Here is a 55181-nt window from a genome sequence, read left to right as displayed (position 1 = left end):
CCGACGTCGGTCGCTCCCTGCACATTGTCATGGCCGCGGAAGATGTTGGCGCCCATGCCCGGTCCGCCGACATTTCCAGTCATTAGCAGCAGGATGCAACTCGCCCGCACATTGGCGGTGCCGACTGTTTTCTGGGTCTGCCCCATGGCCCAGATCAGCGTCGACGGCTTTTCCGTCGCGAACATCTTGGCGACACGCTTGAGCTGTTCGCCAGGAATGCCGCTGACGCGCTCGACTTCCTCCGGATTCCATTTCTCCACCTCTTTGCGGAGATCGTCGAACCCGTAGACCCGTTGCCTGATGAACTCCTTGTCCTCCCAGCCGTTCTGCAGGATGTGCCACATGATGCCATAGAGCACCGGGATGTCGGTACCTGGCCGCATCCGGACATACTCGGTCGCGTGGGCCGCGGTCCGTGTCAGGCGCGGATCGATGACGATGAAGTTTGCTTTTTGAAGCTCCTTGCCCTCCAGCAGATGCTGTAAAGAGACCGGATGCGCCTCGGCCGGATTCCCGCCCATGATCATCTGGGTCTTGGCGTTGCGGATATCGTTGTAGCTGTTCGTCATCGCACCGTAGCCCCAGGTATTGGCCACGCCGGTGACGGTCGTTGAGTGGCAGATGCGTGCCTGATGGTCGGTGTTGTTGGTGCCCCAGAATGCGCCGAGCTTGCGGAAAAGATAGGAGCCTTCGTTGGTCATCTTGGCCGATCCGAGCCAGTAAACGGAGTCAGGACCGGACTTTTCACGAATTTCGAACAGCTTGTCGCCGATTTCGTTGACCGCGGTGTCCCAGGAAACGCGTGTCCACTGTCCGCCCACAAGCTTCATCGGATAGCGCAGCCGACGCTCGCTGTGCACGAGCTCGCGCACGGATGCGCCCTTCGCACAATGCGATCCGCGATTGATCGGAGAATCCCAGCTCGGCTCCTGACCAATCCAGACGCCGTTCAGTACCTCCGCGGTCACGGTGCATCCCACGGAGCAGTGCGTGCAAATGTTCTTGCGAACCGCCGCCCCGGATGTGAGCGGACCTGCTATCGCCGCTTTTGCCGTCCGCACGCTGCCGGGCGGCAGCGTGGTCAACGCGGCGAGCGCCCCCCCAGCAAGGCCCGATCGGCGCAGGAAAGCGCGGCGGTCGAGACCGCTCCGTTGTCCGGACAAGCCTGCCGCGATGGATCCGCTTGAGGTGATTGCGGAACGCTGTTGTGTTCTCTTGATCAGCACGGCCGCCTCCCTCAACCAGGGTAACGATTGACGCGGTAATAGGCCTTCACGTGGTCGGTTTCCTTGTATCGCGCCTTGCGTTTCTCATCGTCGGTCTCGCTGTCGGCTTGTGCGGGCGCAATCAAGGGTGTCGCCAGTGTCGCTCCCGCGCCGATGGCGCCGATTCCGGCCTTGCGAAGGAAGTCGCGGCGGCCGGCTGTCGTTTTCCTCTCATCTCTCATCGCGTTACTCCTGGACCAGCGGAGCCGGTCAGTTGGCGAATGTGAAAGCTTCGGCTTCTATTTCCAGAAAGACCCGTCCGAGTGTCCCGACCGATCGGTAGAATCCGGCGTTTTCCGCCTTCTCCATGTCGGCGAACAAGCGTCCCATCCAGAGCGAGACGTGCTTCTCGAAGAAAACACGTTGTGCGTCCGGCGATGGCGTAGGGCTCGCCGCCGCGAGCTCCGCCATGATCTCGCACAACGTCCCCGCGTGATCCTCGGGCTCAAAATTGTTCTCAACCCGCTCGATGCCGAGCAGAGCCAGATCGTCGCGCAGGCGCGACAACGGACGTTCGTTGAGAAAGCCGGTCAGGTAATAGGACGCGTAAGGCAGCAACTCGCCACGGCCGAGACCGACGAACAGATCGAAATATTCGCGCTCGACCTCGGACACGACGGCGACCGATGCAGCATCGGCAAGAGCTGCATGGGCGCGCCCCAGCGGGGTCGCATCGCCCTTCAGCTGCGCGATCTGCTCAAGCAATGCGGCCGATGGCGCGGACCAAAGCAAGTTTGCAAGCAGCGCATATTCCCGGGCGCGCGCGGCATCGATCGGATCAACCGCGTCGCCAACCACGACGGGCTCGCTGTAGAGATCGGGGCGAAGCAGCGTGCGGGGAATGCCCGTTACGGCCTCGACCGCGATCACGCGTTGCGCAGGCACCCTGTTCCAGTTCGACACTGAAGGCTGGGCAATACCGATCTTACGGGCAAGCTCGGCCACGCCGCCCGCTGCATCAATTGCGCGTTCAAGTCCCGCATCGCGCACGCCGACCTCCCATTCCAGGGGTCAAATTGCGTTTGCGGACGAAAGATTACGGCGCGCGCCGGGAAGCGGTCAATCAACTGCTATAGCTTGAGGCTATCGCATTTAGTCGCAGCCTACCGGGGCAGCGCCCCGCCATGTGTGCGGCGCGGAACGGCAGTCTCATCGCTCGCAGCAACCGGTTGCGGTGCAGCAGAATCCGGCGGCAATTCCTCGACCGGGCGCTCCGAGAGCTGTTGAGGACTCATGATTGTCTTCACCGGGTTGGATGACGGCGCAAGATCGGGCGGCAGATGAACCGATTGCGCTCCCGCTTCGGCGGCCCCCGTTTGCGGGTTGGCGAGGCTTTTGGCAGCCTCTGCCACATCCCCGACGATGCGACGGACAAGCGCGCCAACCTGCTCGGCTGAATAGTCTAATGGGCCGAAACCCGCCATGGCGTTCGGGTCGTTGAAGTCCCAGGCGTTCTCCGCCAACCCCACGAAATCGCGGATGGCGGGATCGGCACTCCAGGCACGACGAAGCGCCGCCCGGCTCAACTCCTGCGGAATGCCTTTGCGCAGGAAGGCCGTGATGTCAGTGGCGGCATCAATCGATTCAATGGGAGGCAATGTCGAAAGATCCGGCTGGGGGAGATCCGGGACCGCCGGCGCGGGGTTTGCCGGCGCCGGCGCGTGCGCCTCGACCGCTTCTTCCGGCGCCGGTTGGACCTGGTCGGGCTTCGCCTCCTGCTTGCGACGCGACCAGCGCGCCAGGAAATGCTCGTCACTCATTCGTGCCCACCTTCGTGGTGACGCCGCGCAAGCGCCTCCGGATCGGCGCGTCGCCGCTCGCGCTTGACGAACTCCGTCTCGACGTGGTGCTGCGCGATGAAATTTTCAATCGCCTGACGTAGCACCTCCGGCATCGGCACCGCCTCGACCAGATTGGCACCGGCTTCGGTGAATGCCTCCCCTTCCGCGGGATCCGCGGTGACTGCCGAAACGACATAGGGCCAGGCGCCCTCGGAAGGAGTCAGTATAATCCAGACACTGGGATCACCGCTGGCGAGATTGTCGCGGTAGCGCGCTGCTTCCGAACGATAGAGATCGACCATCGCGCTCCCGGCATAAAACAGCGTCGTTCCCCCCTGCTCCCGTAGGACGGTCCACGGCGTCATGTCAGGCTCATCCGGCAACACGCCGGTGCCACGCCAGACGAAATCGGTCCACGGGGATTCCGCGCTTGCCCGCTCAACCACGACGCCGAGCGGAATGCGCAACAACGGCAGGGCGGCGGAACTCACGTCATGGCCTCCAGGTGCTTGATCGGCAGCCCCGTCAACAGATTTTGCGGTTTCACCCGCACAACCTGATCGGGGCTCATTGCCAGTATCAGATAGACGCCCTCGCGCCTGACGGCGTCGACGACCAGATGCGCATCGGCGAAAGTCACCCGGAACAACGCCAGCACGCGTGCCATCGTTCGGTCATCGAGCGTCTCGCCATGCCACAGCCGGTCGCCGATCCCTGTGGCTTCGGCATCGAGCCCGACATACCAGGCGAGCTTCGCATCGCGCAGGGCGGCGAGCGGCTCAATTGCGACGTCGACCCCGAGCAAATGAGAAATCCAGAGTTTCATGACGTCCGCCAGCGCAGCCGGCCCCCGCGTTCCGCTGCCCAAGTCGAGCGCAAGATCGAACTGATCGCTGCGATGCCAGTAGCTGTCGGCATTCGCATCGCCCAAGACGTCGACCCCCGCTCCGGTCGCGCCCCCCAACATGGAGATCAGCGACAACACCGGCGTCGGACTGGCTCCGCCTATGACTTCTTCGTCACCCAGCAGCAACGAATGCTCGTGCGGAATAATGCGCTGAGGCCGGAAGAACAGCTCGGCCGCGCGCAGCACGAACGGGTCCTCACAGCCATCGAGTGCGTTGCGCAGGATGACGTGCACGAGCTGGTTCAGGAACAGGGGTGGCAGGTTGATCGATCCTGAACGAACCAGTGCAAGATATGCCGCCTCCAAGGTAGGTTCACGTAGCAAGAGGTCGCGGAATGCCAGTACGAAGCGCCAATTCTCCCGGGCATCCCCATCGACGATCGCGGCAACCTCTTCCCCGGCAACCGCCCGACGCGGATCGGCGAGCAAATCCCGATGCAGCCTGCGTTCGATCTCGCAGGCATCGTCCGGCGGCATCAACTCGGGACGAGCGAAATAGGCCTTCAGCAGCTGTTCGGTCGCCACGAGCCTGCCGCCCGCATCTCGATCGAGCAAGTGATGGCCGCAAGCGATCCAGAAGTCCCTCATCGCCGTGACGGCTCCGCGCTGATATTCGCAAGATTGAGATTGCTGTCGGGCTCGATGTCATCCTCAACTTCCATGAACGAGAACGCATTGCCGTGACGCTGCCCCTCGCGCAGTTGCAACCTGCGGAATGACTCACGGACCTCGCCATCACTCGCCGAGCGGTGAACGGCGATCAGCGCGCTGATTGGATGGGAGCAGAGGGACTGCGCAAAGGCGACCTCTTCCGCCGCGGCAAGGTGCGCAGCAGCAAGATCCGGCGCGCCGAACTGTTCTACCAACCGTTTTGCAAGAAGCTCCACCAACGCGCGGCGGTCGTCCTCTGTCGCAGGGACGATTTGCGCCAGCGTCGACCAGCCCCAGGACTGCACGCCAAGAAAGCCGCTGCGAAACGCTGAACGGGCCTTGCCGCCCAGCTTCGCGGGATCCTGATCGCAAAAGCGGAACGCGCCTGAAACCGCCCAATCTCCCGGCTCCGCGGCCACGTCGAATACGAACCTGTCGGACGGATCGAGCGCGATGGTGCGCAAGAGTTTCACAGGCGCGCCCCTCCGAGGTTTGGATCGAGCCATGAGGGAGACAGCAAGCCTTTTCTCAGGTCCTGCCGGACGGTCACTTCTGACCCGATCCGGCGGGTGATGAGGTCGCCATTGTCAGCGATCGCATGCGCGACCTGCGGCTCACGCGACAACCGCCCCAGGAATTCACGTGCGATACGGTCGAATCCATCGGTTTGCCAGCCGTCCAGTGCGCGCATCAGATGCCGCGCAAAGCTTTCCGTGACCTGAACCGCTCCGCTCTCGCCGAACCCCTCCTGATCCAGTGCGGTAGCGAGCGGATACAGGCCAGCTTCCGCGTCGGTCATCGCAACAGTCCGGATCATGGCGCCGAACACCAGCCAGCGCGGAGGCTTGTCCTCCTTCGCTGATGGCGGCCAGCCAAGCCGTCCACCGCCAACAAGGCCACCGTCGACACGGACCGTGTCGGGCCAGTCGATCGCGATCGCCTTGTTCGGCGGTGCGTAGGCACGCAAGGCATCGGTCAGCGCCACCATCCCCGCGTAGAAAGCGCGGCGCGCGGTGTGCAAGGGCTCGCTCGGTTCGAGCACGACTGCGAATTCGGCCAGATCGAACCGCCCCACATAGGTCAGTGTACCTGCCCCACTCGCCTTTGCGATATCGGTTGCGTGAGCAAAGGCGTCACGACTTTCGCGCAGCCTCACCAGCGTGAATGGCGGAGGCAGATTGATGGGCTCCGAAACCGCGGAGCGCCTGGGGGCTGTCGGTGTCAGTCGGACCTCCAGCTTCCTTTTCCTTTCTCGTGAGAATAACTTAATCGAGCAGAAGGATTGACGCGAGTCTGCTCGTGATCGTTCCCTGCCTCTCGGTGAGGTAAGCGGCTGCGCATGTCCGAACCGCCAAAAGCGATCCTGATCTGCTCGTGCGAGGACACGATGCGTCTCGATACGGGCGCGATCAGGCGTGGATGCCGCAAAAGCGAAATCACCGGATTCCGTCAGCTCTGCCGTGCTGAGCTCGACTATTTTCGCAACGCGGCGAAGGCCGATGGACCACTCATCGTCGGCTGCACCCAGGAGGCGGCGCTGTTTGGCGAGGAAGCGAAGGAGCGTGCCGGGACGATGGAATTCGTCAACCTTCGGGAGACGGCCGGCTGGTCGACGGAGGGAGCGAAGGCAGGCCCAAAAATGGCAGCTCTGCTTGCAGCGGCGTCGGAGGCTATGCCGGATTTTCCGTTTGTCACCCTGTCGAGCGGAGGGGTGGTCCTGATCTACGGCCGCGACGAAGCGGCAATTGAAGCTGGCCGACTGCTTGCCGAGCATCTCGACGTGACGGTCATGGTCACAAGGCCGGCGCAGATCATGCCGCCGGCAACGACGTCGTTTCCCATCGTCCAGGGAGCGATCCGCAACGCCAGGGGCTATCTGGGAGCGTTCGAGCTGACGGTCGATGACTATGCGGCCCCGCGCCCCTCCTCGCGCAACGCGCTTGTCTTCGAAGCTCCGCGCAACGGCCTGACATCGCGCTGCGACATCGTCCTCGATCTCTCCGGCGGAACGCCGCTTTTCCCGGCGCACGAGTTGCGCGACGGCTATCTGCGCGCGGACCCGCGAGATCCGGCTGCGATGCTGCGCGCCGTGCTGAGGGCGCGCGACCTCGTCGGCAGCTTCGACAAGCCCAAATACGTCAATTTCACCCCCGGGATTTGCGTCCATTCGCGCTCGAAATTGACGGGTTGCCATCGATGCCTGGATCTCTGCCCGACCGGAGCGATCACGCCGGATGGCGATCATGTCAGGATCAACGCGGAGGTCTGCGCCGGTTGCGGGCAGTGCGCCGCGGCCTGTCCGACGGGCGCGGCAACTTATGCCCTGCCGCCGGCCGACGCCCTGCTTCACAAATTGCGCGCGATGCTGCTGACCTATCGTGAAGCCGGGGGCTCGAATGCCGTTATCCTGTTTCACGATGGCCAACATGGCACCATGCTCGTTGATGCTCTCGCCCGCTACGGCGATGGGCTTCCCGCCAACGTGCTGCCTTTCACCGTCAACGAGGTGACGCAGGTCGGCCTCGAAGCGATTGCCGCATCCTTTGCCTATGGCGCGGCAGCAATCCGTTTTCTGTTGCGGGCTAAGCTGCGGCACGACATCTCCGGCCTTCGACAAACCATAGAGATGGCTGATGCCATTGTTTCCGGGCTTGGCTTTTCGGGCAAGCGCGTCTCGACGATCGAAACAGACGATCCAGATGTGCTGGGGGGCGTGCTGCGGGCCATCGAATCCGCGTCGGCCGTGGAGACGCCTGCAACCTTCAAGACGATAGGCAAACGACGCGACCTGCTTCGTTTGGCTCTTCACGAACTGCATCGCGTCGCGCCTGCGCCCACTGACGTGATCGCTCTGCCAGAGGGCGCACCGCTTGGAGCGATCAATGTCAACGTGGACGGTTGCACCCTGTGCCTGGCTTGCGTCTCGGCCTGCCCCACCGGCGCCCTCCGCGACGATCCCGAGCGTCCCGTGCTCAAATTCGTCGAAGATGCCTGCGTGCAGTGCGGATTGTGCCAGAGCACCTGCCCGGAAAAGGTCATCACCTTGAAGCCGCAGATCGACTTCCGCGCCGCCACCGCACCTGCCCGGATCATCAGGGAAGAAGAGCCGGCGCTTTGCATCCGCTGCGGCACGCCCTTCGGCGTGAAAAGCACCATCGAGAAGATCGCGGCGAAGCTCGAGGGCCGGCACTGGATGTATCCCGCGGGCGACAAGCGGCTGGACGTGGTCAGGATGTGCGCCGACTGCCGCGTCGTCGTCATGAGCGAGCAGCAGTTCGATCCGTTCAACGACGTTCCGGAACGCGCCCCGCCCCGGACGACGGATGATTATTTGCGCCAGCGAGAAAACAAGGATTAGCCGGAGATCACGAACAAGTAATCAATCGATAAGCAACAATGGGGAGTGCATTATGTTTCGTTGCACGAACGCAAGATTCTTCGTGACCGCGTTGTTTGTTGGTACCATTGCAATGCAGGCTGTACCGGCCGAGGCTGCCGTATCAAAGGCCGACAAGGCCGTCCTCAAGCGGGCGATCGTGGCCTGCAAGGCGGAAGCGAAGGGCAAGAAGATCAAGTGGCTCTCGCGCCGGAAATACGTCAACAATTGCGTCACGGAGGCAATGAAGGACCATCCCAACATGGACGTCTCCGCCATGCTCAAGAACCGTCCGAATTTGACGGATCTTCCGGTCGAGCGATGGCCCGGGTATTAGACCTTCGCCAAGATGCGTCATTTCGATGTCGCGCGCCCGAGAAAATCGGTTAGCGCTTTGCGATCCTCCGCAGATCCAATCCGCTGCTCCGGCATTTTTGTGCCGGGCGTATAGGTGTTCGGACCGAGTTCGAACAATTTCGACACCGTCTCGGGCGTCCATACGATATTCATGCTCTTGAGAGGGTCCGAGAAGCGATAGCCCGGCAGCGACGCAATCCTGCGCCCATAAAGGCCCGCAAGCGTGGGGCCAGCCCGTTGCGCGTCCTTCTCCGACAGAGTGTGACAGGCAACGCACGCCCTGAACACCTCGGCGCCGTGATCTCCGGCATAGGCGGCAAGCGGATCGCTCGGCGCGGCTTGCGACGGGCCGACGGCAGCGCCGGTCCGCGCGTTCCAACGCCGGACCTTGCCGTCGGCGCCCCCGGTCAGCAATGTCGCGCTGTCCGGCAAGAACGCGACCGACCACACGGGCGAACCGGAATCGGCCAGCGTTTGCGCGATGATCCGCGCTTTGCGATCAATCAAGGCAACGCTGCCGCCAATTCCCGCAGCCGCCACCGACGTGCCGTCCGGAGAGATGGCCAGCGCGACAATAGGCCTCTGCCCAGCTTGCACTTCGCCGCTCTCGTGGGCCTCCATCGTCAGAAAGCGCAGCTTCCCATCGGCACCACCCGCGACGATCTCGCCGTCAGGCGTGACTGCCACGGCGTTGAGGGGTGATCCCAGCGCAATGACGTTTGGAGTGCCGCCCGCCAATGGCCAGATCCTCAGCTCACGATCGTATCCGACACTCACCAGAGATCTTCCATCGGGTGTGAATGCGACGCCGTTGACCTGCTGCGAATGCCCTTCCAGCACCTGCTGCGCGCCATCGCCCAGTGACCAGACGCGAACCGTATGGTCCCAGGAGGCAGAAGCCAGTCTTGCGCCGTCCGGCGAGACGGCGAGTGAAACGATCGGCGCGGTATGGCCCTCGAAAACCTGGTCCGGCTGCTGCCGGCCAAGCGTCCAGATCGCGACCTTCGCATCCGCTCCGGCGGTCACCATTCGCCCGTCCTTGAGGAAGGCAACCGCGTTCACCGCATCCGAATGGAAGCGCAGGACCTGCTCGGCGGATTCTGTCTTGAGCGACCATCGGATTGCGGCGGTGTCGAAGCTGCCCGACAGCAGGCTGTTGCCATCGCCGGAGATCGCAATTGCCCGCACCGGCCCGCCATGACCTGCCAATTGCGCCTGCGCCGACGCAACAAGAAGCGCCAACAGAGCGGCGGTCATGCTCAGTCTGGTGGCTGCTTCATGGGCCATTCGCACTCGCTAGTCTCGTCAACGTTGGCGGCAGTTGCCCGGTTCAATGCTGCATCGCAGGAGGCAACATGCACCTGCTACTCAATGCCGCAACAGTCATTGCCAGCTTGAACCGGATATAGCCTGATCCTATGCTCAGCTGTGACACGTCAAGGATGACGTCATGCAAATACGACAAAAAACGTATCTGCATCTCATCTCTCTATGGCGATTGCTTCGCAATGCGATTTCGCCACACCATGAGGGTGTGCCCGCCGAAGCATCGCCGGAGCTGATCTTTACCGCGATCGTGCTGGCGCTTTTCCTCGCCATTCTGGAAATAGACGCGCATCGAGGCGCACTGCAATCGCTTGGTCTGTTGGCGGGCGATCAACTCGTCCCGGCTGCTTTTTATGGCCCATAAGGCTTGCCGGGTCGTAATCAGTGCTTGTTTTCCCTCGGATACACCAACGACCGATCCTCGAAGTCCTCAGCCGGCAAATTGTCCATGCTGCGGGCGCTTTGCATGTCATGCAATATCGACGTGCTTGCTGCACCGGCACGCCCGGTCGTCAAGCCGGAGTGTGATCGCGGGATGCCAGTCAGAGCAGCAAGCAGACCAACGGCGGCGGTGAGAGAGACAATGATCAGAAGCTTCATGCGAAACCTTCCGCTTTGAAATCCAGAAATATCGCGCAGCGATATCCCGCAGTGCTCTGACTAGCGCCAAGCACGGCACCACGGTGTGAACCGCCTCACAGCTCTCGCGATGTTGAGCTGAGCGCTCGCTGGTTCCCGATCTGGAACCGGAACGGATCACGGGTGAAATGCTCATGCAGTGAAGGCTCGTCGGGAACGGAGGAAAAATCTCTCCGTTACTTCCAGGGGCAGAGCATCCGCAGAAGGATGAAGCCCATGAGGAGCCCCATCATTGTCACCGCACTGGCAATCATGCTTGGCGGCACTGCGCTTTCGTCGGCGCAACAGAATGCGCAGGGCGCGGTTGAACTGAGCGACGGCACCAAGGTGCCGCAGACTCCATCGTTACCGAAGCTCAACCTCTCAAACTCCCAGCGCGAGCAAATTCGCAAGGCCGTGCTGACCGAACACAACGAGGTGGAATTCCGGCTGGCGGCCACCAAATCCGCCAAGGACTTCACACCTGCTGTTGGCGCCAAGCTTCCAAAGGGAGTTAAGGCCCAATCGTTGCCGACGCCGGTTCTCTCGCAAATGCCCGAGCTGCGTGACTACATGTACGTGAAGATGAAGAACCAGGTGCTGATCGTGAACGGCATGACCAGTAAGATCGTTGATATCTTCTCGGAGACGCAGCCACTTTCCTAGCTGAAATGGTGGTGACCTCTGCGCCCCGAGATTCCTCTGGTCGCCGCCGGCAATCATTACCTGAATGTCAGAGCTTGCACCGCAAGGCGGGCGCCGCAAACCTCCGGACGTCAATCTTCGCTGCGACTGCAGATTGGGTTAGCCCCTCGCGATCGACCGAACACCGAGAGCTCCCCTCGTGAGGACCTGCCTCCTCCACGTCACACACCAAGCCAAAAGCAACCGCCGACACTTGCGCTCGATAAATATCTCAACCAGCGATACCGACATTCGCTGCAGGTGCGATTTGACTGACGTAACCGCTGGGTCCTCGGCGCAAGTCAGTTTCGACGACCGATGTCTGCCGGTTGGATACCCGGGATCGCCCGTGTCGATGGCCGAAGATACTAGCGCGCCGCCCAATTCCTGGATGCTGCACCGCACTAGAGCCCGCCCTGGCCCGGGCTTTCGAACAGATCGAGCCGTGGCCCAGCGGAACTTCGATCGCCACCTTTGCTAGAACCATTCAAAATGTATAGGCTGATCTGGTCAACGGGCTTGAGAGAAAGGCCTGGGACGTTGGGGACATGGGACGCTGAAGGGTTGTTTGATCGGAAGGCGCGGTCGTCTTCGCGGCGCGTGCGACGGGTATGGAATCCGATTCAGGCGGCTGCCACGGCGGCCTGGAAGGATCTTACCGTCGAACTTTGCGTGAGCGAACCGGCAGTCGCGGCAAGCAGCCCCCCGCATTCAGGTGAATGATCGCACGGCCCGCATCAGCGGGTCCAGCACCTTTCACGTCGGAGGAGCCGGGATGGACCAACGAGAAGTGCTGGCGGCGTGGGAGAAGTTCGTCGAGCGCGGAGCGTTGTCATCCGACTTGAGATCATCGGTCGCGGCGTCGTGGCAGCGATCCAGGAACCATCACGTCACCGTCGACCGTGCGCGAGCACCGATCGTCGCGGACGCCGAGTTGTTTCGTCATCGCTCCAAATACGCATCGCTCCGTCATGCGGCCCGCTGCGCTCTCGAGAACTCAAAAACATTTCTGCGCGATGCAAACTCAATCATGATCCTCACCGATCCGAGTGGGCTGATCATCGATACGCAGGGCGATGACAGGGTCATTGACGCCGGGCGTGCAGTCCATCTCGAACACGGAGGTCGCTGGAGCGAGGCCGACATCGGCACCAACGCGATTGGCGCCGCGATAGCGGAATCGAACCCTGTCCAAATTCACGGTACAGAGCATTTCTGCTCGGAAGTGCAGCGGTGGACTTGCGCTGCCGTCCCGGTTCATGACCCGACCGATGGCGAACTGCTTGGCGTGGTCGACATCTCGGGCCCTGCAAGCACCTTCAATCCGCAGAGCCTGGCTTTGGCCGTCGCGGTCGGCCATCACGTGGAAAGCGTTCTGGCCCAATCAGTCCGGCAGGAACGCGAGGAGTTGCTGTGCCGCTTTCTCGGCAAGAGATCGCAATGGGCGACCGATGAATGCATCGTGATCGATCGTCGTGGCATGATCCTCCACGCCACCGAGCGTGCTCTGAACGCACTCCAGCATGATCGCCACGGCATTCACAACGACGCGCCAACCCGCTTTTTGAAGACGGTTCCCTTCGACGAGTGGCCGAGCAGACTGAAGGAGCTACTTCCCAACGCGAGCTTCAACTTCGTCGAGAACGAACGCACCGGCATCGGCGCCATCGTGGTGCTGCATGGGCGACGCCGCCCGTTGATCACGCATCGCGACGTCCAGAAATCGAGATCCGAATCTGACGGCCACGAGACCGCGAGCTCATCATCTGCCCGAAAGGATTCCAAGCCGGAACCACGGTCTCTTCAGAGCCCGGCCGCCGGCTTCGTTGCGCGCGACCCTGCGGTCCGAGCCATCGTCCGTCAAGTCGAGACCGCGGCAGCACGCAAGATGCCCATCCTCATCCGCGGCGAGACCGGAACCGGCAAGGAACAGCTTGCCCGCCACGCCCATATGGCGAGTGGGCGAACCGGCGCGTTCGTTCCTGTGAATTGCGCCGCCCTGCCGGAAAGCCTGATCGAGAGCGAGCTGTTTGGCTATGCTGAGGGAGCATTCACCGGTGCGCGGCGCGGCGGCGCGATTGGACTGGTCAAGGAGGCGGACGGCGGCACGCTGTTCCTTGACGAAATCGGCGACATGCCGATCGCGCTGCAGGCGGTGCTTCTACGTCTGCTTGACGACTGGACCGTGCGCCCCGTTGGCGGCGTCAGATCGAAGGTCGATGTATTCCTCATCTCCGCCACCAACGCCAGGCTGGACAAGGCCATCGCCGAAGCCCGGTTCCGATCCGACCTGCTCTACCGTCTCAATACGCTCGAGGTCACTCTGCCGCGGCTCCGGGATCGTAACGACTTTGATGCCATCGTTCGCCATCTGCTCAATACGATCGACCCCAACTGCGAAATCACGCCGACGGACATTGCGCATCTCGCCGCACGTCCCTGGCCTGGCAACGTCCGCGAGCTCCGCAACGTTCTGGCGCGATTCACCCTTGCCGCCGCGGACGGATCTATCAACGAAGCAAGCGCGGAGAACATCGTTCACCCCGCCGGAACGGAATCCGGATCACTTCACGACATCCATCGCGCGCGAATCCTTGTGGTCTATGCCGAGACCGCCGGAAACGTCAGCGAAACCGCGCGCCGTCTCGGCGTCTCAAGAAACACCATCTATCGGGCTCTCGGGCAGAAGAAGCCCGAGTGATGCGACAGTGCCTCGAACCGCTGGATGCTGGGAGTATCGTAGCACGCCCAGCTGTGGGCGGCGCGCCGGTTGCTTCGAACCGATGATCCGTTCCGTTCAAAGCAGCTCAGCACCGCCACCGCGGGCCGGGCCAGCGGTCGGATCGTAATCATCCGGCTTCTTGGCGATCAAGGTCTGCGTCGTCAGGATCAGTCCGGCCACCGATGCCGCATTGCGAACCGCGCTGTAGCAAACCTTGACCGGATCGATGATGCCGGCTTCGACAAGATCGACCGCCGAGCCATTGCGCACGTCAAGCCCGTGGCCATTGCCGGCCTTGGCAATTTTCGCGACTTCCGCCTCGCCGTTCAGGCCGGCATTGGCAGCAATGTAGAACAGCGGCCGGCTGAGCGCGCGTTGCAGCAGCTCGGCGCCCTGCCTGGCACTTCCATCCAGGCGATCGATCAATTCGTCGAGCCTTGCAGCGATCCTAAGCAAGGCCACGCCGCCGCCCGGCACAATGCCTTCTTCGATCGCGGCGCGGGTCGCGTTGATGGCATCCTCGATCAACTGGGTCCGGCGTTTTTGCTCGACCGGCGTCGCGCCGCCGGCGAGAATCATCGCCGTGCCGCCGGACAGTTTTGCGACGCGCTCCTGGAACTTGTCCCGCTCGATATTTTCGGGAGCGGCCTCGTATTGGCGCAACACCTGTTCGCGTCGCGCCGCGATGGCCTTCTGATCGCCGCCGCCCGCCGTGATCAGGGTCTTCGAGGCGGAAATGCGCACCTGGCGCGCGGACCCGAGGTCGTGCAGCTCGGCCTTCTCGAGCCGTCCGCCCAGATCAGCCGAGATGACGCGCCCACCGGTCGCGATCGCAATATCCTCGAGCATCGCCTTGCGCCAATGGCCGAACTCCGGCGGGTGAATCGCGGCGACCTTGAAATTGGATTTCTCCCGACGCGCCAGCAATTGCATGATGACCGATGGCGCCACTTCCTCGGCGATGATCAACAAAGGTCGCCCGCTCTTCTCGATGAGCGAGATCACACCAGCGAGTTGCTCCCCGGTCTGGATCTTGAGATCGGTCATGATGATGAACGGATTGTCGAGAACAACCTGCATTTTCTCGACATCGGTGACCATGTGATGTGAAAGATAGCCACGATCGAAGGCCATGCCTTCAACGATTTCCAGCGTCGTCTCGACCGTGTTGCCGAACTCTACCGCGACGATTCCGTGAGTACCGGCACGCTCGAAGGCTTCGCCCACCATGTCGCCAAGCGCTGTGTCGCTGGCGGCAATGCTCGCAACAGCTCGCAGGCCCGCCGGCCCCTGCAACGGTCTCGCCGACCGTCGTAACGCTGTGATGGTCTCGGTAACCGCCAGTTCCAGCCCTTCAACCAGCTCGACCGGATTGGCGCCGGCTGCCAGGCATTTCAGGCCTTCCTGCACAAGAACATCGGCGAGCACGGTGGCCGTGGTGGTGCCGTCCCCCGCCACCTCATTGGTTTGCGCTGAAACCTCGCGCAACACCTGTGCGCCCATATTCTCGAACGGGCACTCAAGTTCGATTTCGCTGGCAATGCTGACGCCATCGCGCGACACGATCGGCGTGCCGATCGGTCGATCCATGATCGCGTTCATGCCCTTCGGACCTAACGTCCCGCGTACCGCCTTGGCGAGCTTGGCGACGCCCCGGCCCAGCGCGGCCCGCGCAGCTTCATCGTGCAACATGATCTTCGGCATTGTATATCCCCGACTTTGCCTTGAGGTCGTCTGGTCTGGACAGGTTATCGATGCATCGCGCCCGCATCACGGCCCCGTGTTACGTACCCGGCGACGCCGGCATCGTCCTCGATTTCGGTACGAACGGCGTATCGAGGTCGAACCGCGCGGCAAGCAGGCCACGGCACAGCGCGCCGTTGAATTCGGCATTGATGCCGACGCGCCGCAGGCTCGATAGGTATCCGGCAAGGCCGTCGGCTCCTAGCCGCGCTCCGTTGGCGTCGACAAAGGCGAGCCCATCGCCGCTTGCCGGGCCTACGACCGAACGCCGCTCGAGATAGCGCTGAACCAGCTTCTCACCTGCGTCGTCGAGCGGCAGGCAACCCAGCTCCCTCAACGTCAGGCTCACGATCTCCGCTGGCGACAGCCCCAGCCCAACGAGGTGGTTGAGCAGTGCAACCTGCCGGCGCTGGAACGCCTTGACGAGGAATGTCTGACGCAGATCATCGAGGCTGCCATCGGCCTCGGCGCCAAACGTTTCCTGGAACGAACGCCCCTGGGCGAGGCCCGCATTGATCTTGTCGGCATACATGTGCTCGCCCAAGACCACGCTGACACCCTTGACCCAGTCCAACGCGCTGATGGCCCGGCGCATGTCGTCTGCCATCAGGAACGAGAAATTGGCGGCGCACCAATAGGTCGGCAAGCGAAACTCGATGTAGACGCGGTCCTTCGAGTCGACATCGGCCCTGGTCACGAAATTCAACTCAGTGACGGACTCGTCGAGCTCCGGATCCATCACGTCCCGCAAGCAAGCCCATACCTGGGACTGCTTGTCGCCTGACGAGCGGCTTCTCGGCCGCTCCCTCCCCTCGACGCCACGCTTCATGACCATCACCTCGGCGCGTGAACGGCTTCGGGCAAGTGGGCATAGCCGCCGCCGGCCCGGATCTTCTTCTTCTGCGCCTCGACATCGATGCCGTAGATGCGGGCGGCGTTGAGGCCGAGAATCTTCGTCTTGGCCTCCATCGACAACACCGAACCGGTCTCCTTGGTGACGTCGGCCGGGATCTCAAATGCCATGAACTTGTCGATCAGCCATTTCGGCGTCCAGATGCCGTAGTCGCTGCCGTAAAGGATCTTGTCCGGTCCGACCCAGAACAGCAGTTCGGAGATCACATGGGCGAAATACCCGGGCCGCGAATGGATGAAGGGCAGCGCCACCGCGAGACCCGCGTAGACGTTGGTCTCCTGGGTCGCGATCCAGCAGAAATCGTCAAGCCGCGGCAGGCCACAATGCTCGACGATGAAATTCAGGTCCTGGAACGAGGTCGCGACATCATCGATGTCGGCTACATCGAACGCATCCCGATTGAGCGGGATGATCGTCGGCCCCTTGTGGACGTGGATGTTCTTGATGCCAAGCTTTTGCGCAGCCTCGAGATACTGGTAGGACGCCTTGTCGGTCAGCTTGTAGCCCTTCGATTCGCCCCGCCATTCCGCGGTGTAGAGCTTGACGCCCTTGAGCTTGTGCTTCTCGGACAACGCATGAAGATCTTCCAGGCCCTTGGTGCCGTCACGCGGATCGAACGCGCCATTCAGGATGAAGCGGTCCGGATGACTCTTCTTCATCGCCGAGTTTCGCTCGGTGGTATTGAAGCCGTTCTTGTAGAAATCGGTGAGATAGGTCGGCTGCAGGATCGCCATGTCGTCGTAGCCGGTGACGAACAGGTCGTCGAACATCGTCTTGGCGTCGTACTTCTCGAACTTCTCCTTCTCCCATTTCTCCGACGGCGGGCTCAGGTTCGAGTGGTAGGCGTAGAAGCAGTCGATGAACTGCTTGCCGTGGATGTTCTTCTGGTTTGCCGGACTTCCATCCCAGAAATGCGTATGTCCATCGATGACAAAAATCTCTTCACCCTTGGCTGTCCTGTACATAGCGTTTCTCCCGATCCCGCTGGATTGCGTGTTGTTATGAGGCGCGATTGATGTCTTCGAATTAGCCCGGCCGGCGCCGTGCCGGCCAGGGCTTGTTCGCTGGTGGCCGTCAGACGATGTATTTCATCATCTCGTTCATGTCGCCGAACAGCATGACGGTGTTGTCATCCGTCATCACCATGCGGCCGTAGTGCGTCGAGGTCGAGATCTCGAACAGATGCGGGGTCATGACCCGGCCGAGTTCCTCGGAAATCTCGTCCATCTTGAATTCCATCTTGCCGTCGCCGTCGATGCGGATCATCGCAGGCATGTAGGTCACCCTGATATGGTCGTGACGGCTCATCACCTCGGCGATGGCGCGCGCCTCGACGCTATCGTTCATGGTGACGCCGCATTGATGCGACACCGTGTCCTCGAACGTGATGTCCTTCATCGATTTGAAGATGTTGTCATTCTCGTGCAGCATGTCGCTCTCCTGAAGAATTGAGTGAAGATGTGATGCAGGGTTGGTTATGACGCGAGATTTGCCGGAACCGTCAGGCCGAGCTCGGCGGCGATGCCCTTGATACGATTCTTCGCGTGCGCCAGCGCATCGGCGAAAGCCGCGACCTTGACACGCGGCTGCGACCAGATCGGCTGTAGATGATTGGCGGCATCGAGCGCGAGATCGGCATGCTTGGCCAGCCATTTGTTGAACAACGCGAGGTTCTGCGCCCCGTAGGTGGGATCGGTGCCGAGGATGTGGAACAGCTCGACGGTGTTGGCGAGATTGCGCTCATAGTCGGCCTCCGCGGCGGAGACGACGGCCGGAGTGATGAAGTCGTTCTGCGCAGATGCCGCCTGCATCAGGAACCCTGAGCGAAAGAGTTCGCCAATCAGCGGCTCGAACACCACGTTGGTCGCAAAATACTGCTCCAGGTAGTCGTTCGAACCCATTACCGACTCGACCGACTTGCGCACGCCTTGCCAGATCGGATCTTCCAGCCAATGCTTCTTGCCGGCGGCATTGTCGAAGCCTGGCAGGTCGAGGCCGATTTCACTCAGATAAAGCGTGATATCCTGCGCGAAGCGGAGCTTGTAGGACGAGTTGGTCAGGATCGCATTATTGACCATCTGCGTGTAGCCGTAACGCTGCGCCTGCATCGTCGAGGTGCCGAGTCCGAACTCGGCATGCTTGTAGGCACCGAGATGGTTCTGCAGGATCTTCACCCAGGCGGGATCGAAGCGGGTCGGCGCGCCCGACTTCCGGCCATTCTCGATGGTGTTCTGCACCATGCCGCAGATCGTCGACTGGCGCTGATAGTGGGTACGCTCCCATTCCTGGTCGACGGCGCGGAACTTGTGCCAGTTCGAACTTTTCGCAGCCGTCCAATCCTTGGAATAGGTCGGCGTTCCATCAGGGAACGAGATGATCCAGTCCTGCAAGAGATAGCGCTCCGGATCGGGTTGGACATCAACCGTCATGTCTTCGTAGTGGGTCGCCTTACGCCCCTTCGGCTCGAAGTAGTTGTACTTGCGGCTGCCGGAGCCCGGGAAGACCGCTGCCCCCGCAGCGCCGGATTTGGCGATCGCGATGGGCCTGGCCGCTGCTGCTCTGCTTGTCTGTGCGCTCATTTCTCACTCCCTTTTGCCATTCTGTTCTGCGACGAACTCTTGAACGCCGTCATCGCACCGCCGGCGTAAACTTGTCGAAGTAGATGTGGTCCGGCTCGACGCCGTTCATTTGCAGGACAGGCAACACGGCGTCGATCATCGGCGTCGGCCCGCACGCATACGCGTCGATGGCGCCGCTCAGTTTCTCCTCGCGCAGATGGCGCTGCACGACCTCGTGGATCAGCCCGGTCTCGCCGTCCCAGCCATCGCCCGCCTCCGCGTGCGACAGCGCCGGCACGAATCGGAAATTGTCGAGCTGCGCGGCGATCGCCGCGAGTTCTTCGAGATAGAACAGGTCGGCGCGGGTGCGTGCGCCGTAGAAAAACCGCACCGGCCGTCGCTCACCACTGCCGATGTGATCGGCCAGGATCGACCACAGCGGAGACATGCCCGAGCCGCCGCCGATCAGCAGCATAGGACCCGAGCGCTCCTCGCGCCGGAAGCAGGTGCCGTACGGCCCCCTGGCGGTCACGGCGTCGCCGACGGCCAATTTTCCATCAAGCTGGGACGAGAACGCCCCGTTCGGATATTTCTTGATAATAAAGCGAAGATGGGGGCTCTCGCTGGGTGGGTTCGCCATCGAAAAGGCGCGGGTAATGTTGCCATCCTGAAGCGTCAGATCGACATACTGGCCGGCCCAGAACTTCATCGGCCGCTCGATCTCGATCTCGAGCAATCTGATGTCCGATGTCAGCGTCTGGATCGCAGCCACACGCCCGGCAAACGCCTTCACCGCGATCGAACGGCTAAGCAGGTCTTCGTCATAATTGAGCAGCTCGACACTGACATCGCTGTAGACGTGCATACGGCACAACAGCACATGTCCGGTCTCGCTCTCGTAGTCCGGCAAGGCGAAGGTCGAGTACTTAAGCAACTCGAAATCGCCGTCGAGGAGTTTAGATTTGCAGCTGCCGCACTGGCCTTCCTTGCAGCCGTGCATCAGCGAGATGCCCTGACGAAACGCGGCGTCAAGGACTGTCTCGCCTTCCTCCGCTTCCATCTCGATACCCACTGGCTCGAAACGAACCTTGTGAATCCGCACGTCCGTCATCATCAGGGCCTTGTCATCGCGGTTGAAGAGAACGATCGGCAAAGCGCTCGCCGACCCGGCAAGAGGGGCCGCAATGAGCGGCCCCTCCCGTCGTCATTGCTAGTGGCAGGGATTGATCTTGAAGCCCTTGCGGTATTCAGCCGTCGCCACCTCGCGCTCGATCGGCGAGAGTGCCCTGAAGCCGCGCAGCGGACTGCCAAGCGTGTGTCCGCGCACGTGATCGAGCGTCCACATATCCTTGGCGTCGAACCGCAGATGCGGTTGCGCGATCATGGTCTTGCCGTCAGGCCGGACAAAACCGAGATCCTTGATCGCATCGGCGACATCCCAGCCGTGATAGCAATCTTCCCATTCACGGCGACCGCTGAAGCGGCCCATGGCCGGCGTCGCCCGCCCCTCGTACTCGGCGGCGAACGCCACCTTGTGGGTCCAACGGCAGCCTTCCGAACAATAGGTGTAGATCTTGCCGTCGACCTCGTCGCAGACGAAGTCTTCACGGATCAGACACGGCACCATACAGCTCCAGCACCGATGCGGGTACGAGTAGCCCACTTCGCTGTTGAACAGGATGTTGGTCTCGCCGGGCACGCTGAGCTTCGCGTGCCACTTCCAGAAGTCGCCGAATTCGGCATACCAGCCCGGGTATTTGTGCTCGAACCACTCGAAGTCCCGCTCGGTCTGGGCCTCGATGCGCCAGAAGTTCACCGACCAGCCGACCGTGAAGAACTGCGCGGTCTTGTGGACATAGTTCTTCTTGACGATCCGATCCCAGGCCGCGGCGACGTCATCGTGATGGATCTTGATGCCGTACTTCTCGAGCGGCAGCATGTAGGTCCGGTAGTAGTCTTCGTAGATCCAGCGATGCCAAAGCTCGGCATACGACTCCTTGTTCTTGTCGCGGTTGGTCGTGCCGTATTCGATGAATGTGCCGATCGCGGCGTCGACAATCGCGTGATTCTGCCAGAACGCATATTTCAGGTCGCGCTCGAGCAACTGGTGGTTCGACGGATCGTTGATCATCGCCATCAGCATCGAGTGGCCGTTGCCAATATGGCGGGATTCGTCCGACTGAACCGACAGGAACACCGTCGGCAACGCGTAGTCGCCGTTGCGAGCGGCTTCCGACGGCATCGCCACGAACAGGGTATTGGTGAAGGCGGTTTCCGCGACGACCGTCAGATAGACGTTGGCGGCGGTGATCGCGTCACCGGTCAGGAAGCCTTCGGCGAACTGCCGGCCGATCGTGGTCGCATAGCACTTGCCGAACGCAGCCTCGGTGATATCGAACCCGGCCGGATCGATATAATTCTCCATGTACCACTTCTTGAGATTCATCTGGATCGTCGAGTGGCGGAACTCATCGACCATCTGCATGGTGAATCCGGTGCGCAACTCCTCGCCGGGCGCGAGCCGTCCGACCATCGCCATCGAGCGCGCCGCCGAGATCTCCGGGAACGGGATGATCGCCAGGAACAGCTTCATCCACTCGACCCAGCGCGGCTCGACATTGCGAAACATGTCGCCGCGCAACGCCGCATCCAGCGCGCCATAGACGCGGTTGTCCTTCTCTTCCTGCATCGGGAAGTACGACCGCAGGACCTGCTTCATCGGGTCACGCGGCGTCTTCGATATCTTGTAGTCGGTCGGAAAGGTCATCGCCTCCTGCACGTAGCTTGGCGTCCAGCCAAGGTCCGCGACGCGGTTGGCCGCTTCAGCGATGCTGATCCCTTTCTGCGCGGTTATCTTGTTCAGTGTCAGACTTGCAGTCATTTCCAGCTCCTTTGAACGTTGCGTTGGTTCCGACATTCTCGCTTTGATCCCAGGTCAAAACCCCTGGTTCGCACTTTTGAAATTCTCGGCTGCAAAACCCACTTTGAGTCCGTTAAATGGATTGATCGATCTGCTGACTTCGTCGTTCCCGACAGTCCGGCTTCCCGGCGCTGGCGGTCTCGTCACGGTCCGCTGGTTCGTCTGATGAGAGGTTTTCCTTCGGCGACGAATTTCGCCGACAGAACCAGTGCGCCAGTGGCGAAATCCTTGCCGTGCGAGGCGATCATGGCTTCCACGATCTCGGCCAACCGGATGAAGAATGCGTCTTTCGACCTGTCTTCCTCGCTCATGTCCGGTTGCGGTGACGGCATTTGCTCCTGCTCCTCTGATGTGGTCATGCTCGCTTCGTTCGTCATGCATGTCCTGACCGCTCGTGTTCGTCTGGCGAAGGGCCATCGTCGATCTCGCGCAGGGACGTGTTGAGCCACTCGCGCTCGGCCACCAGGCGTCGATGCTCCTCCCGGAGCATCTCCAGACGTGCGATCGCTCGCTCCAGTTCGGCATGTTCTTCAGTTCGGGCTTCGGCACGCGCCGCCCCGCGCACCGCGCAGGCGAGTTCGATTTCGGCGCCGCCGCGCGCATGCTCATTCGTGATCTGCCGCTCGTTGTTGTCGACCATCTCGTCAATCACCTTGTCCCGGGCGATCATCCGATCGCGGGCGCGCTGCAATTTGTCCGCTTCCTCGGCGGTGATCTGTGGCCTTCGCAGGCTGTCGTCTGTCACTCGCACCACTCTCGCTCGATGACCCGGACTGAAGCTTCGCATCTCGCGGCACGCGCGCTACGGGATCAGCACCGCACGGCCATGAATGCGTCCATGATGCAGATCATGAAGCGCCTCATTGGCCTGGCTGAGCCGGTATTCCCTGGTGTGGAGTTCGACGAGACCGCGATCCGCGAGCGCCATCAGTTCGACCAATTCGGCATATGTGCCGACCAGATTGCCGACGATGGTCTTCTCCGACGTGATCATGTCGATGGTCGGGATATCGATCTTCCCGCCATACCCGACGATGTAGTAGTAGCCGCCGTTCGCTGTCATCGACAGCCCCTTGGCGATGGCGTCACCCTCGCCAACAAAGTCGATCACGGCCTCGGCGCCGTGCCCGCCAGTCAGCGCCAGCACGGCCTCGACTTCGTTGCCGTCCGCCTTCACGACGTGATGCGCGCCGCACTTCTTGGCGAGGTCGAGGGACTGTTCGGCGCGATCGACCACGATGATTTCTGCCGCGCAGAGCGCTGCGAGGACCTGGATGCCGATATGACCCAGTCCACCGGCGCCGATCACCGCGACATATTCTCCAGGCAACAGATGACGGGACGCCTTCTTCGCAGCGCGATAGGCCGTCAGCCCGGCATCGGTATAGGGGGCAACATCCTTCGGAGCGAGCGACTTTGGCAGCTTGATCAGGGAGCGCTGCCCTGTCAGCAGATACTGCGCATAGCCGCCATTGGCATTGATACCGGGAAACGAGCTGTCCAGCGCATGCATGTCGTCTCCGCGCCGGCACGCGAGACAATGCCCGCTGGTCACCAGCGGATGGCAAATGACGCTGTCGCCAACCTTAACTCCTTCGACACCCGGGCCGATCGCTTCGACCCAGCCGGCGTTCTCGTGGCCCATGATGTATGGAAGCTTGACGTCGACCTTGCTACGCCAGATGCCCTCAACGATGTGCAGATCGGTGCGACAGACGCCGGCACCACCGATGCGCACGATCACGTCCATCGGGCGCGAGATCTTCGGGTCGGTCACGTCCTCGAATTTGACGAACTCCTTCGCCGTCAGCTTCTCGTCGAACTCATGAAGCACCGCCGCTTTCATTGAATAGCCTCCCCGGCAAATTTTTTATTTTGTCGACCTGACGCGATCGCCATCCCGCAAAAGAGTTGAGCAAAGGCTGTGCCAAGCGCACAACAACCTGATCTTTCTATTGTTCTTGCAATCTCCGGAGTGCTCGCGCCGATCCGCCTCGGAGCAGACTTCGCGCGCGACTGTTCCGAGACGGAACAGTTCGGCGGCTGCAACACCGAGCGGGCAGAAATTTGGATTTTGTATTGTTTGATCTATGATCGCGAGAACCGCGCCACGCGCAAAAACGACCCGAAGCGGGCGGCTACGACCAAGAGGAATTCGCCAAGCAGCGACTCCGGGAGGAGCTATAATGCTGACCACCAGCCGACGCATCGACAATGCTTGGATGACGCTCGATCGGCGCGGCGCGCCGCCGGCAGAGCTTCTGTCGGCCGATATCTACGACAGCTGGATGCGCTGCATTTCGCTTGGTCTCGATACATTGCGCCCTCCATCGCCCGAGTTCGTGAGCACCGCAGTTTTGCGCCAGGAGCAGCAGCGCTGTTCACTGATTCGCGGCCTCGCGCTCGCGGAGATGCACACGCTGCATCAGCAGATTGCCGGCTCCAATTTCATGATCGCCTTTGCAAATGCCGACGGCCTGCTGCTCGACATCATCTCGGACTCGAGCTTCAGTGATGCTTCGAACGCAGCGAGCATTCGGCCCGGCACCATCTGGACCGAAGCAATTTGCGGCACCAACGGCCTCGGCACCGCCGCGTATCTCAAGCGGGCCATTGTCGTTCACGGGGGCGAGCACTTTTTCTCGCGCTACAACAATCTTACTTGCATCGCGGCGCCAATCTTCGCGCCCGATGGCGAACTGGCTGGAATACTGGACGCGTCATCGGATTGCATGTCGCGGCAGGCGCATACCCAGGCGCTCGTCGCGATGGCCGCAACCCAGATCGAGAATGGCCTGTTCCGCGAACACCACCGTGGAAACATCCTGATCGCTTTCCATAACCGCGGCGAGTATCTGCATACGTTGAGCGCGGGCCTGCTCGCCGTCGATAACGAGGGCAGGATCCTTGCAGCCAACAGGGCCGCAAGCGTCCTGCTGCATGGCCTGCCAGCCTCGCCGGGTCGTCGCTTCGCCGACGTCTTTCGTACGAAATTCAGCGCCTTTGTCGATGAGGGCCGGCGCAAGGAACGCCAACGTCTCGAGGACGAGGTCGGCAGCCAGTTCGTCGCAACAATCGAGAACGCGCGCCAGTTCTCGATGATGCAAGCCATCTCGCGGCCTCGGCTGCCGACGCCCAAGGACGTCTCCACCCAGTTCGTCTCCGTCGATCCGGCGATCGCTTCCGTCGTCCAACGGGTGGGAGTAGCCGCGGTCCGCAAGATGCCGATCCTGATCCGTGGCGAAACCGGCACCGGCAAGGAGCAACTCGCTCGCCATGCTCATACTGCCAGTGGACGGGCCGGCGCTTTTGTCCCGGTGAATTGCGCAGCGCTTCCTGACAGTCTGATCGAGGCCGAGCTGTTTGGCTATGCCGAGGGCGCTTTCACCGGAGCAAAAAAGGGCGGGGCCGCGGGACTGTTCAAGGAGGCGGACGGCGGAACGCTCTTCCTGGACGAGATCGGCGACATGCCGGTGACCTTGCAGGCCGTACTGCTGCGCTTTCTGGATGATTGGACCGTCCGGCCGGTCGGTGGCACCAAACGCCAGGTCGACGTTCTCCTGGTGTCTGCCACCAATGCCAATCTCGACGACTCGATTGCGATGGGTCGATTCCGATCTGATCTGCTGTTCCGCCTCAACACGCTGGAAGTGACGCTGCCGCCTTTGCGCGAGCGTTCCGATTTCGCCGAGATCGCGCGCCATTTGATCTACAAGATCGATCCCTTGATGGATTTGACCGAAGGCGCGATCGATCGTCTGGCCGAACTCGAATGGGATGGAAACATCCGCGAACTGCGCAACGTGCTTTCCCGATTGTCACTGGCCGAGCCTGGAGATCTGATCGACGAGACAGCGGTCGAGTCCGTACTTGCTCATTCAGGCGGCGAGCGCCCGACCGGCAAGGCCGCGGGTGGCGGACTCAAGGCCAATCTGCATGAGATTCAGCGCTCGCATGTGCTGACCGCGTATGCGGAGATGGACAACAACATCAGCAAGACCGCGCGTCGCCTTGGCGTGTCGCGCAATACGATCTATCGCGCCCTGCGCGGTAACAAGGACTAGCACAATCGCGGCGCAGGGCGCCGCGACGACAGCGCGATCCGGCGGGTGCTGGCAACGCTGAAGTCCGGCCCGTCGTCGGGTTCAATTGGGAATGTCGCCATGTTCGAACCGGAAAACAGTCTCGAAGCTCTGATGCAGGCCGCCGCAAGGGACGCCAGCATCGTTCCCGCATTCTATCGCGCGTTGCTCGAAACGGAGATTTACATTCTGACGCCGGAAGCACCGATGAAACCTGGACGCCGTCGCTCGTTGAAATTTCAAGAAGAGATCAACGTCGCAACCGTCGATTTCCAGAACCTGAGGTGGCACCCCGCCTTCACCTCAAAGAAGCGCATCTACGACTATATAAAGGAGCCCGAGGTGTGCCTTGGCGCCGCCGCGCGCAATCTGTTCGAAATGTTGCCCGGCTCTAATTTCTGGCTCAATCCGTTGTCCGAATGTCAGAAGCCGCTGCCCGCCACCGAGATCGCTCTCCTCATGAGTGGCAAGATCTTTGACATCGCGATGAAGTCTGCGCGATAGGCGCGGCGCGCATCACATCGCGGAAAATCGTAGTTTTACGTATGTAATCGCAGAATTGCCAGCGGGTGAGCGACTCAAACCCCCGACACCAGCTCTTACCTTCACTGTGGTTCTCAAGTTTCTTGGCGATTGACCGAACGCTAGCTCTGCTCATGGGGGCTATCAGCTATCAGGATTGAGATGGCGCCCTGCCCTTGCTGCGCTACTTCCAGCCGGCTCACGCTTCTGCGGAAGTCATTCGTTTCAAGGAGCGATGGTCGACACTTGCCCTCAATATATTTTTCTTGATCTCCCGGTGCACACGTCGAGCACACGCCGACTTCTAACTAGCTGAAAATCTTGAACTCTCGCCCCAATCCATCATTGGCAAGCTTGAGCTAACATAAGCAAGTTTGAGCCAGCTCCAAGCAGCGTAAGCTGATCGCTCCGGCACAGAATGATCATTTTTGCCGCTTGCTGACGATCAAGGAAAAATGAGCGCTGTCCTCTCGGTGGATATTATTAGAGCGACGGGATTTCTTATTTCTTTTGACTATCCCAATAGGGCCTTAGGTTCCCCGGCCTTCAATTGAACTCCTGCCAAATGTCGTGATTTCATGAGTCCGAGCACTCTCTCCGTCGGTGCGTCTCGACATGCTTGGACTCCACCAATGAGATCATCACCGATGTTCAGCGCAGAGATCGCTGAGCGTCTCGGCGTCAGTATCGATACGTTCTATCGCAGGAGGCCTCGACTGCATCGAGAAGAGTCCATGCCTTTGCCGATATGCTCAACCGGCAGGCCGGTTTGGGACCGCTTGACGATGGAGGCTTGGTTCGGCCGATTTCATCCAGCGCGCCCCACCCGGGCCGCCAACGACCCGCTGCCGCTACCGTCACCTCAATCTATCGAAGACTTCCGCGCGCGCTTCGCGCGTATCTATGGCAGATCCTCTTGACAGCCGCAGTCCCGAAGTCGCCTTGTAGGCCTACTGCAACTTGGGGCTCAGTGATGGCCAACCCGAAGTTCCCATATGTCGCCTGGCGCAACGGCCGGCCACGCTCCAAGCATGGCCCAAGACAGCGCAAGCGCGGCTTTGTCGACCAAGATCTCAAGAATGCAGATGGATCGTGGTTCGGCTTGGAACAGGCGGCTGAGTTTTCGGATCGCCGTGTAGCCGAGGTGAAGGCGTCCCGCGGCGCCAAGGCTGCAGAGATACGTCTTCGAGTCGCCGCCGCGGGTAAATTGACGCGTAGCACCGTCGCAGATCTACTGCGTGATTGGCAACACGCGTGGCCGGCCACGATGTCGGAGGCAAGTCGTCGCAGTTACCGCAAATCCATCAGTGCCCTACTTTGGCAACCAGAGACACCCGATCAGCGTAGGGCACGCAAGGACGCTGAGCGCTCGGGGCGTCGCATCGAGCGCCACCCAGAGGATATTGCATCAATGCCGCCGGCGGCGATCGGCAAGCCGGAATTCCGGGCACTGCATGAATATATGGTCCGCCAACGTGGTGCCCACATGGCTAGGGCGGTCGTTGCGGCGCTGTCGGCAGCCTGGACCTGGGGTACGGAAAGCACTCACTGGCGGCTTCCACCAAATCCGCGCCTCGATATGGAGTTCGAAACACCGCCAGGACGCATCGTTCAAGTCTCCATGCCTGAGTTCATGGCGCTCGTCGCTGCCGCCGATACGATAGGGCGCATGTCAATTGGCGACTGCTTCTACCTCGGCTTATTCACGGGCCAGCGTCAGACTGACCGTCTCCGTATGAAGGACGAGAGCGATGTTGATGGCCGGCACGCGTTTCGTCAGAGCAAGACTGGCCAGTTAGTTGACATCAAGGAAGCGCCGCAACTTGCCAAACGACTTGATCAAGCGCGGGCTCGGGTAGCCGCGACTACGCTCCGGCTTGGGCTCAAGCAGCGGCCGGAGGAAATTGTCGTCAACGAGGAAACCGGCACCCGGTATGCCGAGAAGACTTACGGAAATCATGTCATAGCTGTGCGCTGGCTCGCGATCTTTGGGCTGCCGGAAAGCATGCATCCCTCGGAAGGTATCGAGCGCGCCGAAGCGGCTGCGTCCGAGCTGCGAGGAGTATGGACCGCGCTTACGGAGAAATGCGCTCTTCCATCGGGCAGCACTCCTGAAGTCCGCTCCGCTGTCGTCGGAAGCCGATCATTGGCGCTCAGAGAGTGGTTCGAGAAATTCAACGCGCGGCAAGATAACGTCGGCTGGCGCCTGAAGCCCTGCCCGTCCCTGACCTTTGTGAATGATCGCGGTGATCTCGATTTCAAGCATGATCAGGATCTCCGCGACACATGCGTGATGTTGCTGGATCGCGCCGGCTGCGACCTCCTCACGATCTGCGACATCACAGGTCACTCCTACTCAAGCGCACAGACCATTGTGAAGCACTACCGCGCTCGCAATGCCCTGCGTGCGGATTTGGGTATTGATCGTTTGGTTCTGCAGGTTCGAAAGGAAGGGATGACGGGGTGACACGACAGCAAACAGTTCGAGCTGTCGAGATGCCCCAGTGCTGCATGCACTCCACCGTTGTGGATGCTTCAACCCTGGACTCGAGGGCCCGCCAAGAATTCGACGTGTCGGTTGCTAACTAAGCCGGTTGGACAAATCGGCCCCCTCCGGGCCTGCTCGGTGCTGTGAGATACCTCTCGCCATCGATATAGGGCCTCCAGCAACAGTTTTGGCCGGAACGCTACCTGAACAAACATCCAAAGGGTCGCACGGATGCGACCCTTTTTTCGTGCCGCGCACGGGTCGCATGGCTCGGAATTCACTCAATCTCAGAGCCGAGATTCGTCTGATTTATCAGACGATTGCGTGATGGTGGGGGAGGCAGGACTCGAACCTGCGAAGCCATGAGGCGGCTGATTTACAGTCAGCTCCCTTTGCCACTCGGGACACTCCCCCGTCCAACAGCATCAGACCGGCCGCGCGAGTGGCGGCGGACCGGGTCATCGAAATGACGCTGATAACCGGCCGACCCGAAGCGGGTGCGCGGTCGGGCGCGTTTATGGGGGAAGGCGGTCCCCAAAGTCAACCAAGCGGGCCGCCTATTTGGAGGTTAAATTGCCAATATTCGAGAGCCGTGACACAAGCCTCACATGAGCGATCGCGACCGCAAACCCAATTTCCGAGGCAAGGGCGGTAAACCCTTCCAAAAAGGGCCGAAATTCGGCCGGCCGCAGGGCCGGCGGGAACGCGAATCCGGTTCCGACGGACCGGTGATTCTGTACGGCTGGCACACGGTGGCGGCAGCGCTCGCCAACCCGGACCGGCAGATCCGCAAGCTTTACCTTACCGAGAACGCGGCGCGCCGGCTCGCCGAGGAAAACATCGCGACCCGCGTCACTCCGGAGATCGTCCGGCCCGGCGACCTCGACCGGCGCCTCACCCCCGATGCCGTGCATCAGGGCCTCTTGGCGGAGGCCGATCCCCTGCCCTCGCCCGGCATCGACACGCTGGCGCAGGAGGGCATGGTGCTGGTGCTCGACCAGATCACCGACCCGCACAATGTCGGCGCCATCCTGCGCTCGGCCGCGGCATTCGCGGTGAAGGCGATCATCACCACCGCCCGGCACAGCCCGGAGGCGACCGGCGTGCTGGCGAAGTCAGCCTCCGGCGCGCTCGAACTGGTCCCTGTTGTGACGGTGCAGAACCTGGCGCGCGCGCTCAACGAGCTGAACGAGCACGGCTTCCAGACCGTCGGCCTCGACAGCGAGGGCGCGGAGGATCTCGGCAAGGTTCAACTGCAAGCGCCGCTCGCGCTGGTGCTCGGCGCCGAAGGCAAGGGCTTGCGGCAATTGACCCGCGAGACCTGCCGCGTGGTCGCGCGCCTCGACATGCCCGGCGAGATCAAGAGCCTGAACGTGTCGAACGCCGCGGCGCTCGCGCTCTATATCGGCGCCAGCCGGCTCGGGCTGATGGGCTAGCTTGATATCTGGATGGGGCCGCAGCACTTGATGGTAGCACTTGCGGGCCGGAGGCGCTTGCGAAGCGGCATGATTTCGGAATATTAGAAATATACCCCTGATTTGCCCGACGCGTCAAGTCGTCCTGTCGAACGCCGCCGCCGCCAGCTGCTTTGCATGGGGTTGTTTTCGATATTTTGGCAGCGCGCACCTGCGGCGCTCGCGTGCGGGGGATGCGGCGCCCCTTCCAGCAGCGGCCCGACTTCAAACGAAGAACGCCCGCTCGCGTCATGCGAACGGGCGTTGCCGGCTTCGACAGATCGCCGGATCAGTAGTAGCGACGCAGCACCGGGTGGCCGTAGCGATGCGGCGCGTAGCCGTAGCGATAGCCGTAGTGTGGGCGATAGCCATAGTGATGGCGGTAGCCGTAGTGACGGTAGCCATAATGGCGATGGCCGTAGTACGGGCGGCCGTAACCTTCGCGGTAGTACGGATGCGGTGCCCAATTGCCCGGGCCGGTGTAGGCCGGTCCCTGGTTGACGTAGTAGTACTGCTGCGCAGTGTCGGGATAGGCCGCATCCGGGTCGGGCAGCCGTTCGACCGCACCGTAACCGCCGTAGCCATAGCCGTAGCCACCGCAACCGCCGCAGCCGTAATTCACGACGGGCGCGGAATAGCCGCAGGGGTTGAAGCCGCACGCCATCGCGGGCGCGGTCACCATGACGGCCACGGCCGCAATCAGTCCTTTGATCATTTGACGCATTACTCTCTCCTGTAAATCTTGCCTGTAGGTCTTGTTGTCGTCGCGTAGCTCTTGGTGGCTATGAAGGGCCCTCTGTCCGAGGGCCCCTGGTTTAGGGGCCTCTCGGTCGCGGTGGCCGCATCGGCGGACCCGGCAGCGGCCGCGGTCCGTTGAACTCGGGCGCGTAGATCACCGGCGGCGGATCGACCGGCATGTTGGACTGTGCCGGCAGCGGCGCGGAGTGCGCGCCCCACGATTGGTGATAGCTCTCGGCCGGCTGAGGCAGCCGGCGGTTGGCCGGCGGCTCGATCTCGAGGCGGCCGTAACCCGGCATGCGGCCGAGGCTCGGATAATAGTGGCCGACATTCGGCTCGGGACTGATCGGGCGGCCGCCATAGACGGTCGGCACCAGCGAGTCGTTGCGGGCAAGCCCCATCGCGCTTTCGACCACCGCGTAGGAGGCGTCGACGCCATTGATGATGATGGGCACACCGGGGCGCACCGGCACGACGATGTCGAAGCCCCCGCCGGCCAGCGCCGTCGAGCTCATCGCAGCCAATATCGCCAGCGCAAGACTTGCGCGCATGTTCACCCAGCGTCCCGAATTGTTCCAGGTGCAGCCTAATGCAACGGCTCGCCGGAAGGGTTAAGGGCGCAGGCCAAACTGGCAGTAAGCCTAACGCGTAAGCATCGGCATCCGGTCAATGCGGCCGAGCGGGATCAGAAATCGTTAACGGCCGCGCCGGGGCGAGCCTGTGTCAGGTGAAGGCGTTCTCGATGATCGAGTGGATGCCGATCGCAATCGTGACCGCGCCGACCGCCATTTGCAGGCCGCGATTGGCCCAGGTCAGCCAGCGCGCCGAGGCCGCGAGCGGCACCGCGATCACGCTGGACAGCACGCCCATGCCGATCATCGAGCCGACACCGAACAGCGCGACATAGCCAAGCCCGATCGCAGGGCTCGGCGCCTGCGACACCGTCAGCACCAACAGCGCCGCCGAGCCCGCCATGCCGTGCATCAGGCCGACCAGCAGCGTGCGCCAGCGGAAGCCGTGCGCGTGGCTGTGCACGGTGCCGACATGCGGCCCGGTCTCGCCGGCGTGGCTATGGGCGTGGAAGTGCGTGGTGTCGCCATGCGAATGGCTGTGGAAATGCACGCGGTCGCGCCACAGCCGCCACCACACATGCCCGCCGAGACCGACCAGCATGACGCCGACCGCGGTCTCGATCGGCTGCGAAACGGTTTCGGGGATCGCGCGGCCGAGCAGGATCGCCACGCCGGCAAAGATGAACAGCGTCAGCGTGTGGCCGAGGCCCCAGGTCAGGCCATGCTTGACGATATCACCGACATGGGTGCGGCGCGCCGCGATGCTCGATACCGCCGCGATGTGATCCGGCTCCAGCGCATGCTGCATGCCGAGCAGAAAGCCAAGACTCAAGATTCCGAACATCAATCCCCCGCGCCGGCGCCGACATCAGATCGAACACCGCTGTACATGCAATTCCAGTCAAAGGCAGCATGATCCGGAACGCATCATGCGCGAGAGTTGCGGAACTTCACACTGGTTTGAACGCAGGCCAAGGCCGCGTCGGAACAGGCACCGCGCGGCGAGATTAGCTCGTCACAACGACGAGAGGAGACCTTGCATGACACAGCTCAAGATGCGCGGCGCCTTCCTGGGCGCAGCAGCCCTGCTCGCCTCGGTAGTGGCCGGCCCCGCGATGGCGCAACAGACCATCGGTACTGCCGCGCGCTGCTCGAATGCCGACCCGAACGCTCGATGCCAGACCATGGCACCGGGCGCCACGCGCACCACCTATCATCACCGCAGCTATCGGCGGGACCGCGACTGGCAAGGCAGCTACAACCGGTATGACCCCGGCCCCGCCGGCGTCGCGGCCGGCGTGGTCGGCGGCGCGGTCGGCACGGCGGCTGCGATCGCCACCGCCCCGTTCGGCGGCCCCGACTATTATGCCCGCGCCCCGATGGGCAGCGCGGAATATGTGCGGCAGAACGGCCTTGTCTGCACCCCCGGCACCTGGTTCCGCGGCAGCGACGGCCGCCAGCACCCGTGCCAATAGCTCAGGCGTAGCGTTGACGGCGAAAGAGGCGGCCTTCGGGCCGCCTCTTTGCCGACGGCCGATGGGAAAGGGCCCGTCGAACCTCCCGGGTTCTGGCCCCGGGTTCTGGCTCTGGCGCGCCAAGTCTGCTATGCGAGCGCGCAAATCATTCCATGTCGCCGGCTTAGCTCAGCGGTAGAGCAGCAGTTTTGTAAACTGAAGGTCGGGGGTTCAATCCCCTCAGCCGGCACCAGCCCTCCATGCTAGCCCATCGCACGCCGCCGAACGCCGGTTTGCACCGCGGTCTGGAAGACTTGGCGTTGGACAACCAGGTCGCAGAGGCTTGCGCTGGCTGAAAATAGTCCGCAAAATTGTAGAACAACGAGCCACATGCGGATTTCGGGCAGGTACCGGATGACGGAAAAGCAGTTGCGGGCGAGAACATCTTTGCTGAAGGCAATGCTGTTGGTCTCAGCCCTGCTGATGGGCTACTCGGATCTCATCACCACCAACGAGATATTGCAGCGCGGAATGGGCGAACTGAACCCAATCATGCGATTCACCCAGGAGTGGATGGGTGAATGGTGGCTGATTGCCAAGCTGGGCTTGACCTATCTCGTGATGTGGATGCTGTGGCACGGCAAGAGCGAACGCCAGATGGCCTATGTGGTCGCCTTCATCGCAACGCCCGTCTACAACAATCTGATCATCCTCGCGGGCTCCAACTGAACCGGCCTGCGCTGCGACGCCGGCAACGCCGCCTGGGCACCGTTTGCCGGCGCTCTCGATGTTACGGCCGTTACATCCCATTGATGTTTCGAAACATGTTCGGCAGGCCCGGCCTAGGGATAGCGTTGGACAAGACGCCCGAACTCGCCCTACCCTCGGTGCATTGCGATAATGGAGGCTGCCGGGCGCGGTTCTGACAATGGACTGGTCGTACTATCTCGTGGGCGCGGCTGTTGTCCTGCTGCTCCTCGCCTATCGCCTGCATGGCGGGCTGTTCAAGAAGGATTCGCTGCAGGACGAGAGGCTGAATCGACTGATCGATGAACGCATCGAGCGCATGGACCTGAAGCGCGAGAAAAAATACGACCCGTCCCAGCCATGAAGGCTGGGCGGCGATGCCGCGTCGCGTGGATCTTCAGTCCAGCGAGATGGACCGTCGACCGCGGCAGCCCCGCCAGCTCGCGGGAGAATACGGCAGCTCCGCGGGCGGGGACGAGAGCTTTGATGCTGGTGCGCCGGCCGCAGCTTGGTTCTTCGATGCCGCTGCCGACGCAGTCCGCTGCTGCAGATCTCTCGATGATCCCGTGAACGCAGACCGTCCCGCTGCGGATGTTGCCTTCAAACCGAAATGCCTGGGCATCGAGTCCTCCATCCAGATTTTTTGCGGCTCACGCCGAGCGTCGTCCCCAGGAGCAATCGAACACGTACTCGCTGCTCAATCAAAGCGCTTCGCTCGATTCCCCACAAGCACGGAGAGAGCCGTACTATTCCGGTCCACGGCCAGCGCTTCACATCATCGATCGCGCTGCTGCGCACCGGCATTCATTCGTCTCACCCGTCTGCCGAACGGCGACAACGATCGCGCCTGCCAAGCACGTAACCGGGCCAGCGGTTGGACGCGCCCGTACGCGGCGGAGGCAAACCTCTTGCGGACCGGCGCAGCGCGCCGGGGCCGGCTCGGAAACAGCACGGCCGCACTTCGCCTTGGCAGGAATCGTGGGATCATCCCCGTAGCTTCACCCATCCCTCGTCTTGCTTCTGTCCTTGCAGCCCAAAACGGGGTATGCAGAATGTCGGATGGGACTCAGCCAATGACCTATTTGATCCTTGCCCGGGATGGCACCAGCCAAATCGTGCTGAAGCGCGACAGCGAAGATGCGGCCGAGAAGAAGGCACGCGAGCTGAAGGAGATGGGCTGGTTCGAGGTCGAGGTCCGTGAGGACAAAGCGGGGAACGCGGCCGCGTCCGCGCTGACCGGACGTTCCCAGACCCTTCAATGACGGCTTGATGAACCTTTGCCGGATGGCCCTTACACATGTGTGAGGAGCCCACCATGTCCGACACAGCCCATTACCGCTTCCAGTCCGATCAGGCGCGGCGGCTGGCCCGCCAGGTCACCGACGCCACGGTGCGCGAAAAGCTGCTCGAAATGGCCGAGGAGTATGGCCGTTACGCCGACCTGATCGAGGCCCGGAGCGCCGAACCGCCGCCTGTCGAGGCGGTGACCGCCCACTAAGGCTGCCGACCCCGCTTGCGCTGTCGCGGTCAGGAAACTCACACGCAACGGACACAGTTGGAAGCGCTCGACGGCATCCTCTTCCTGCTCGAATCGATCTTGGGCTGGCCGATCCGCCGGTTTGGCCGGTGGCTGGATCGGCAACCGCATCGCGACCCGTTCGCAGATATCGACCCTTCACAAGATCGGCCGCCTCGCGCTTGCAGGGGCCATCACCGCCGCGATCCTGGTGCCGCTCGGCTGGCTCATTTTCTGATCGGGACGCCGCCAAGCATTCAGGTCGGCCCTGAGGCACTTTCTCAAGCCGCGGCCAAACTGCGCGAAAACGCCTTGAGGATTTGTTCGGAACATTATGCGCCCTCAGGCGATTTTCCTCGCATGAGGCTACGCGAGGCCAACCGCAATTTACTGCTTCTGGGCAGCTTCACGCTGCTCAGCGTGGCCGCTGCCGGCATCGTCGCCCTGCTCGATCCGGCACCCCTGCCGGCCAACGCCGCGCCCCGGTCCGCTGCGATTCAAGCGCCGGCTGATCGTCAGGCGCCGGTCCGGATCGTCGGTACCCCGTTCGTCCCGAACACCAATCCCCGCCAGCGCTGACGGTCCTCCCGCCCCGGGAATGTCACAATTATGTCACCGCACCTGTGAAACAGGCGTCTTCGTCAACCATCATGATGGCCGGCGCTTGATTCCGCGCGGTTGCTTTGCTGGAATCCGCGCGCTCAAGGTGCGCCATGAAGTGGATGAAAGAACGCGATCTCCTGATCGCGCAGACAATGGCCTTCGTACAGTCGGTGAAGGGCAAGCTGCCTGACGCCGAAGTGCCGGCGCCTGCCCGGCGAACCGCCGCGACGCCCGCCCCGCAGCCGGCCACCCCGCCGGTCGCGACCGAGGCCAAGCCTGAAGCCAAGGCTGAGACAAGGCCTACCCTGGAGACCGAAGCCACCGTGGAGCTCAAGCCTGCGGCCGAGGCCCCAAGGGAGGCCCCAAGGGTCGTCATGCCGCCCCCGCTTCCGGTGCCGACCGTGCTCGAGGGCCTGCCCCCCGCGCCGTCGCCCCTGGCGGTGACGGTCGTCGAGGTCCCGCCGCCGGCGCAGCCGCCGCATTTCCCGACACTCGACATCCGCGGCGACTTCGGGTCCGAGGTGCGGGAACGGGTTGCCAATTTCCGCGCGCAGCAGCAGCGTTTCCTGAAAGAGCGCGAGGAATACTGCACCACGACCATGGCCAAGGTCCGCGCCGCGATCCGCGACAACAGCGAGCTGCCGCGCTCCGGCAAGTAACCGGCGCGCCTTAACCTCCGAACCGACTACTGGACTTCATCCCCGCGGGCCGGATTTCACCGGCTCGGTCAGGAAGCGCCCGCTCGAGGGCGCCGGCGCCGGCTCTTCCATGGCGTCGACGCCGGGCTGCCTGCCTTCCACCATCGACCGCAGGCCAGCCATCGCCTGGGTCATGCGTTCGGCGAATTTGGCCGCGGCGCCATCGAGAAATGCTTTGTCCTTCGGTTTCGGCTTGGCGATCCGCAGCTCGAAACGGGACGTTCCGTCCGGACCGTCCAGAACTGCCCGGGTCATGATGATGCGCGGCGCGCCGGGCACCGGCAGCGTGATGCCGACCGTGAAGTAATCGACCGGACGCCAGTCGAGCGTCTCCTCGACGTTGGTATGGTTGCCGTGCGCACAATGATTTTTGGTGCCGACACCGCGTCGCCCCTTGCCTGACTCCTCGACGATATCGTCGGCGTCCCACCATTTCCGCCACTGCCCGGGCACGGTGATGAACTCCCACACGGTCTGCCGCGGCGCGGCGATATCGAACTCGAGGATCGCGTAGGCGTCTTCGCGCGTCACCTCCATCCGCGTTTGCGCGTCATCGTGTTGCCACGCCGCTTCGAGATCGCGGACCCACAGCGTCACATCGCCGATGATGTCGATGGTTTCCTGATGCGGCACGAGACCTTGCGCCACCGGATCGACGCCCATGGCGCGGATCGCCGCATCGCTGTAGAGCGCGTAGGCGCGTCCGCCGACCTTCTCGCCAACCGCATTCTTGAGCAGCCGGTGGACCAGGATGACATCGCGCCCGGCGAGCTCTTCCCTGCCGCCCATCTTCTGCTTCACCATCTCGCCGTGATGGATGACGAATTTGAAATCGAGATCGCCCATCGCGACGCAGGCCCTGCACTCGCACGTCGAGGCCTGGCGAACGTCGCGCAAGCGCCGGCGGAACTTGAAATAGGCGCCCTCGATCGCATCCTGCAGCAGCGAGCCGTCGATTGTCTCGGCGGTGGTGTAGACGAACGCAGCGTCGCCCTCGAACTTGGCGAGGCGAAATGGCGGGCGCAGCCCCTTCACCACCACATCCATGAAATCGGCGATGATATCCTGTGCATGGTCGAGTTCGACCGCGGCGAGGAAATTGGTGTAGCCGGAAATATCGGCAATCGCGAAATATGCCGCTTCAGCTTTCGGAAGCATCAAAACCTCCACCGCAACCGGTTCACGCCATACGCGTGGATGCGCAGTTGTCATATCCCGCCGCGCGGTCGAGAGCCACGATTATCGTTGCTTTCCGATGCCGGACGCGCTGGATTCCAGTCTCGAACAGGCCTGTCCCGGCGAGCCTGTCAAGATCACGGCGCAGCGCTTCAAGGCTGATCCGGCTGGCTTGCCGGCGATGCTCTGCCCAACGGGTTCACCCGATCGCCTGAGCGACACACAGAGGGGAAACAAACATGAAGTTCGCTTCTGCCGCCGCATTGGCAGTTGTTGGCTGCCTTGTCGGCTTCAATTCCGCAAACGCGCAAGGAGCCGCCATGAAAACGACGCCGACGACAAAAATTCTCGCGATCGGGACCATCAATCCCGGTTTTGAGCAATCGCAGGTGCGTGCTGTCCTGCCGGAGGAAGTTCGCGAAACCGTCGAGCTCTACCTCGATGGCAAGATCGAGCAGTGGTACTCGCTCCAAGGAAAGCCGGGCGTGGCCTTCATCATCAACGTCACCGATCCGGCCGTCGCGCACGAGATGCTCGAAAAGCTGCCTCTGGGCAAAGCCCATATGATGAGCTTCGAACTGATCCCGATTGGCCCGCTCAACCCGCTTCGCTTTTTGCAGGGTATGCAGCCGAAACCATGAATAGGCGGCGCCAGCGCTCTAGCGCCCGCCGATCTTCTCCAGCACCGGCAGCAGATGCTTTGCGAACTCACCGGGATTTTCGCTCATCGGGAAATGTCCGAGGCCTTTCATGATGGTGGCCTCGCTGCCGGCAATGCTGCCGGCCACTGCCAGCGTCTCCGCCGGCGTGCAGGAATAATCGTACTCGCCTGACAACAGGAACAGCGGGCAGCGCCTGGTGTCGATCTCGGCGACGCGGGCGCGGATGTCGCCGTCGATCTTGTAGAAATAGAGGTCGCCCTTGAACACGCCGGGCCCGCTCTGCATGTAGTGCCACAGCGTCTCCCACCTCTCGCTGTCGGGCGCGTCGGGCCCGACGAGGCCGGAGACGATCGCGGCCGCGACCTCGCCGCCGTGCACATCGGGCCGATGCAGGAAATTCAGGTCGTAATAGGGATCGACATGCGCGCCGGCCTGCAGGCCGATGATGGCGCGGAAGCGTTCGGGATGCTCGAGCGCGAGGTGCAGCGCGATCCGGCCGCCGATCGAGCAGCCGATCACGATCGGCTTGTCGAGGTCGAGCGCATCCATCACGGCGAGGATCATCGCCGTGTATTGCGTCGAGGTGAGCTGGTACTCCTCGTCGTGCCAGCCTTGCGGCGGCGACGACTTGCCGTGCCAGGGCATGTCGAAGGCGATGACCCGATGATTGCGCGTCACGCGCGGATCGTTCATCAGGCTGCGGTATTGCCGCCCGTCGGCGCCCGCGGTGTGCAGGCAGAGCAGCGGCGTGCCCTCGCCCGCCTCCTCGACATAGACACGGTGCGCCCGGCCGGACAGTTCGAGTTGCATGTAGCGGCCGATGATCGGTTCGAATTTGGCGCTCATGCGGCGGCTCCCTCGCGGCGCAGCTTGCCGAGCGCTTCCTTGAAGTAGCGCAGGTTCGCCATGAAGATCTGCAGCTCGCCCTCGGCCTTCAACACGCGGCGCTTGATCAGCGCCATCAGGTCGTTCGAGCCGGGCGGCGGCCTCAGCTTGCAGAACCTGTCCCACTCCTCGTCCGAGGTACGCAGCGCGAACGACCAGGACGGCATCACGAACGGCCCCTTGGTCACCGCGACGATCCGGCCCTCATGGATCGCGATCAGCCAGGCGGTCTTGCCGATCTCGAGCAGGAATGTCGTGGTGAGATAGTGGCCGCGCCGCACCAGGCCGGCGTCGCCGTTGACCCGTTCCTTCAGCATCTCGATCATGTCTGCTCCACCCCGCTTAGCGGCCCGTCCGCGCAGACCGCAGCGGGCACACGTTCTGCCGGCAATGATGGAAGGAACGGCCGAACCGTCAATCGCTACGGGCGTTGAGGGACCACGGCGTTTTCGCTGGGTGCACCGTCCGGCAAGACCGGCAACCGGTCCGCGTGAAGGGGAAGCTAGAGCCAGGACCAGACCAGCGCCATGTTCGCGGCGCAGGCCGCGAGCAGCGCAACCGCAAGCGCAAGCTGCACGCGTTCGTAGGGGGGCTGGTGGATCGCTCTCATGGGCCGGAGCATCCGGCGATTCTACCCGGAGAGTCCCGGGGATTCTTTTTTCCGGGGTTTACGCCCCGTTAAGGACTCAAGGCCCTCCGATGAAAGGGCCGAAATGACTCGCATTTTCAGATGCTTGCTGCATATCCGAGCTCACGGTTCCGTGATTGGAACGGGTGGTCCGCCCCGAAACCCGGGACGGCCACTGGCGTTGTCGCTGATTGGGGGAACGACACATGCCGTACGCGCTGTTCTATCAGGACGCCAAGCTGAGCAAGGCGTATCCGACCGAGGCTGACGTCTGGAAGCTGGCCCGGAAGTCGGGCCTGGTGGTGGATGCCGTCACCGAGGAGGAGACGTCTTCGCCGCGCCCGGTGCTGGACAATGACTACGAGATCCGGCCCTGCCAGCTCGAGCCGAACGAGGACCCGGTCAAGAACAAGGCCGATGCCGATCGGGAAGCGCGGCAGGAGCCGCGGCTGAACTAAGGATGGCGGATCGCCCGGTGCGCATGGGCGGACCGGTGCTGGTGCGATGGTCGCGTTGTCCCTACGGCGTCGCGGTTGCCAGCGAGGCCTGTTCGGCGGCGAGCGACACGCAAATCTTCCGCCGGTGCAGGCCCCGGATCGCGCCCGTCACCTTGAGCACCTTGCCGGCCGAGCAGGACGAGTCCTGCACGAACACGACCTCGTAAGGCGCAAGCGCCAAGGGTTCGGATTTGAGGATGGTCTGGGCAAAGCACGGCACGGAGACCGCAGAGAGGATCAGCCCTAACGCAAAGCTACGCATGTTTGTTTGTCCACCAGCCCGGCGATCGCATAATAACGGATCACGATGAAAGTTCCGTGCAATGCAGGAATTATTTTTTGCATTGCACGATCAGGCGTGAACAGGGGCTGAATGGAGCATGATCCGGAAAAGTGCGAAGCGGTTTTCCGAAAAGATCATGCTTAAACAACGAGCTGAAGCACAATAGCGATGCAGCCCCAGTCTCGCCGCGCGTCCGGCCGCGTGGGGCAACAAAAAAGGCCGACCCGAAGGCCGGCCTTTGATCTCGCTGCAACCAAACCGCGATCAGTAGCGGGAGCCCACCGGACCGCCCCAGCCGAAGCGGTAGTTGACCCCGACCTTGACGGTATGCTCGTCGTTCCGGAAGCTTGTGCCGACGAGGTCGGCCGGGCCGCTGGTGAAGTTGGTCTTGCCGAAATTGTAGTACTGGTATTCGGCCTTCGCCGACCAGTTCGGGGCGAACATGTATTCGAGGCCGGCACCGACCGTGTAGCCGTCCTTGTGGCCGCCATCGGTGGTGAAGGCCGCCGGCACGCCGCCGACCGTCGCCGAGATGTTGTTGTTGTCGCGCCAGGCATAACCGCCCTTGGCGTAGAGCAGCGCCGGACCCCAGGTGTAGCCAAGGCGGCCGGTCACCGAGCCGAGCTGGTCGGTGTTCCCGGTCACCAGCGTCCCGCCCGGGAGCAGCACGCCATTGTTGTTCGAGGAGCTCGGCAACCAGGAGTACTGCGCCTCGACGCCCATCACCCAGTTGGGCGCGAACTGATAGTCGAAGCCGCCCTGCACGCCACCCATGAAGCGCGCGTCGCTGCCCATCAGGTTGGTGCCGTCGGTGAACGCACCGCCGACATGGCCGCCGATATAGAAACCGGTCCAGTTGTAGACGAGCGCCGGTGCGGTATAGGGCGGCGGGGCCTTGGTATAGGTGCGAGCCGGCATGTCAGCCGCAAATGCCGGGCCCGCAAGGGCGGCCAGCGCGACTGTGCCGAGCAAAAACTTCTTCATTTCTGATCCCCGTTACTAACGCTGCGCTGTTAAGCCAAACAACGTGACCCCAATTAGGTTGCTTTGGGGCAATGCCGGACCCGTGATGTTTCTGAGCTGTAACGGGGTCGCAACACGCCCGTTTGTTCCTTGGCACAGAAGGTTTTTTCACCGGTTAAGCAGCCGTATTTCGGCTGTATGTAAGTCGCAAACGGCTAAGGTGAAGTTCAGCGCTCCCCGAAAAGTGATCGGAGTTCGCTAACGTTTCGATCAGGGCTGCGACGGGCCGCCGCGCCGCATAGGGCGGGCATGATCTTTTCGGAAAACCGCTTCGCACTTTTCCGAATCATGCCTAGCGCGCCATTTTCTCCAGATCCGGAAAAGCCGCGTAGGACGCGCCGGCGCAGGGCTCGGCGGCGTTGTCGAGGATGCGGTCGAGCCGGCCGTCGACGAACATGACGCCGCGCTCCCGCGCCGGGCGGTAATTGCCGTCGGTATCCTTGGCGCTGTAGCGCAGGCAGACCACGTAGCGCAGCCGGCCGCCGATCGTGCGCTGCACCGGCTCGGCGATCCCGGCCTCGCGAACCCCGACCGGGTTGTTCAGATAGGTCCGCATGAAGGCCACGATCTGCTCGCGGTAGCGGTCCGGAAACGGCTGGTTGGCGACGCCGCGATCATCGGTGAACGTGGTCGAACCGCCGCCGTCATCGCTGGTGAGACAGCCGGCGAGCGGCAGCGCGAGCAGCAGGATCGCCGCCAGTTGTGATGAAGTCCGCAAAGTCAGCTGTTTCATGTTGCCCCGGTCGCGTCTCATAAACCGCCGGCTGGCAGAAGGGAATTCGCAACTGGGTTATTTCCGCGCCAGGCGGCGATCGAAAGCCCAAACGCACTCCGGCCCGCCGCCATTGGGGAAGCAATGGACGGACGGGCCGGTTCTGCATCCCTGCGCAAAGGCTTTGCCTTTGTCGCGGAGGGCGTAGCGGGGCAATGTGGAGCGAACTACGCCCCCAGGATCAGATTCGAGATCAGTTCAGCCGTGCTCGATCAGCCGCGCTTGGCCGGCACGACGTGCTTGGTCGCGACCTTGGCGTGAACGTGCTTGGTCGCATGCTTCGGCGACTTCACCTTCAGCATGCCCATGTGCTTGTGGTGGCCGTGATGGCGATAGTGCTTGTGGTGCATCTTCGCGTTGGCGTTGCGCACCTTCGAGGGCAACTGCTCGCTCTTGATGACCGGGGCGGCCTTGGTCGCCGGGGCAGTCGTCGCCGGGGCGGTGGTGGTCGCCGGCGCGGGGGTTGCGGTCTTGCCGGTTTCGGCGGCGAGCGCGGGCGCTGCGATCACGGACACGGCGAGCAGCGCGGCGGAAATCGTCTTCAACATGGTGGTCCTCCTCTTCGGGATCGAGAGGTCTCCGGCCGGATGGTCGGCCTCACCGATCAATGCACGTGACCTTAGGAGCCGCGCACTGAACCCGTTCTGAAGGACATGGACGGAATTCATTCATGTGAATGACATCTTGGTCATGTTGCCCGCCCGTGCCGGTCGCAAAGCCTCACGCAATCGTGGGATCGGCCGGGAATGTTCTGCACCCTTGGGTGTTCAAGTCAGCAGGCTTGGGTGTAGGATTACCGAGCACGATCAGGAACGATCAGGAGCAACCAGGAATGAGCAAGACGACGAAGTTTCTAGGCCTCGCAGTGCTCTCGATGACGCTCGCCGCCGGGCCGGTCATCTCGGCCTACGCCGCAGGCGGCGACAATCCCTCGCCGCCGGCGTCCGACAGCGGCAGCAAGAGCAAGAAGGCGAAGAAGGACAAGAGCTCCGCGATCGACGATCAGAAGTTCCTGGCCGGCTACCACGCTGCCTATGCCACGATCTACGACAAGCACGACTATACCGCCGCGATCGAGCAGCTGAAGGCGCTCGGCCAGGACGACCGTGCCGACGTCGCCAATTTGATCGGCTACTCCTATCGCAAGCTCGGCGACTACAAGGTCTCGCAGATCTGGTACGAGCGCGCGCTGAAGGCTGATCCGACCCATGTGCGCACCTGGCAGTATTACGGCCTCTGGCAGGTCGAACAGGGCAACCGCGATCAGGCGCAGTACCATTTGAACCGCATCGCCCAGCTTGCCGGCACCAACAGCGATGAATATCGCTCGCTCGCCGCGGCGCTGGAGAAGCCCCCGGGCACGGGCCTGGTTTACTGAGCGGGCCTGCCGTCCAATAAAAGCCGGCGTGGTCGCAACGACCGCGCCGGCTTTTTGCTACGCATAGGAATAAGTGAGAGCCAACTCGCCTTGGCCTGTTACGGGTAGTGCTCGAGGCGCCGGTCGGGCTTTTTCGGATGGCCCGCGCCGACCGTGTTGCCATCGGCGCTCTCCCCCGGCTTGGCCGGGTGCGCCGCCTTCTCGATCGGCGGGCCGCTGTCGCCGGTCTTCTTGCTGGTGTTCAGCGCCTGGCCGGTGGTGGTCACATTGGCGGCCTGCCCGGCCCCCGCCGAGCCGGCCGACGGACCGGAGCTCTGCGCCAACACGGTTCCCGACAGCACCAATGCCACCATCAGTATTGCCGCGTTGACTGTCATGGAGGGGGCCTTCTGCACACGAATGATGCACAGCAACGCGCCAGGGCCGATCGCGTTCCAATGCCGCCGATCGCCGACGCGGTAGAGTTAACATCATCGACGGCAGCCGCTTCCGCCGGCGGGCTTTCGGGTCCTTGTGGTAGCCGAACGCAGAGCTTACGAAGGCAACATGCAACTCGTCTCCACCCTGACCTGCCCGGCTTGCGGCTTCGCCAAGGCCGAGACCATGCCGACCGACGCCTGCCAGTTCTTCTACGACTGCGCGGGCTGTGGCACCCGCCTCAAGCCGAAGGCCGGCGATTGCTGCGTGTTCTGCTCCTACGGCTCGGTGCCCTGCCCTCCGGTCCAGGCGGACGGAAAATGCTGCGGCGACGCCGCATGCGGCGGCCAGTGAGGACCTGATCATGCGGTTTGATCGACCGGCATGGCGCACGCCGCGACGCCGGCGATCGTCTCACTTCGCCTTCTGGATCGCCGTGACGGTGTAGCCGCCGTCGCCCTCCTGGGCTTCGAACCTGACCTTGTCGCCGACCTTCACCTGCTTGAGCAGCGCGGGATCCTTGACCCGGTAGATCATCGTCATCGGCTGCTCCATGCCGAGGCTCTTGGCCGGCCCATGCTTGAGCGTGATCTTGCCCGCGCTCTCGTCGATCTTCTTGACCTCGCCGTTGATATCAGCCGCCTGCGCGAACGCCGCGCCAAATGTCAGCGCCAAGGCGAGCGTGACCGCGCCTGCCGTCGTGGTGATCCCTTTCATCGTCGTTGTCCCTTCATTCGTCGTTGATTTCACTTCACGATGACGCGGCCGGTCATCCCATAGTCGCGGTGATCGGGGATCAGACAGGAATACTCGAACGTTCCGGGCTTGGTGAACTTCCAGACGATCTCGGCGCTTTTCTTCGGCGCCAGACGGACGCCGTTCGGATCGTCATGCTCCATGTGCGGATGCTTCTTCATGACTTCGGCGTGCCTGAGATTTTCCTCGGTGGTGGCAAGCAGGAATTCATGATCCTCGGTGCCGGCATTCCTGATCACGAAGCGGACCTGTTCGCCGCGCTTGACCTCGATGCGGAACGGCGTGAACTCCATCTCCTTCATCTCGACCTCGACGGTGCGCGACGGCTTGCTGGGATCGCCGGGCTCGCCGGCCGAATAGGATTGGTGCCCGTGCTTGTCGTGCGCGCGCGACGGGAGAGCCGCCGCCGACAGCGCAACGAGCGCGATGCAGGTTCTGGTGAAATTCTTCATTGGATTCTCCATTTCAAAGAATGCGTTTGTCCCAGTCACAACTGCGCCTGCCGGCGGGCGGCGGTTGCACCGATCTCCCGTTCCGGCACCTTCGCCCTGATCTCGATGCCCTTCACGATGGCGAAGATCGCGGGGATCACGATCAGCGTCAGCAAGGTCGAAGAAATCATGCCACCGATCATCGGCACTGCGATGCGTTGCATGATCTCGGAGCCGGTACCGGTGCTCCACATGATCGGCAGCAGCCCGGCCATGATCGCGACGACAGTCATCATCTTGGGCCGGACGCGCTCGACTGCGCCCTCGATGATCGCGCGATGCAAATCGTCGCGGCCGACCGTCCGCCGTTCGGCGGCACAGCGCGCTTTCGCCTCGTCCAGCGCGTGGTTGAGATAGATCAGCATCACGACGCCGGTCTCGGCGGCGACGCCGGCCAGCGCGATGAAGCCGACCGCGACCGCAACCGACAGGTTGAAGCCGAGCGCCCACATCAGCCAGAGCCCGCCGACCAGCGCGAACGGCAGCGACAGCATCACGATCATGGTCTCCGCCACCGAGCGGAAGTTGAGGTAGAGCAGCAGGAAGATGATCGAGAGCGTCACCGGCACCACGATCCTGAGCCGCGCCGCGGCGCGCTCGAGATATTCGTATTGGCCGCTCCAGACCAGATAGGCGCCCGGCGGAAACGCCACGCTCGCCTGCACCGCGCGCTGCGCATCCGCGACGTAGCCGCCGAGATCGCGCTCGCGGATGTCGACATAGATGTAGGTCGCGAGCTGCCCGTTCTCGGTCCGGATCGAGCTCGGCCCGCGCGCCGGCACGACATTGGCGACCTCGCCGAGCGGCACCGCGCCGCCAGCCGGCATCGCCACCAGGATGTCGCTGGCGATCGCGCTGGGATTGTCGCGCAAATCGCGCGGATAACGCATGTTGACGGCGAAGCGCTGCCGCCCCTCCACCGTCGTCGTCACGCTCTGGCCGCCGAGCGCGGTCGCGATCGTGTCCTGCACGTCCTGCACCGCAATGCCATAACGCGCGAGCGCCTCTCGGTTCGGCGTGATCTCCAGATAGTAGCCGCCGAGGCTGCGCTCGGCATAGGCCGACGAGGTCCCCGGCACGGTCTTGAGCACCTGCTCGACCTGCCGCGCGAGCTTGTCGATCACGGCGAGATCGGGACCGATCACCTTGACCCCGACCGGGGTGCGGATGCCGGTCGAGAGCATGTCGATGCGCGCCTTGATCGGCATCGTCCAGGCGTTGGAGACGCCGGGGAATTGCAGCGCCTTGTCCATCTCGGCGATCAGGCCGTCGAGGCTGACGCCCTTGCGCCATTCTTGCTTCGGCTTGAGGTTGACGACGGTCTCGAACATCTCCGACGGCGCCGGATCGGTCGCGGTGGCGGCGCGGCCGGCCTTGCCATAGACCGAGGCGACCTCCGGAAAGCTCTTGATAATGCGGTTCTGGGTCTGCATCAGTTCGGATGCCTTGGTCACCGAGATGCCCGGCAGCGTGGTCGGCATATAGAGCAGCGTGCCCTCGTTGAGATCGGGCATGAACTCGGTGCCGAGCTGCCGCGCCGGCCAGACCGTCACGGCGAGCACACCGAGCGCCAGCAGGATCACCAACGTCTTGGCCCGCAATACTCCGTTGATGACCGGACGGTAGATCCAGATCAGGAATCGGTTGATCGGATTCTTGTGCTCGGGAATGATCCTGCCGCGGACGAAGATCACCATCAGCGCCGGCACCAGCGTCACCGACAGCAACGCCGCCGCCGCCATCGCGAATGTCTTGGTGAAGGCGAGCGGCGAGAACAGCCGGCCCTCCTGCGATTCCAGCGTGAAGATCGGCATGAACGACACGGTGATGATCAGCAGGCTGAAGAACAGCGCCGGCCCCACTTCGGCCGCAGCCTCGATCAGGATCGCGACCCGCGACTGGCCGGGCTTGGCGCGCTCGAGATGCTTGTGCGCGTTCTCGATCATCACGATCGCCGCATCGATCATGGCGCCGATCGCGATCGCGATGCCGCCAAGGCTCATGATGTTGGAGCCGATCCCGAAAAACTTCATGGCGCCGAACGCCATCAGCACGCCGACCGGCAGCATCAGGATCGCAACCAGCGCGCTGCGCACATGCAGCAGGAACACGATACAGACCAGCGCGACCACGACGCTCTCCTCGAACAGCGTGCGCTTCAATGTTTCGATCGCCGCATAGATCAGGTTGGAGCGGTCATAGACCGGCACGATCTCGACCGATTTCGGCAGGCTGGTCGCGATCTCCCTGAACCGCTTCTTGACGTTCTCGATCACGTCGAGCGCGTTCATGCCGAAGCGCTGCAGCACGATGCCGCTGGCCACCTCGCCCTCGCCGTTCAGCTCGGCGATGCCGCGCCGCTCGTCGGGGCCGAGCTCGACGCGGGCGACGTCGCGCAGCAGCACCGGCGTGCCGTTGTCGGTCTTCAGCACGACATTGCCGAGGTCGTTGATGTCCCTGAGATAGCCCTTGCCGCGGATTACGTATTCGAATTCGGAGAGCTCGACGGTGCGGCCGCCGACATCGGCATTGCTGGCGCGGATCGCATCGCGCATCCGCTGCATGGTGATGCCGCGGTCGCGCATCCGCTGCGGATCGAGGATCACGTTGTACTGTTTGACGAAGCCGCCGACGCTCGCGACCTCGGCAACGCCTTCGGCCTTGGCCAGCGCGAATTTCAGATTCCAGTCCTGAATGGTGCGCGTGTCGGCGAGGTTCAGCTGCTTCGACATCACCGCATATTGGTAGACCCAGCCGACGCCGGTCGCGTCGGGACCGATGGTCGGTGACACGCCGGCCGGCAACCGCGACGTCGCGCTGTTGAGGAATTCGAGCACGCGCGAGCGCGCCCAGTAGATATCGGTGCCGTCCTCGAAGATGACGTAGACGAAAGAGACGCCGAAGAACGAGAAGCCGCGCACGACCTTCGATTTCGGCACCGTCAGCATCGCCGTGGTCAGGGGATAGGTGACCTGGTCCTCGATCACCTGCGGTGCTTGGCCCGGATATTCGGTGTAGACGATGACCTGGGTATCGGAGAGATCGGGGATCGCATCGAGCGGCAGATGCAGCAGCGCGTAGAGACCCGCGGCCGCCGCGAAGCCGGTGCCGAACAGCACCAGCAGCAGATTGCGCGCCGACCAGGCAATCACACGGGCAATCATGGCTTGCCTCCGTCCATCATCTCGCTTCCGCCCGCCGCCTGTTTCTCGCCGGCCTCGGCAAAGCCCTTGATCGCCGCCTTCAGATTGCTCTCGGCGTCGATCAGGAAGGTCGCCGATGTCACCACCGCATCGCCCTCCGCGATCCCGTCGCGGATTTCGACATAGCCGTCGCCGCGCCGCCCGAGCTTGACCTCGCGCGGCTCGAACCGTCCGTTGCCCCGGTCGAGCAGCACGGTCTGCCGGCTACCGGTGTCGAGGATGGAGTTGTCGGCCACGGACAGCACCGGCGCCGCGCTGCCGGTGTCGATCTCGGCGTCGACATACATGTCGGGCAGCAGCGCGAGGTCGGCATTCGCCAGGTCGATCCGCACCCGCGCGGTGCGCGTCTCCTTGTTGACCTGCGGATAGATCATGCTGATCTGGCCTGCGAAATTGCGGCCGGGATAGCTGCGCGCCCGCACCGTGACCGTCTGCCCGACCACGATGTTGCCGAGGTCGCGCTCGGCGACGTCGACCAGCGCCCACACCACCGAGACGTCGGCGATCCGGAACAACACGTCGCCCGGCTGCGCGCGCATGCCCTCGATCGCGGCCCGCTGCAGCACGATGCCGTCGCGCGGCGACGACCACGGAATGGCGATCGGAACGGTGCGGTTCTTCTCCATGTCGACGATGACGGCCTCGGGGACGTCGAGATTGGTCAGCCGCTGCTTGGAGCCTCGCCCGTAGGGCTCGATGCCCGCGGTCGCCTTCGACGTGATGGTCGCGACATATTCGGCCGCGGCGGACGATATCGCCGGGCTATAGACCTCCATCAGCGGCTGCCCTTTTGTCACCCGGCTGCCGGTCGTGACGTCGGCGACCTTCTGCACATAGCTCTCGGCGCGCATTGCGATGACGGAGACGCGGCGTTCGTCGAGCTGGATCGTGCCGGGCGCGCGGACCAGGGTGCGGATGCGGCGCATCTGCGCGGCTTCGGACTTGACGCCGCTGCGCTGGATCTTGCCGGGTGACAGCGTGATCGAACCGTCGTCGCTCTCGTCGCCGTCATAGACGGGAATGTAATCCATCCCCATCGAGTCCTTCTTCGGCACCGGCGAGGTGTCGGCAAGCCCCATCGGGTTGCGATAATATTTGACTCTGCGCTCGCTGTTCGCTGCCGCGGACTTCGCGTTCGCCGGCTGTTCGGGCTCGCCGGATTGCGCATCGCCCTCCGGGAACACCGGCAGATAGTCGCGCCCGTCGGGCGTCTGCTTCGGCGTCGCCGAGTAGAGCGGCTTGCCGTCGGGATCGCGGTAATAGATCGGCGCAGTCGTCTCCGCCGCCTGCGCGGCGGAGACGATGGCAGCGGTCACCGGCCGCGGCGGCAGGCCGCGGGCGGTCCATGCGACGCCTGCCGCTGCGGCGATCGCAGCAGCAGCGCCGGCCCATCTCAAGGGCCACATTGCTCGGCGGCTCATTGCTCGGCCGTGACGACGAGCTTGTTCTCGACCGAGCCGGTCTCGCCCTGCACCTTGGCGCCGAGCGACAACTGCCAGCGGCCGGCCATGCCGAAGGTCGCCTTGAACCGGTAGGTGCCGGGCTCGGCGCCCGGCATCGGCGTCACCTTGGTGGCCATCTCCTGCATGCCGTCCGGCGCCATGTCGAGCCGGGTCGAGAAGATGATCGCGTCGGAGACGGATTTTCCGGTGCTCTTGTCGACCAGCCGCACCGTCACGATACGGTCGGCCCCGGCCTTGACGGTCGGCTGCACCAGCTGGAACTCGTAGTTCTTGATCTCGGCGTGGGCGGGCGCGTGGGCCAGGGCAACGCCGATCAACGCGGCCGCAGCGGCGCGCGCGAGGTGGAAAGACTTCATGGGTATGATTCCTCGATACGTCTGATGAACCGCGTGAGCGGCATGCGGCGACACGCGCGCTATTAGGCGCACGCGTCAGCGATCAGGCGCTTTGAGCGCCTGTCAGGCGTTGATTCGAGGCGGATGATCCGGAGGCTTGGCGCCAAGCCCGTCGAGAAGACGGTCGTCGCCTGCCGCAAAGGCGTTTTGCAACGGCTGACGCGCGATGAGCGACATCGCGCCGCCGGGCGCCGGCAGCGAAACGCTGAGCATGCACAGCGCAAGGAACGGACAATCGTCGCACCCCTTGCTCTTGGTCTGGTCCGGACAGCACGGCATGTTGTCCGCCATCGCCTGCCCCGACATGGCTTCGTCAGACATGGCCATGTCGGACATTGCGTGGTCCGACATAGCCTGATGGTCAGACATCGTCGCCTGCATCGTGGCGGCCGACGCATCCGGCATCATGCGGGCAAACGCCGGCGCCACGGGCGCGAGCAACAGCCCGGCCGCGACGAACAGCAGAATCCAGAGATTGACGAGCCGCCTCACATGCATGCCCGCTTGTCGCACGGATCAGCGGAACCTGCAAATCCGTGCGACTTCACGATCGCGCCAGTGGCGCCGCTGCCGCCTCACGCCTGCTTCAACACCGCCGGATCGACTGGCATCTTGCGCAGCCGCTTACCGGTCGCCGCGAAGATCGCATTGCTGATCGCGGGCACGATTCCCGATGTCCCGGTCTCGCCCATCCCGCCGGGTGGCTCGGTGCTCGGTACGATATGGACCTCGATCGCCGGGGCCTGATCGATGCGCAGCATCTGGTAGCTGTCGAAATTGGTCTGCTCGACGCGACCGTCCTTCAGGGTGATCTCGCCATAGAGCGCGGCGGTGACGCCGAAATTGATGCCGCTCTGCAGCTGCGCCTGCACCGTATCGGGATTGACCACAGTGCCGCAGTCCATCGCGCAGACCACGCGATGGACGCGGACCCAACCGTCCTTGGCGACCTCGACCTCGGCAATCTGCGCAAGATAGCTGCCGAACACGAACTGCAGCGACACGCCGCGTCCGCGCCCGGCCGACAGCTTGCCGCCCCAGCCGGCCTTGCTGGCCGCAAGCTCGAGCGCCGCCTTGGCGCGCGGCGACTTGCCGAGCAACGCCTTGCGATACTCGACCGGGTCCTGTTTAGCGGCCGCCGCCATCTCGTCGATCATGCTTTCGGCGACGAACACATTGTGCGAGGGCCCGACGCTGCGCCAGAACGCGGTCGGAATGCCTGGTGGTTCGACCCGGACATATTCGACGTGGAAGTTCGGGATGTCGTAGACGAGATCGATCGCGCCCTCGGTCGTATCGGGGTCGAGACCATTGCGGAACGCCGGCGGCGCCCAGCGCGCGATGACCGACGAACCGGCAAAGCGATTGTTCCAGGCAACCGGCTTGCCGGATGCATCGAGTCCCACCGATATCCGATCGAACCAGTACGGCCGGTACATGTCGTGCTGGATGTCCTCCTCGCGGGTCCACACCACCTTGACCGGCGCATCGACCTGCTTGGCAATTTGCACGGCGCGGATCACTCCATCGACCTCGAGCCTGCGGCCGAATCCGCCGCCGAGCAAATGATTGTGTACCACCACCTTCTCCGGCGGCAGATTCAGTATCTTCGCGGCCACCGCCTGCACACGCGAGAGCGCCTGATTGCCCACCCAGATCTCGCAACCATCGGGACGCACATGCACGGTGCAGTTCATCGGCTCCATCGTCGCATGGGCGAGGAACGGCAGCTGATAGGTCGCCTCGACCTTGGTTGCTGCGCCCGCCATCGCCTTGTCGGTGTCGCCGACGTTCTGCGCGACGGCGCCCGGCTTGGTGGTGGCGGCTTCGAGCTCGCGCGCGATATCGGCCGTGGCGAGCTTGGCATGGCCTCCCTCGTCCCACTCGATCGTGAGCGCCGCGAGACCCTTCTTCGCTGCTCCCATGTGATCGGCCACCACGGCAACGGCGTCATCGAGCGTCACGATCTGGCGGACGCCCTTGACTGCCTTTGCCGCCGCATCATCCACGCGCTTCACCCGCCCGCCGAACACCGGCGACTGCGCCAGCGTCGCGACCTTCACTCCGGGCGGCCGCGCGTCGATGCCATAGACCGCTGTGCCGTTGACCTTCGATGGCGTATCGAGCCGCTTGGCCGGCGTGCCGATCAGCTTGAAATCGGCCGGGCTCTTCAGCGTCACGTTCTCCGGCACCGGCATCTGCGCGGCATCGGCCGCGAGCTCGCCATAACCCAGCTTGCGTCCCGAGGCGGCATGAAGCACCTCGCCGTTCTCGGCGCGGCACGACGCGGGCTCGACGTTCCAACGCTTCGCCGCGGCAGCGACCAGCATCGCCTTCGCAGTGGCGCCGGCCTTCCGCATCGGCTGCCAGGCGCCGCGCATCGCGTTCGAATTGCCGGTGGCCTGCACGCCGAGCAGCGGGTTGGCGTAGAGCTTGTCGCTCGGCGGCGCGTGCTCGAGCTGCACCTGCTTCAGGCCGATCTCAAGCTCCTCGGCGATCAGCATCGGGATCGAGGTGTAGGTGCCCTGCCCCATCTCCACATAGGGCATGGTCAGCACCACCTTGCCGTCGGCACCGATCCGGATGAAGGCATTCGGCGCAAAATCAGCGGAAGGCGCGGCCTCGCTTTCGCGGCCTGCGAACGGCAGGCTCACGCTGAGCAGCAGGCCGCCGCCTGCGATGGCGCCGGCGCGGAGGAAGTTGCGCCGCGACAGATCGGCGGCGCGCTCAGACAGATTGTCGATCAGCGTCATGGCTCAACCTCCGACTGCGCGGCTTGCTTGATGGCTTCGCGGATGCGGACATAGGTCCCGCAGCGGCAGATGTTGCCCGACATCGCCTCGTCGATATCGGCGTCGGTCGGCTTCGACTTGCTTGCGAGCAACGCGGCAGCGGACATGATCTGCCCGGACTGGCAGTAGCCGCATTGCGGCACCTCATGCGCGAGCCAGGCGTCCTGGATCTTCTTGCCAGCCGGCGTCGTGCCGACCGCCTCGATGGTCGTGATCTTGGAATCGCCGATGCTGTCGATCGTCGTGATGCAGGAGCGCACCGCGGTGTCGTCGAGATGCACCGTGCAGGCGCCGCACAGCGCCATGCCGCAGCCGAATTTGGTGCCGGTCATGCCGAGCACGTCGCGCAGCACCCACAGCAGCGGCGTATCGCCGTCGGCATCGACCGAATGACTGGTCCCGTTGATCGTGATCTGGAAAGGCATCCTGACACTCCTGTCCTGGTTCGAGCCCTCGCGCGGACCGCGCCCCTCCGGGCACGACCGGCCAAATTCCAAAGCAATCGCACGCGTCCTCGCGCCGATTGCCAACTCATGGTAATAAATAGAAATACAACGCCCTATAAGCGGCGCTTTGATCCACAGTGAAATAACCATTGGTTTATAATAATGGACCGATTGACCAGCATGTCCGTGTTCGCCCGCGTCGCCGATCTCGGCTCGTTCACCGCGGCGGCCAAGGAGCTGCGAATGTCGCCGACCATGATCGGCAAGCATATCCGTTTTCTCGAAGACCGGCTCGGCTCGCAATTGATCAACCGCTCGACACGGCGTCAGGGCCTCACCGAGCTCGGCCGCAGCTATCTCGATCACTGCAAGCACCTGCTGGTCGAGGCCGAGGCCGGCGATGCGCTGGTCGAGGAAGCCCTGAGCGCACCGCGCGGCAAGCTCCGCGTTGCGACGTCGGTCGCCTTCGGGTCGTACAGCCTGGCGCCCGCGCTGGTCCGCTTCAGGAAGAGATATCCTGAGGTCTCGGTCGACCTCGTCCTCAGCGACAAGATGGCCGACCTGCTCGAGGAAGGGCTGGATGCCGCGATCCGGGTCGGCACGTTGACCGACTCCAGCATGATGTCGCGCTCGCTGTCGCCCTACACCGGCGTGGTTTGCGCCGCGCCGAGCTATCTCGCCGAACGCGGCACGCCGACCCATCCAAGGGACCTCGTCCACCATGAATGCCTGCGCTACCCCGGCTGGTCGGACGCGCGGCGATGGAGCTTCTTCGGGCCGGAGGGTGAAGTGCATGTCGATGTCGAGAGCCGCCTGACCATCAACAACGCGTTCGGCATCCGCTATGCGGCGCTCGCCGGCGCCGGCATCGTGCTGATGCGCGACGAACTGCTCGCCGACGATATCGCCGCGGGCCGGCTTCAGGTCCTGCTGCCGAACTACACGACGCAAGCCCGCGCACGCCAGATCCTGTGGCCGAGGAATCGCAAGATGACCCCGAAGCTTCGCGCCCTGATCGACTTCATCGTGGAAACGTATGGGTGAGGCAAATTGACCCCGCGCGCAACGCCGCGGCCTCTCGGCTCAAGCACAAATGCCTCTGGAATACTGGATCACCCGCATGCTGTTTAGACCGGACAGATCACGGACAGGTGTTCGGGGACATAGCTGACACATCACAATTGGCTGGATTGGTCGATTCGGGAGGCCGTCCATGCCG

The 55181-nt window shown here is 62.9% G+C and carries 60 protein-coding genes and 2 tRNA genes (1 of these 62 running past the window's edge); 22 read left to right on the top strand and 40 right to left on the bottom strand.

What is annotated here, in order from left to right; translation table 11 throughout:
• The 8 genes from FBZ93_RS38665 to FBZ93_RS38630 all read right to left on the bottom strand — a co-directional run.
• Window positions 1-1226 carry the 5' end (the start) of a formate dehydrogenase subunit alpha gene (locus tag FBZ93_RS38665; protein ID WP_146992905.1) on the bottom strand. 1723 nt of this gene lie to the left of the window's left edge, so 1226 of the gene's 2949 nt are visible here — the first part of the coding sequence; it begins with the start codon at window positions 1224-1226; its stop codon lies beyond the left edge, outside the window.
• A gap of 11 nt (window positions 1227-1237) precedes the next feature.
• On the bottom strand, window positions 1238-1447 hold the full coding sequence (locus FBZ93_RS38660; RefSeq protein WP_074128267.1) for a twin-arginine translocation signal domain-containing protein: 210 nt from the start codon (window positions 1445-1447) through the stop codon (window positions 1238-1240).
• Window positions 1448-1475: 28 nt separating this feature from the next.
• The gene (locus FBZ93_RS38655) at window positions 1476-2255 is read right to left on the bottom strand and encodes a molecular chaperone TorD family protein (protein ID WP_146992903.1); all 780 of its coding nucleotides are present in this window, start codon (window positions 2253-2255) and stop codon (window positions 1476-1478) included.
• A gap of 113 nt (window positions 2256-2368) precedes the next feature.
• Complete coding sequence (locus tag FBZ93_RS38650; protein WP_146992901.1) at window positions 2369-3025, bottom strand: DUF3306 domain-containing protein; 657 nt, start codon at window positions 3023-3025, stop codon at window positions 2369-2371.
• Complete coding sequence (locus FBZ93_RS38645) at window positions 3022-3537, bottom strand: DUF3305 domain-containing protein (protein WP_074128270.1); 516 nt, start codon at window positions 3535-3537, stop codon at window positions 3022-3024. Before FBZ93_RS38645 ends, FBZ93_RS38650 begins: the two co-directional genes overlap by 4 nt.
• Window positions 3534-4541 carry a DUF6352 family protein gene (locus tag FBZ93_RS38640; RefSeq protein WP_146992899.1) on the bottom strand — a complete coding sequence of 336 codons (1008 nt, stop codon included), beginning with the start codon at window positions 4539-4541 and terminating at the stop codon, window positions 3534-3536. Before FBZ93_RS38640 ends, FBZ93_RS38645 begins: the two co-directional genes overlap by 4 nt.
• Complete coding sequence (locus FBZ93_RS38635) at window positions 4538-5077, bottom strand: DUF6505 family protein (protein WP_146992898.1); 540 nt, start codon at window positions 5075-5077, stop codon at window positions 4538-4540. Before FBZ93_RS38635 ends, FBZ93_RS38640 begins: the two co-directional genes overlap by 4 nt.
• Window positions 5074-5781, bottom strand: coding sequence for a biotin/lipoate--protein ligase family protein (locus FBZ93_RS38630; protein ID WP_146992965.1), 708 nt, complete (start codon window positions 5779-5781; stop codon window positions 5074-5076). The genes FBZ93_RS38635 and FBZ93_RS38630 overlap by 4 nt, the downstream gene beginning before the upstream one ends.
• 210 nt (window positions 5782-5991) lie before the next feature.
• On the opposite strand from FBZ93_RS38630, the gene FBZ93_RS38625 reads away from it, so the two are divergent.
• Both FBZ93_RS38625 and FBZ93_RS38620 read left to right on the top strand, forming a co-directional pair.
• Complete coding sequence (locus FBZ93_RS38625; protein WP_146992963.1) at window positions 5992-7962, top strand: 4Fe-4S binding protein; 1971 nt, start codon at window positions 5992-5994, stop codon at window positions 7960-7962.
• Between the two features lie 112 nt (window positions 7963-8074).
• A complete protein-coding gene (locus FBZ93_RS38620; protein ID WP_146992961.1) occupies window positions 8075-8317 on the top strand; it encodes a hypothetical protein in 243 nt (80 codons plus the stop codon).
• A gap of 17 nt (window positions 8318-8334) precedes the next feature.
• Here the strand turns inward: FBZ93_RS38620 and FBZ93_RS38615 are convergent, their stop codons facing one another.
• Window positions 8335-9624, bottom strand: coding sequence for a c-type cytochrome (locus tag FBZ93_RS38615; protein ID WP_146992896.1), 1290 nt, complete (start codon window positions 9622-9624; stop codon window positions 8335-8337).
• A gap of 163 nt (window positions 9625-9787) precedes the next feature.
• Between FBZ93_RS38615 and FBZ93_RS38610 the strand changes: the two genes are divergently transcribed.
• Window positions 9788-10027: a hypothetical protein gene (locus tag FBZ93_RS38610; protein WP_146992894.1), complete on the top strand. Its 240-nt coding sequence runs from the start codon at window positions 9788-9790 to the stop codon at window positions 10025-10027.
• A 17-nt stretch (window positions 10028-10044) separates the two neighbouring features.
• Here the strand turns inward: FBZ93_RS38610 and FBZ93_RS38605 are convergent, their stop codons facing one another.
• Window positions 10045-10263 (bottom strand): hypothetical protein, encoded by a 219-nt coding sequence (locus FBZ93_RS38605; protein WP_146992892.1) that lies wholly within the window; start codon window positions 10261-10263, stop codon window positions 10045-10047.
• A 255-nt stretch (window positions 10264-10518) separates the two neighbouring features.
• Between FBZ93_RS38605 and FBZ93_RS38600 the strand changes: the two genes are divergently transcribed.
• Both FBZ93_RS38600 and FBZ93_RS38595 read left to right on the top strand, forming a co-directional pair.
• Window positions 10519-10947 carry a hypothetical protein gene (locus FBZ93_RS38600; protein ID WP_146992890.1) on the top strand — a complete coding sequence of 143 codons (429 nt, stop codon included), beginning with the start codon at window positions 10519-10521 and terminating at the stop codon, window positions 10945-10947.
• Window positions 10948-11740: 793 nt separating this feature from the next.
• Entirely contained in the window at window positions 11741-13666 is a 1926-nt protein-coding gene (locus FBZ93_RS38595) for a sigma-54-dependent Fis family transcriptional regulator (RefSeq protein WP_146992888.1), read from the top strand.
• Window positions 13667-13762: 96 nt separating this feature from the next.
• On the opposite strand, the gene FBZ93_RS38590 is transcribed toward FBZ93_RS38595, so the two are convergent.
• The 10 genes from FBZ93_RS38590 to FBZ93_RS38545 form a co-directional block, all read right to left on the bottom strand.
• On the bottom strand, window positions 13763-15391 hold the full coding sequence (locus FBZ93_RS38590) for a molecular chaperone GroEL (RefSeq protein ID WP_146992886.1): 1629 nt from the start codon (window positions 15389-15391) through the stop codon (window positions 13763-13765).
• 79 nt (window positions 15392-15470) lie between these two features.
• Entirely contained in the window at window positions 15471-16259 is a 789-nt protein-coding gene (locus FBZ93_RS38585) for a metal-sulfur cluster assembly factor (protein ID WP_246667828.1), read from the bottom strand.
• 5 nt (window positions 16260-16264) lie between these two features.
• Window positions 16265-17308 carry an amidohydrolase family protein gene (locus FBZ93_RS38580; protein WP_146992883.1) on the bottom strand — a complete coding sequence of 348 codons (1044 nt, stop codon included), beginning with the start codon at window positions 17306-17308 and terminating at the stop codon, window positions 16265-16267.
• 109 nt (window positions 17309-17417) lie between these two features.
• Window positions 17418-17774 carry an MmoB/DmpM family protein gene (locus FBZ93_RS38575; protein ID WP_146992881.1) on the bottom strand — a complete coding sequence of 119 codons (357 nt, stop codon included), beginning with the start codon at window positions 17772-17774 and terminating at the stop codon, window positions 17418-17420.
• 44 nt (window positions 17775-17818) lie between these two features.
• On the bottom strand, window positions 17819-18922 hold the full coding sequence (locus tag FBZ93_RS38570) for an aromatic/alkene monooxygenase hydroxylase subunit beta (protein WP_146992879.1): 1104 nt from the start codon (window positions 18920-18922) through the stop codon (window positions 17819-17821).
• Between the two features lie 49 nt (window positions 18923-18971).
• Window positions 18972-20015: an FAD-binding oxidoreductase gene (locus tag FBZ93_RS38565; protein ID WP_433995483.1), complete on the bottom strand. Its 1044-nt coding sequence runs from the start codon at window positions 20013-20015 to the stop codon at window positions 18972-18974.
• 96 nt (window positions 20016-20111) lie between these two features.
• Window positions 20112-21782: an aromatic/alkene/methane monooxygenase hydroxylase/oxygenase subunit alpha gene (locus FBZ93_RS38560; protein ID WP_146992877.1), complete on the bottom strand. Its 1671-nt coding sequence runs from the start codon at window positions 21780-21782 to the stop codon at window positions 20112-20114.
• A gap of 182 nt (window positions 21783-21964) precedes the next feature.
• Entirely contained in the window at window positions 21965-22180 is a 216-nt protein-coding gene (locus FBZ93_RS38555; RefSeq protein ID WP_246667827.1) for a hypothetical protein, read from the bottom strand.
• A gap of 14 nt (window positions 22181-22194) precedes the next feature.
• Window positions 22195-22566 (bottom strand): hypothetical protein, encoded by a 372-nt coding sequence (locus FBZ93_RS38550; RefSeq protein WP_208764121.1) that lies wholly within the window; start codon window positions 22564-22566, stop codon window positions 22195-22197.
• A gap of 57 nt (window positions 22567-22623) precedes the next feature.
• On the bottom strand, window positions 22624-23667 hold the full coding sequence (locus tag FBZ93_RS38545) for an NAD(P)-dependent alcohol dehydrogenase (protein WP_146992873.1): 1044 nt from the start codon (window positions 23665-23667) through the stop codon (window positions 22624-22626).
• A gap of 340 nt (window positions 23668-24007) precedes the next feature.
• On the opposite strand from FBZ93_RS38545, the gene FBZ93_RS38540 reads away from it, so the two are divergent.
• The 3 genes from FBZ93_RS38540 to FBZ93_RS38530 all read left to right on the top strand — a co-directional run bounded on the left by FBZ93_RS38540 (window position 24008) and on the right by FBZ93_RS38530 (window position 28892).
• Window positions 24008-25885: a sigma-54-dependent Fis family transcriptional regulator gene (locus tag FBZ93_RS38540; protein ID WP_146992871.1), complete on the top strand. Its 1878-nt coding sequence runs from the start codon at window positions 24008-24010 to the stop codon at window positions 25883-25885.
• A gap of 99 nt (window positions 25886-25984) precedes the next feature.
• Window positions 25985-26407: an SseB family protein gene (locus tag FBZ93_RS38535; RefSeq protein WP_146992869.1), complete on the top strand. Its 423-nt coding sequence runs from the start codon at window positions 25985-25987 to the stop codon at window positions 26405-26407.
• 991 nt (window positions 26408-27398) lie between these two features.
• Window positions 27399-28892 (top strand): hypothetical protein, encoded by a 1494-nt coding sequence (locus FBZ93_RS38530; protein ID WP_146992867.1) that lies wholly within the window; start codon window positions 27399-27401, stop codon window positions 28890-28892.
• A gap of 349 nt (window positions 28893-29241) precedes the next feature.
• Here the strand turns inward: FBZ93_RS38530 and FBZ93_RS38525 are convergent.
• Window positions 29242-29327, bottom strand: a tRNA-Tyr gene (locus tag FBZ93_RS38525).
• Between the two features lie 194 nt (window positions 29328-29521).
• Between FBZ93_RS38525 and rlmB the strand changes: the two genes are divergently transcribed.
• On the top strand, window positions 29522-30349 hold the full coding sequence (rlmB, locus tag FBZ93_RS38520) for a 23S rRNA (guanosine(2251)-2'-O)-methyltransferase RlmB (RefSeq protein ID WP_146992866.1): 828 nt from the start codon (window positions 29522-29524) through the stop codon (window positions 30347-30349).
• A gap of 307 nt (window positions 30350-30656) precedes the next feature.
• On the opposite strand, the gene FBZ93_RS38515 is transcribed toward rlmB, so the two are convergent.
• The 3 genes from FBZ93_RS38515 to FBZ93_RS38505 all read right to left on the bottom strand — a co-directional run bounded on the left by FBZ93_RS38515 (window position 30657) and on the right by FBZ93_RS38505 (window position 32521).
• Window positions 30657-31091 carry a hypothetical protein gene (locus FBZ93_RS38515; protein WP_208764120.1) on the bottom strand — a complete coding sequence of 145 codons (435 nt, stop codon included), beginning with the start codon at window positions 31089-31091 and terminating at the stop codon, window positions 30657-30659.
• A 91-nt stretch (window positions 31092-31182) separates the two neighbouring features.
• Window positions 31183-31656 carry a hypothetical protein gene (locus FBZ93_RS38510; protein WP_146992864.1) on the bottom strand — a complete coding sequence of 158 codons (474 nt, stop codon included), beginning with the start codon at window positions 31654-31656 and terminating at the stop codon, window positions 31183-31185.
• A gap of 172 nt (window positions 31657-31828) precedes the next feature.
• Window positions 31829-32521 (bottom strand): urease accessory protein, encoded by a 693-nt coding sequence (locus tag FBZ93_RS38505; protein ID WP_146992862.1) that lies wholly within the window; start codon window positions 32519-32521, stop codon window positions 31829-31831.
• Between the two features lie 196 nt (window positions 32522-32717).
• On the opposite strand from FBZ93_RS38505, the gene FBZ93_RS38500 reads away from it, so the two are divergent.
• The 8 genes from FBZ93_RS38500 to FBZ93_RS38465 all read left to right on the top strand — a co-directional run bounded on the left by FBZ93_RS38500 (window position 32718) and on the right by FBZ93_RS38465 (window position 36656).
• Window positions 32718-33152 (top strand): hypothetical protein, encoded by a 435-nt coding sequence (locus FBZ93_RS38500; RefSeq protein WP_208764119.1) that lies wholly within the window; start codon window positions 32718-32720, stop codon window positions 33150-33152.
• A 157-nt stretch (window positions 33153-33309) separates the two neighbouring features.
• Window positions 33310-33384 (top strand) — tRNA-Thr (locus tag FBZ93_RS38495).
• A gap of 206 nt (window positions 33385-33590) precedes the next feature.
• Window positions 33591-33860, top strand: coding sequence for a DUF5658 family protein (locus FBZ93_RS38490; RefSeq protein ID WP_246667834.1), 270 nt, complete (start codon window positions 33591-33593; stop codon window positions 33858-33860).
• 199 nt (window positions 33861-34059) lie between these two features.
• Window positions 34060-34242, top strand: a complete 183-nt coding sequence (locus FBZ93_RS38485) for a hypothetical protein (protein ID WP_146992860.1) — start codon at window positions 34060-34062, stop codon at window positions 34240-34242.
• Between the two features lie 709 nt (window positions 34243-34951).
• A complete protein-coding gene (locus FBZ93_RS38480; protein ID WP_050420948.1) occupies window positions 34952-35140 on the top strand; it encodes a hypothetical protein in 189 nt (62 codons plus the stop codon).
• 53 nt (window positions 35141-35193) lie between these two features.
• On the top strand, window positions 35194-35376 hold the full coding sequence (locus FBZ93_RS38475; protein WP_146992858.1) for a hypothetical protein: 183 nt from the start codon (window positions 35194-35196) through the stop codon (window positions 35374-35376).
• Between the two features lie 57 nt (window positions 35377-35433).
• The gene (locus FBZ93_RS41600) at window positions 35434-35973 is read left to right on the top strand and encodes a hypothetical protein (protein WP_246667826.1); all 540 of its coding nucleotides are present in this window, start codon (window positions 35434-35436) and stop codon (window positions 35971-35973) included.
• Between the two features lie 134 nt (window positions 35974-36107).
• Complete coding sequence (locus FBZ93_RS38465) at window positions 36108-36656, top strand: hypothetical protein (RefSeq protein ID WP_146992857.1); 549 nt, start codon at window positions 36108-36110, stop codon at window positions 36654-36656.
• Between the two features lie 36 nt (window positions 36657-36692).
• Here the strand turns inward: FBZ93_RS38465 and FBZ93_RS38460 are convergent, their stop codons facing one another.
• Window positions 36693-37853 (bottom strand): DUF2652 domain-containing protein, encoded by a 1161-nt coding sequence (locus tag FBZ93_RS38460; protein WP_146992855.1) that lies wholly within the window; start codon window positions 37851-37853, stop codon window positions 36693-36695.
• Window positions 37854-38110: 257 nt separating this feature from the next.
• Here FBZ93_RS38460 and FBZ93_RS38455 point away from each other — a divergent pair, with 257 nt between their 5' ends.
• Window positions 38111-38512, top strand: coding sequence for a hypothetical protein (locus FBZ93_RS38455; protein WP_146992853.1), 402 nt, complete (start codon window positions 38111-38113; stop codon window positions 38510-38512).
• Window positions 38513-38530: 18 nt separating this feature from the next.
• Here FBZ93_RS38455 and FBZ93_RS38450 read toward each other — a convergent pair whose 3' ends face one another.
• Window positions 38531-39379 (bottom strand): alpha/beta fold hydrolase, encoded by an 849-nt coding sequence (locus tag FBZ93_RS38450; RefSeq protein ID WP_146992851.1) that lies wholly within the window; start codon window positions 39377-39379, stop codon window positions 38531-38533.
• Entirely contained in the window at window positions 39376-39744 is a 369-nt protein-coding gene (locus tag FBZ93_RS38445; RefSeq protein ID WP_246667825.1) for a hypothetical protein, read from the bottom strand. The genes FBZ93_RS38450 and FBZ93_RS38445 overlap by 4 nt, the downstream gene beginning before the upstream one ends.
• A 508-nt stretch (window positions 39745-40252) precedes the next feature.
• Here FBZ93_RS38445 and FBZ93_RS38440 point away from each other — a divergent pair.
• Window positions 40253-40504, top strand: a complete 252-nt coding sequence (locus FBZ93_RS38440) for a hypothetical protein (RefSeq protein ID WP_146992848.1) — start codon at window positions 40253-40255, stop codon at window positions 40502-40504.
• Window positions 40505-40565: 61 nt separating this feature from the next.
• On the opposite strand, the gene FBZ93_RS38435 is transcribed toward FBZ93_RS38440, so the two are convergent.
• From FBZ93_RS38435 to FBZ93_RS38420, 4 genes are all read right to left on the bottom strand, one after another.
• Window positions 40566-40805, bottom strand: coding sequence for a DUF6719 family protein (locus FBZ93_RS38435; RefSeq protein WP_074127235.1), 240 nt, complete (start codon window positions 40803-40805; stop codon window positions 40566-40568).
• 285 nt (window positions 40806-41090) lie between these two features.
• Window positions 41091-41810, bottom strand: a complete 720-nt coding sequence (locus FBZ93_RS38430) for an outer membrane protein (RefSeq protein WP_050420957.1) — start codon at window positions 41808-41810, stop codon at window positions 41091-41093.
• Window positions 41811-42141: 331 nt separating this feature from the next.
• A complete protein-coding gene (locus tag FBZ93_RS38425) occupies window positions 42142-42582 on the bottom strand; it encodes a hypothetical protein (protein ID WP_246667824.1) in 441 nt (146 codons plus the stop codon).
• A gap of 251 nt (window positions 42583-42833) precedes the next feature.
• Window positions 42834-43169, bottom strand: coding sequence for a His-rich protein BRANT (locus tag FBZ93_RS38420; RefSeq protein ID WP_167529430.1), 336 nt, complete (start codon window positions 43167-43169; stop codon window positions 42834-42836).
• 284 nt (window positions 43170-43453) lie between these two features.
• On the opposite strand from FBZ93_RS38420, the gene FBZ93_RS38415 reads away from it, so the two are divergent.
• Window positions 43454-43999 (top strand): tetratricopeptide repeat protein, encoded by a 546-nt coding sequence (locus tag FBZ93_RS38415; protein ID WP_146992844.1) that lies wholly within the window; start codon window positions 43454-43456, stop codon window positions 43997-43999.
• A gap of 98 nt (window positions 44000-44097) precedes the next feature.
• Here FBZ93_RS38415 and FBZ93_RS38410 read toward each other — a convergent pair whose 3' ends face one another.
• Window positions 44098-44376 carry a hypothetical protein gene (locus FBZ93_RS38410; protein WP_146992842.1) on the bottom strand — a complete coding sequence of 93 codons (279 nt, stop codon included), beginning with the start codon at window positions 44374-44376 and terminating at the stop codon, window positions 44098-44100.
• Between the two features lie 169 nt (window positions 44377-44545).
• Between FBZ93_RS38410 and FBZ93_RS38405 the strand changes: the two genes are divergently transcribed.
• Entirely contained in the window at window positions 44546-44770 is a 225-nt protein-coding gene (locus FBZ93_RS38405) for a GDCCVxC domain-containing (seleno)protein (protein WP_146992840.1), read from the top strand.
• A gap of 60 nt (window positions 44771-44830) precedes the next feature.
• Here the strand turns inward: FBZ93_RS38405 and FBZ93_RS38400 are convergent, their stop codons facing one another.
• The 8 genes from FBZ93_RS38400 to FBZ93_RS38365 all read right to left on the bottom strand — a co-directional run bounded on the left by FBZ93_RS38400 (window position 44831) and on the right by FBZ93_RS38365 (window position 53941).
• Window positions 44831-45133, bottom strand: coding sequence for a copper-binding protein (locus FBZ93_RS38400; protein WP_146992838.1), 303 nt, complete (start codon window positions 45131-45133; stop codon window positions 44831-44833).
• A 29-nt stretch (window positions 45134-45162) separates the two neighbouring features.
• Window positions 45163-45636, bottom strand: a complete 474-nt coding sequence (locus tag FBZ93_RS38395; protein ID WP_146992836.1) for a cupredoxin family protein — start codon at window positions 45634-45636, stop codon at window positions 45163-45165.
• A gap of 23 nt (window positions 45637-45659) precedes the next feature.
• The gene (locus FBZ93_RS38390; protein WP_146992834.1) at window positions 45660-48827 is read right to left on the bottom strand and encodes an efflux RND transporter permease subunit; all 3168 of its coding nucleotides are present in this window, start codon (window positions 48825-48827) and stop codon (window positions 45660-45662) included.
• Window positions 48824-50272, bottom strand: a complete 1449-nt coding sequence (locus FBZ93_RS38385; protein WP_146992832.1) for an efflux RND transporter periplasmic adaptor subunit — start codon at window positions 50270-50272, stop codon at window positions 48824-48826. Before FBZ93_RS38385 ends, FBZ93_RS38390 begins: the two co-directional genes overlap by 4 nt.
• A gap of 11 nt (window positions 50273-50283) precedes the next feature.
• The gene (locus FBZ93_RS38380; protein WP_076858493.1) at window positions 50284-50685 is read right to left on the bottom strand and encodes a FixH family protein; all 402 of its coding nucleotides are present in this window, start codon (window positions 50683-50685) and stop codon (window positions 50284-50286) included.
• Window positions 50686-50787: 102 nt separating this feature from the next.
• Entirely contained in the window at window positions 50788-51222 is a 435-nt protein-coding gene (locus FBZ93_RS38375) for a hypothetical protein (protein ID WP_146992831.1), read from the bottom strand.
• Between the two features lie 77 nt (window positions 51223-51299).
• A complete protein-coding gene (locus FBZ93_RS38370) occupies window positions 51300-53477 on the bottom strand; it encodes a xanthine dehydrogenase family protein molybdopterin-binding subunit (protein WP_146992829.1) in 2178 nt (725 codons plus the stop codon).
• Entirely contained in the window at window positions 53474-53941 is a 468-nt protein-coding gene (locus FBZ93_RS38365; RefSeq protein WP_146992827.1) for a (2Fe-2S)-binding protein, read from the bottom strand. The genes FBZ93_RS38370 and FBZ93_RS38365 overlap by 4 nt, the downstream gene beginning before the upstream one ends.
• Before the next feature lie 201 nt (window positions 53942-54142).
• Between FBZ93_RS38365 and FBZ93_RS38360 the strand changes: the two genes are divergently transcribed.
• Window positions 54143-55006, top strand: a complete 864-nt coding sequence (locus FBZ93_RS38360) for a LysR substrate-binding domain-containing protein (RefSeq protein ID WP_246667822.1) — start codon at window positions 54143-54145, stop codon at window positions 55004-55006.
• Window positions 55007-55181 lie beyond the last annotated feature (175 nt).

The organism is Bradyrhizobium macuxiense (assembly GCF_007993935.1).
In the GTDB taxonomy this organism is placed as follows: Bacteria; Pseudomonadota; Alphaproteobacteria; order Rhizobiales; family Xanthobacteraceae; genus Bradyrhizobium; species Bradyrhizobium macuxiense_A.
The sequence above is the reverse complement of the archived record's forward strand: the minus strand, read 5'-3'. Positions and strand labels throughout refer to the sequence as shown.

Bases quoted from the DNA above. Each gene is read 5' to 3' on its own strand.
- FBZ93_RS38410 (WP_146992842.1), bottom strand. From the start codon at position 44,376: ATGACAGTCAACGCGGCAATACTGATGGTGGCATTGGTGCTGTCGGGA.
- FBZ93_RS38505 (WP_146992862.1), bottom strand. From the start codon at position 32,521: ATGTTCGGAATCTTGAGTCTTGGCTTTCTGCTCGGCATGCAGCATGCG.
- FBZ93_RS38625 (WP_146992963.1), top strand. From the start codon at position 5,992: ATGCGTCTCGATACGGGCGCGATCAGGCGTGGATGCCGCAAAAGCGAA.
- FBZ93_RS38490 (WP_246667834.1), top strand. From the start codon at position 33,591: ATGCTGTTGGTCTCAGCCCTGCTGATGGGCTACTCGGATCTCATCACC.
- FBZ93_RS38515 (WP_208764120.1), bottom strand. From the start codon at position 31,091: ATGCGTCAAATGATCAAAGGACTGATTGCGGCCGTGGCCGTCATGGTG.
- FBZ93_RS38590 (WP_146992886.1), bottom strand. From the start codon at position 15,391: ATGCCGAAGATCATGTTGCACGATGAAGCTGCGCGGGCCGCGCTGGGC.
- FBZ93_RS38370 (WP_146992829.1), bottom strand. From the start codon at position 53,477: ATGACGCTGATCGACAATCTGTCTGAGCGCGCCGCCGATCTGTCGCGG.
- FBZ93_RS38435 (WP_074127235.1), bottom strand. From the start codon at position 40,805: ATGCGTAGCTTTGCGTTAGGGCTGATCCTCTCTGCGGTCTCCGTGCCG.
- FBZ93_RS38605 (WP_146992892.1), bottom strand. From the start codon at position 10,263: ATGAAGCTTCTGATCATTGTCTCTCTCACCGCCGCCGTTGGTCTGCTT.
- FBZ93_RS38375 (WP_146992831.1), bottom strand. From the start codon at position 51,222: ATGCATGTGAGGCGGCTCGTCAATCTCTGGATTCTGCTGTTCGTCGCG.
- FBZ93_RS38455 (WP_146992853.1), top strand. From the start codon at position 38,111: ATGAAGTTCGCTTCTGCCGCCGCATTGGCAGTTGTTGGCTGCCTTGTC.
- FBZ93_RS38450 (WP_146992851.1), bottom strand. From the start codon at position 39,379: ATGAGCGCCAAATTCGAACCGATCATCGGCCGCTACATGCAACTCGAA.
- rlmB (WP_146992866.1), top strand. From the start codon at position 29,522: ATGAGCGATCGCGACCGCAAACCCAATTTCCGAGGCAAGGGCGGTAAA.
- FBZ93_RS38535 (WP_146992869.1), top strand. From the start codon at position 25,985: ATGTTCGAACCGGAAAACAGTCTCGAAGCTCTGATGCAGGCCGCCGCA.
- FBZ93_RS38430 (WP_050420957.1), bottom strand. From the start codon at position 41,810: ATGAAGAAGTTTTTGCTCGGCACAGTCGCGCTGGCCGCCCTTGCGGGC.
- FBZ93_RS38500 (WP_208764119.1), top strand. From the start codon at position 32,718: ATGACACAGCTCAAGATGCGCGGCGCCTTCCTGGGCGCAGCAGCCCTG.
- FBZ93_RS38390 (WP_146992834.1), bottom strand. From the start codon at position 48,827: ATGATTGCCCGTGTGATTGCCTGGTCGGCGCGCAATCTGCTGCTGGTG.
- FBZ93_RS38650 (WP_146992901.1), bottom strand. From the start codon at position 3,025: ATGAGTGACGAGCATTTCCTGGCGCGCTGGTCGCGTCGCAAGCAGGAG.
- FBZ93_RS38365 (WP_146992827.1), bottom strand. From the start codon at position 53,941: ATGCCTTTCCAGATCACGATCAACGGGACCAGTCATTCGGTCGATGCC.
- FBZ93_RS38585 (WP_246667828.1), bottom strand. From the start codon at position 16,259: ATGAAGCGTGGCGTCGAGGGGAGGGAGCGGCCGAGAAGCCGCTCGTCA.
- FBZ93_RS38615 (WP_146992896.1), bottom strand. From the start codon at position 9,624: ATGGCCCATGAAGCAGCCACCAGACTGAGCATGACCGCCGCTCTGTTG.
- FBZ93_RS38400 (WP_146992838.1), bottom strand. From the start codon at position 45,133: ATGAAAGGGATCACCACGACGGCAGGCGCGGTCACGCTCGCCTTGGCG.
- FBZ93_RS38640 (WP_146992899.1), bottom strand. From the start codon at position 4,541: ATGAGGGACTTCTGGATCGCTTGCGGCCATCACTTGCTCGATCGAGAT.
- FBZ93_RS38385 (WP_146992832.1), bottom strand. From the start codon at position 50,272: ATGTGGCCCTTGAGATGGGCCGGCGCTGCTGCTGCGATCGCCGCAGCG.
- FBZ93_RS38360 (WP_246667822.1), top strand. From the start codon at position 54,143: ATGTCCGTGTTCGCCCGCGTCGCCGATCTCGGCTCGTTCACCGCGGCG.
- FBZ93_RS38380 (WP_076858493.1), bottom strand. From the start codon at position 50,685: ATGAAGTCTTTCCACCTCGCGCGCGCCGCTGCGGCCGCGTTGATCGGC.
- FBZ93_RS38575 (WP_146992881.1), bottom strand. From the start codon at position 17,774: ATGCTGCACGAGAATGACAACATCTTCAAATCGATGAAGGACATCACG.
- FBZ93_RS38600 (WP_146992890.1), top strand. From the start codon at position 10,519: ATGAGGAGCCCCATCATTGTCACCGCACTGGCAATCATGCTTGGCGGC.
- FBZ93_RS38660 (WP_074128267.1), bottom strand. From the start codon at position 1,447: ATGAGAGATGAGAGGAAAACGACAGCCGGCCGCCGCGACTTCCTTCGC.
- FBZ93_RS38395 (WP_146992836.1), bottom strand. From the start codon at position 45,636: ATGGAGAATCCAATGAAGAATTTCACCAGAACCTGCATCGCGCTCGTT.
- FBZ93_RS38560 (WP_146992877.1), bottom strand. From the start codon at position 21,782: ATGACTGCAAGTCTGACACTGAACAAGATAACCGCGCAGAAAGGGATC.
- FBZ93_RS38510 (WP_146992864.1), bottom strand. From the start codon at position 31,656: ATGCGCGCAAGTCTTGCGCTGGCGATATTGGCTGCGATGAGCTCGACG.
- FBZ93_RS38405 (WP_146992840.1), top strand. From the start codon at position 44,546: ATGCAACTCGTCTCCACCCTGACCTGCCCGGCTTGCGGCTTCGCCAAG.
- FBZ93_RS38580 (WP_146992883.1), bottom strand. From the start codon at position 17,308: ATGTACAGGACAGCCAAGGGTGAAGAGATTTTTGTCATCGATGGACAT.
- FBZ93_RS38545 (WP_146992873.1), bottom strand. From the start codon at position 23,667: ATGAAAGCGGCGGTGCTTCATGAGTTCGACGAGAAGCTGACGGCGAAG.
- FBZ93_RS38610 (WP_146992894.1), top strand. From the start codon at position 9,788: ATGCAAATACGACAAAAAACGTATCTGCATCTCATCTCTCTATGGCGA.
- FBZ93_RS38460 (WP_146992855.1), bottom strand. From the start codon at position 37,853: ATGCTTCCGAAAGCTGAAGCGGCATATTTCGCGATTGCCGATATTTCC.
- FBZ93_RS38420 (WP_167529430.1), bottom strand. From the start codon at position 43,169: ATGTTGAAGACGATTTCCGCCGCGCTGCTCGCCGTGTCCGTGATCGCA.
- FBZ93_RS38570 (WP_146992879.1), bottom strand. From the start codon at position 18,922: ATGAGCGCACAGACAAGCAGAGCAGCAGCGGCCAGGCCCATCGCGATC.
- FBZ93_RS38555 (WP_246667827.1), bottom strand. From the start codon at position 22,180: ATGACCACATCAGAGGAGCAGGAGCAAATGCCGTCACCGCAACCGGAC.
- FBZ93_RS38565 (WP_433995483.1), bottom strand. From the start codon at position 20,015: ATGATGACGGACGTGCGGATTCACAAGGTTCGTTTCGAGCCAGTGGGT.
- FBZ93_RS38485 (WP_146992860.1), top strand. From the start codon at position 34,060: ATGGACTGGTCGTACTATCTCGTGGGCGCGGCTGTTGTCCTGCTGCTC.
- FBZ93_RS38445 (WP_246667825.1), bottom strand. From the start codon at position 39,744: ATGATCGAGATGCTGAAGGAACGGGTCAACGGCGACGCCGGCCTGGTG.
- FBZ93_RS38595 (WP_146992888.1), top strand. From the start codon at position 11,741: ATGGACCAACGAGAAGTGCTGGCGGCGTGGGAGAAGTTCGTCGAGCGC.
- FBZ93_RS38620 (WP_146992961.1), top strand. From the start codon at position 8,075: ATGCAGGCTGTACCGGCCGAGGCTGCCGTATCAAAGGCCGACAAGGCC.
- FBZ93_RS38440 (WP_146992848.1), top strand. From the start codon at position 40,253: ATGCCGTACGCGCTGTTCTATCAGGACGCCAAGCTGAGCAAGGCGTAT.
- FBZ93_RS38480 (WP_050420948.1), top strand. From the start codon at position 34,952: ATGACCTATTTGATCCTTGCCCGGGATGGCACCAGCCAAATCGTGCTG.
- FBZ93_RS38530 (WP_146992867.1), top strand. From the start codon at position 27,399: ATGGCCAACCCGAAGTTCCCATATGTCGCCTGGCGCAACGGCCGGCCA.
- FBZ93_RS38475 (WP_146992858.1), top strand. From the start codon at position 35,194: ATGTCCGACACAGCCCATTACCGCTTCCAGTCCGATCAGGCGCGGCGG.
- FBZ93_RS38540 (WP_146992871.1), top strand. From the start codon at position 24,008: ATGCTGACCACCAGCCGACGCATCGACAATGCTTGGATGACGCTCGAT.
- FBZ93_RS38415 (WP_146992844.1), top strand. From the start codon at position 43,454: ATGAGCAAGACGACGAAGTTTCTAGGCCTCGCAGTGCTCTCGATGACG.
- FBZ93_RS38425 (WP_246667824.1), bottom strand. From the start codon at position 42,582: ATGAAACAGCTGACTTTGCGGACTTCATCACAACTGGCGGCGATCCTG.
- FBZ93_RS38465 (WP_146992857.1), top strand. From the start codon at position 36,108: ATGAAGTGGATGAAAGAACGCGATCTCCTGATCGCGCAGACAATGGCC.